The following is a 57671-nucleotide window of genomic DNA, read 5'->3' on the forward strand; positions in this document are numbered from 1 at the left end:
GCGCGACGGTGTTGGGGTTCTCCGCCGTCCCGAAATACATCTTGAACGCGTCGTTCATGCCCGCAAAATCCATCTTGCCGCCAAGCTTCGGATCGCCCGCGACGAACACGGTGAGCTTGATGATGTCGCTCATCGCATAGCCCTGCGCCGCGAGTATCGCCTTGATCTTGCTGAAGACGCTGATCGTCTGCGTCTTGGTATCGCCGAAATCGGCGGTCGTCAGTTGTGCCGGCGGTGTCTTGCTCGCCGGATCGATGGGAGCCGCCAACAGCATCTTCGCACCTGCCGGCACGGTGACGCCCTGAAGGATCAGCCCGGGCGGCGTGTTGGCGTGCCGGACGATCGTCGACTTGCCATCTGCGGCCATCGCCAAGCCAGGCAAGGCGAGCATTGCGCAGATCGCCACGGCCAGCGCGATGGAGTTCGTCTTGATCGTCATGTGTTTCTTTCCCAGTTGCGGATGCGAATGGTTCGGGCGCGGCGCGGTGTGCCGCCGCGCCCGATCTCTTCGAAGCTGACGGTCTCGCGGGCGGGATACTCACCCTTCGATCCTGTCGGGCCGGACGTCCACGTCATGCCGCGCGTCGCGAACGGTCCGCCCCCAATGCGGCCCGGTTAGCGCCTTGCGCCGCAACCCGCCTGGCCAGCGCCATGACCTGGCCGTGGGCGGACTGGATGCCGCCTTCCTGCCAGCCCGGAGTCTGGCTGAGCGCGGCGGATGCGAAATAGACGCGGCCGTCAGGCTTCTGGAGCAGGCGGAACTCGGGCGTGTCGATATGCCCCTCCTGCCGCCCGTTCGCGCTGCCCGCATTCCAGTCGGGCCACGGCCCCAGGCTGTACGGGATCTTGTGCCAGTTCACCGCGATGCCGTCGACCAGATCGCCGCCATGCCCCGGGTGCAGCCGGTCGATTACCCCGCGCGAGAACGCGATCTGCTCGGCGATCGGCCGCTTGGCGAACTCGGCGGCGTTGGGGCCCGACGAATAACAGCCGAGAATCATGCCGCGCGCGGAATGCAGTCCCGCCGAAGGATACCAAATCAGCCTGGTAGGGCCGCCGACGAACGAGATGCCGCCATAGATCTGTTCGCGTTCCCAGAAGCGCGGGCTTTCGAACGCGACCTTGTTCGAATGATCGTAGACCACCCCGGCGATCGTCGTCTTCAGCGCGGGCGAGAAGTCGGTATCGATCGTCGCGAGCACCGGGAACGGGATCGTGCAGATGATGTAATCCGCCGTCACGGTGTCGACCACGCCGCTCGCCTTGTCGCGGTAGGTCACGTCGACGCCGCGCGCGGTATGGCGGATCCTGGTGACTTCGGCGCCGCGGATCGCGGGGCGGCGCAGGTTGCGATCGAACCCGGCATGGATCCGGTCCATGCCGCCCACCGGCTCGAACATCGTCGCCTGCATGTAGAGATTGTCCTCGAACAGCGTCATCGGCAGCCGTTCGTTCGCCAGCAGCTGGTCCATCGGCACTGCGCTGCCTGCCGACGAGAAGGCGACGCCCGCACCCGGCGCAGTCCCGAACCCCGATCGCTCGGTACCCGCAAACGCATAGTCGGTGCCGAGATCGCCATATGCCTTGAGGAACGGCAGGAGTTTCTGCTTGTCCGCCGCCGTCACCGACTGATCGAGCGCACCCTGGTTGATCGCCTTCGCCAACAGTTCGGCGATGTGACCGCGCATGTCGTTGATCGCGGTCCGCATACGGATCTTGCTGCCGTTCTCGCCCATGACATAGGCGGAGCGGCTCGAATTGACCTCGACCTCCAGCGGCACGCCGAACTTCTTAGCGTACCCGATCAGGCCCTGGTGGAAGCTCGGGATACGCGCAGGCCCCGCGTTGAAGTAGATTCCGTCGGAAAATTTGGCAGTTTGCGTCTGCTCGCCGATCATCTCGATCCTGTCGCCGTCGCGCACCGTCCAGGCGCGGCCGCAGACACGCTCGCGCGCTTCGAGCAACGTGACACGGAAACCAGCCTGTTCGAGCTCGTAGGCAGCCGTCAGCCCGGCGATCCCGGCTCCGAGCACGACGACGTGCGTTCCCTTGCCCAAATTTGGCGTCAGCGTGGCGAGCGCTTCGGCATGCGACGTGCCGATCAATCCTTCGGTCAATCCCAGCGCCTGCATCGCACCGAGTGTCGCGCTCAGCCCTCCCATCAGGCCAAGTCGTCGCAATATCGTCCTGCGTGTAATCGCGGCGTGTATAGTCATCGAGGCCCCCGAGGCGACAAGCCTTCCCATGGCTTGCCGAACGTCAGAACACCGCTGGGTCGAACCCGTCAGCGGCCTCGCAGGATCATCATCCCCCGATCAATCCCGATGGACGTCAGATCAGGAACGGAAAAGAACACATAGTTCGCTTCCGTTCGGTAATCCGACACGTTGCATCTTTTGACTGACCGATTCGGATTGAACATTGCTTCAGCATGTAACGCAAATGAAATCTTTCTTGCTGCGGAACTCGACCGTCGTTGCCGATCCACGACTTATCCGGCGGACCTACAGGTCTTGAATTCCGCTCGACCTCCAGCCAATTCTCGGACTGATCCTTTCACCAAGAGACCTGTCACATCCTATGACCACTGAAACCGCCTCCGCACCTGAAACGTCCGCGCCCGAAACCCATGCCTTCGAGGCGGACGTCGCGCGGCTGCTCCACATGATGGTGCATTCGGTCTATTCGGATAAGACCGTATTCCTGCGCGAACTGATCTCGAACGCCGCCGATGCGTGTGAAAAGCTGCGGTATGAGGCGTTGAGCACGCCCGAGTTGCTTGGGGACGAGACCCGGCTGGCGATCGCGATCACGCTCGATCCCGACGCCAAGACGCTGACGATCGAGGACAACGGCATCGGCATGACCGCCGAGGACATGGGCGAAGCGCTCGGCACGATCGCGCGCTCGGGCACCAAGGCGTTCATGGATCGGATCGCCGCGTCGAGCGGTTCGGATGGCGCGCAGTTGATCGGCCAGTTCGGCGTCGGCTTCTATTCCGCGTTCATGGTCGCATCGAAGGTCGACGTGATCTCGCGGCGCGCTGGCGCAGACATCGCCTCGCTTTGGTCGTCGGACGGCCTCGGCACCTACACGATCGCCGACGTGCCGACCGCGGACGCCCCTGCCCGCGGCACCCGCGTCGTGCTGCACCTGCTCGACGACGCGACCACCTACACCGACCGTTTCACCGTCGAGCGCCTGATCAAGGACCAGTCGGGCCACGTACCCGTGGCGATCACGCTGCGCGAAAAGCCCGATGCCGAGCCGGTCGATGTCGCGGACGGTGCCGCGCTGTGGACCAAGCCGAAGGCGGATATTTCCGCGGAGGATTATGCCGATTTCTACCGCAGCGTCTCCGGCCAGTATGACGAGCCCGCGCTGACGCTCCACTACCGCGCCGAGGGGCTGCACGAATATTCGGTGCTCGCCTATGTGCCGGGTGCCAAGCCGTTCGACCTGTTCGATCCCGACCGCAACGGCCGTATGAAGCTGTACGTCAAACGCGTCTTCATCACCGACGACGCCGAGGTCCTGCCGCGCTATCTTCGTTTCATGCGCGGATTGGTGGATTCGTCCGACCTGCCGCTGAACGTCTCGCGCGAGATGATCCAGGAAAGCCCGATGCTCTCGGCGATCCGCAAGGGCGTGACCGGCCGCGTACTGTCCGAACTCGACAAGCTCACGACCCGCGATCCTGAAGCGTATGCGAAAATCTGGGAGAATTTCGGCGCGGTCCTGAAGGAGGGGCTGTACGAGGATTTCGAACGGCGCGAGGCGCTGCTGAAGCTCGCCCGGTTCAAGACCACGACGTCCGGCGGTGCTTGGCGTTCGGTTGCTGACTATGTCGCGGCGATGAAGGACAACCAGACCGCGATCTATTACGCGGTCGGTACCGATCTCGACCGCCTCGAAGCCTCGCCACAGCTCGAGGGGTTCCGCGCGCGTGGGATCGAAGTGCTGTTGCTGCCGGACTCGGTCGACGGCTTCTGGGTGACGGCGGGCATCGATCATGACGGCAAGCCGTTCAAGTCGGTCACACAGGGCGCTGCCGATCTCGGCCTGATTCCGCTCGTCGACGGTGCCGAGCAACCGACCGCCGATGCGACGCCGGCGGTCGCCGACTTCATTGCATTCGTGAAGACGACGCTCGCAGATGCCGTTTCGGAAGTCCGCGCGTCCGAGCGCCTCACCGACAGCGCGGTCTGCCTCGTAGCAGCAGACAGCGGCATGGACCGCCAGCTCGAACGCATCCTCGCGGCGAGCGGTCAGGCGATGCCGGCGGCCAAGCCGGTGCTGGAGATCAACCCGCGCTCGGCATTGATCGCCAAGTTGGCAGCGCTCGGCGAGGACGAGACGGCCCTGCGGGAGGACGCGGCGCACCTGTTGTTCGACGAGGCGCAGATCGCCGACGGGGAGCGCCCGATCGATGCCCGGGCATTCTCCGCTCGCCTGACGCGACTGTTCACGCGCGCGCTGAGCTAACCGCCCCGACCGCGGTTTCGCAGGTTTGCGGAACCGCGGTCCAGCGAATACCCCGTTCCAAAGACTGAGGAGCAGGATATGTCGCCCATTCTAGACCGTCGCCAGATGCTGACCGGCGGCGCAGCCATCGCTGGCCTGTCGCTCAGCTCGACCGCCGTGTTTGCGCAAAGCGACCGGATCGAGAGCCTGATCGCCAAGATGACACCCGCCGAAAAAGCGGGCCAGCTCAGTTGCTTCTCGGATCAGATCCGCCCGATCGGCGTCCCCTTCAACCCCGGCCTCGCGACCGGCGGCGCAGCAGAGCAGCTCGCTCGGATCAAGACCGGGCAGATCGGCATGCTCTTCAACGGTGTCGGCTATGCCGGTGCCAAGGCGGCGCAGGACGCCGCGCTCGCGACCCGCTTGAAGATTCCCCTGATCTTCGCCGGCGACGTCATCCACGGCCTGCGAACCGCCTACCCGCTGCCAATCGCAGAGGCCTGCGCGTTCGACCCCGATCTGGCGATGCGCACCGCACGTGAGGCCGCGCTTGAGACCACGGCGCTCGGCATCCACTGGACCTTCGCGCCGATGGTCGACGTCGCGCGCGATCAACGCTGGGGTCGTGTCGCGGAAGGCTCTGGTGAAGACCCGTATCTCGGCATGGAACTCGCCAAAGCACGCGTCCGCGGCTTCCAGGGCAACGATCTTCGCGACCCCACGCGCGTTGCCGCCTGCGCCAAGCATTTCGCCGCGTACGGAGCGGTTTCCGGTGGCCAGGATTACAACTTCACCGAAATTTCGCCCGCCACGCTGCACGAAGTCCATCTCGCGCCGTTCAAGGCGGCGGTCGATGCTGGCGTGGCGACTTTGATGAGCGCGTTCAACGACATCGACGGCGTTCCTTCCAGCGGCAATCACTGGCTGATGACCGACCTGCTGCGCGGCGAATGGCGGTTCCGCGGGATGGTCGTCGGCGACTATACCGCGGACGAGGAACTGATCGCGCATGGCTATGCCGCCGATGGCCGCGACGCCGCGAAGAAGGCATTCATGGCGGGCATGGACATGGACATGCAATCCAACCTGTTCAATCTGTGGCTCCCTGACCTAGTCGAGAAGGGCGAGGTCCCGCTCGCGCGGCTCGACGAAGGCGTTCGGCGCGTGTTGCACCTGAAGGACGCGATCGGCCTGTTCGACAACCCCTATCGCTCGGTCAGCCAGAAGGCGGAACGCACCAGCATTTCGACGCCCGCCATGCTGAAGCTCAGCCGCGAGGCCGGGGCGCGTTCGATCGTATTGCTGAAGAACGACGGTAACCTGCTGCCCTTGAAGAAGAACCCAGGCCGTATCGCGTTGATTGGCCCGTTCGCGGAGGATCGCAAAAACGTCGTAGGCACCTGGGCGTTCATGGCTGATGAAAAACTCAACGTCTCGATCGCGCAGGGCCTCCGCGCTCGCGGACTGACGGTCACGACGGCGCCGGGATCGGAAATCGAAGCCCCCCTGCCCGGTGGGATCGCCGCGGCCGTCGCCGCTGCGCAAAACGCGGACATCGTCCTGCTCGCGGTCGGGGAATCGCAGCTCATGTCGGGCGAAGCGCAATCGCGTACCGAAATCACGATCCCCGCATCACAGATGGCACTCGCCGAAGCCATCGCGAAGACCGGCAAGCCAATGATTGTCCTCCTCCGCCACGGCCGCGCTCTTGCCCTGCATGGCGCAGTGAAAACCGCACCAGCCATCCTCGCGACGTGGTTTCTCGGTTCCGAAAGCGGTCATGCGATCGCCGACGTGCTGTTCGGCGACGTCAACCCTTCCGCCAAGCTGTCCGCCAGCTTCCCCAACGAGAGCGGGCAGGAACCCTATTTCTACAATCACAAGAACACTGGCCGCCCGGCGCCGAATACGGGCAGCCAGGGAATACAAGTCGCGCTACCGCGAGACCAAGAACGAGGCGCTCTATCCGTTCGGTCACGGCCTGAGCTACACCAGCTTTTCGGTCTCGAACGTAGTCGTGCCAGCGCGGATGACCAGTGCGCTCACGGTGACCGCCATCGTGACGAATACCGGTGCCCAAGCCGGCGACGAAGTGGTGCAGCTCTACATCCACGACCGGGTCGCCAGCCGCACCCGACCGGTCCGCGAACTCAAGGGGTTCACGCGCGTCTCACTGGCGCCGGGCGCATCGAAGCGCGTGACACTGACCTTGAAGCGCGAAGACCTGCACTTCTGGGGTGACGGCGATTGGGTGATCGAGCCGGGCCTGTTCGACCTGTGGGTTGCGACGAGTTCGGTCGATGGCGAGAAACAGAGCTTCGAACTCGTATAACCTTGCTCGTCCGCGAAGCTACATCCGCACGACCCTGTTTCCGATCCGCTCGGCCTCTTCAGGGTCGTGCGTGACCATCAGGATCGGAAGCTTGAGCACGTCGCGAACATGCTCGATCGCCAGCATGATCTCCTCGCGGCGCGCACGATCGAGCGACGACAGCGGTTCGTCGAGCAACAGGAAGCGCGGTTGGCTGAGCAGCGCCCGGCCGATCGCCACTCGCTGCGCTTCGCCGCCGGAGAGCGTGCGCGGCCAGCGATCGAGCAGGTGATCGATGCCAAGAAAACCGATTATATCCTCGAACCGCTCCGCTTCGCCGCGGACGCCGTACAGCAAGTTCGCGCGCACGCGCATGTGCGGGAATAATCGAGCTTCCTGAAAGACATATCCGGCTTTCCGGCGCTCGGGTGGTACGTCCACGCCGTCACCGAACAGCGTTTCGCCATCGACCGCGATTCGACCGCGGTCGGGGCGGAGTAGCCCGGCGACCATGTTGAGCACGCTCGACTTGCCGGCGCCCGACGGGCCGAACAGCACCGTTGCGCCCTGGCCGGCCTCCAGCGTCAGCGATACCTGCGTATCGCCGAGGCGCTTCTCTATATCGATCTCAAAGGACATGGAGACCCCGGCCTGCACGGCGCGTCAACAGCTCCGACGCGATCAGAGCCATCAGCGACAAGCCCACGGATACACACGACAATCGCCACACAAGGGCATCGGCACCGGGTTGCTGGAGCGCGGAGTAGATCGCTAGCGGCAAGGTCTGCGTCTCGCCGGGTACGTTGGAAACGAAGGTGATCGTCGCGCCGAACTCGCCGATCGATCGCGCGAAGCCGAGCACCGCGCCGGCCAGCACGCCGGGGATGCTGAGCGGCAACGTCAGCGTCCAGAACACGCGCCACGGCCCCGCACCCAGCGTACGCGCCGCATTCTCGAGCCGTCGGTCGACCGCTTCGATGGAGATCCGCATCGCACGGACCATCAACGGCAGCGCCATGACGCCCGCCGCAATTGCCGCGCCCGTCCAGCGGAACAGGACCGTCACCCCGAACCAGTCCTGCAGCCACGCGCCGATCGGACCATTGGGACCGAACGCCAGCAACAGCAGCCAACCGGTGACGACCGGCGGCACGACCAACGGTAGATGGATCGCCGCATCGACGACGACTTTCCCCGGAAAGCGGACGCGCGCGAGTAGCCACGCCAGCGCGAACGCGATCGGCAAAGTCACCGCCATCGCGACGCCGCCGACCTTCAACGACAGCGCGACGATCCCCCATTCGGTCGCGTCGAGCACTAGCGCGCGGAGAACCCGTAGCGGACGAAGATCGCCTTGCCCGCGGGCGAGACGAGGAAGCGGCGGAAACCCTCGGCCTCCGGGTTCGTCGACGTCTTCAGCCGCGCGATCGGATAGGTGATCGCAGGGTGCGTTGCTTCCGGGAACACCCCGGCGATCCGAACCTTGGGCGACGCCTTGGCATCGGTGGCGTAGACAATCGCGAGCGGCGCCGCGCCACGCTCGACCAGCGCCAGCGTCGCGCGTACATTCTCAGCGCGCACCACCTTCGGCGACACCTGCGCCCAGACGCCGAGCTTTTCCAGCGATGCCTGCCCGTATTTTCCGGCGGGCACGGCGGTATCCGCAATGGCCAACGGCCCGGCGGTCAGTACGCGAACGAGCGCAGCCGGCGGGCGCACCGGGATCCGCACCTTGCTACCCGCTGGAGCCGCGACGACGAGGCGGTTGCCGAGGAACGTGACGCGGGTGCTGGTGACGATCAGGTTCTTCGCCGCGAGTTCGTTCATCCAGTCCTCGTCCGCCGACACGAACAAATCCGCCGGCGCACCGGATTCGACCTGCCGCGCGAGTGCCGACGATGCCGCGAACGAGATCGTCGGCTTCACGTGCCCCTTCTTCGCCCATGCATCGGCGGCGGCAGTCAGCGACTCCTGCAACGACGCGGCAGCGAGCAACAGCGGCGGACGTTTTTGTGCCTGGGCACCCGTCGCCCCGAGACTTGCCGCCATCACCACCGCCGACGTCAGATACCGCATGCCACCTACCCCTCGATCTCTGCGCGTACCGATATATAGCGCCGGGCCATAACGCCAGCCGGTTCGATACGTTGCGCGCCTAGTTCGCCGTGACCCGCCCGGTGCGCGCCAGCTTACCCCAGCCGACCAGCGGTCCGCGCAACGCCTGCGCGATCGCCTTCAGGACGACGTAGTACATCACCTGACGGTAGCCGATCCGCTGCGGGATCAGCAGCCAGAGCAGCCGCCAGCGCTCCTTGCGCTCCAAGGCAAAGCGCGATCGTGGCGGCGAGCAGGTCGATCGCGGTGAAGATCAGCCAATAGGCGAGCATCGTATAGACGTCGTGGCTCGTCTGCTCCCAGCCATGCGCCTGCACCGCAAGATACGTTGACGCGAAGCTGACTAGCAGCGCGAGATCGATGATCGGCGAGATCGACGCGAGCACGATCTGGAACACGATCGCCTGCGGCAAACCGACCCAGCCAAGCCCACGCGGCTGCGACCGGCCGATCGCCGAGCGGTGCTTGTAGAGACACTGCAACGTCCCGAACGCCCAGCGGAAGCGCTGTTTGGCAAGTGCACGCATCGTCTCGGGCGCCTCGGTCCAGGCGATCGCGAACTGATCGTATTGCACCTTCCAACCATGGCGCTGGATCGCAATCGTGAGGTCCTGGTCCTCGGCGAGCGTATCGTCGGGATAGCCGCCAACGCTGCGGACCGCCTCCAGCCGCCATGCGCCGACCGCGCCCGGCACGACGGTCATTGCGTTCAGTCGCGCGAGCGCGCGGCGTTCGAGATTCTGCGCGGTGATGTATTCGAGCGCCTGCCATTTGGTGATCAGATTGACGCGGTTGCCTACCTTCGCGTTACCCGCGACCGCGCCGAGCTTCGGATCATCGAACCAGCGCGCAAGACGGGCGATCGTCATCGGTTCGAACTGCGTATCGGCGTCGAGCGCAATCACGATCTCGCCGCGCGCCAGTTCGAGCCCGCGGTTGAGCGCGCGCGCCTTGCCGCCATTCTCCAGCGTCAGCAGGCGAACGCGGTCGTCGCCGGCGAACGCCTCGGCGACCACGCGGCTGGTGCCGTCGCTCGATCCGTCGTCTATGACGATCACCTCGATCGCGACATCGTTCGACGCCAGCACGCCCTCCACGGCGCGGACGATCACGCGCTCCTCGTTGAATGCCGGGATCATTACCGTCACGAACCGCGACGGATCGATCGCCGGGAACACCGTCTTCAACTCGCGACGTGCCTGGATCAGCGCCAGCGCGGAAAGTGCCAGGGCGCGCAAAATGCCGATCGTGATCGCGATGCCGAAGATCCAGCGGAGCGCGACGACGATGCCGCCGAGCGTGCTGAACAGCGCGAGGTCGGCCACCGCGGCAACACGGTCGCTCGACGAGATCACCGGCATCGACTGGTTGCGCGACAGCCCGGCGAGGGTAGAGACGGGGACGAAGCTGTAGCCCATCGCCCGCAACCGCTCGATGATGATCGGAAGTGCGGCGACGGTCTGCGCGCGGTTGCCACCGGCGTCGTGGAGCAGGATGACGTTGCCGCTGCGCTCGGGATTGCCCGCCTCGACGCCCGCAATGGTCCGGTCGATGATCGCCTGCACACCGGGCCGCTTCCAGTCGTCGGGATCGACGTGAAGACCGACCGAGATATAGCCGCGCTGCTGCGCCTCGAGCGCGGGCAGGATCTCGTCCGCGGTGCTCGGCTCGGCATCGCCGAAATAGGGTGCGCGGAACAGCCGGAGCGAGCGCCCGGTGAACGCCTGGAACAGCCGCTGCGTGGTGTTCAGCTCGTACTTCACCTGCCGCTGCGATACGTTGGCGAGGTTGGGATGCGTGTAGGTGTGGCTGCCGATCTCATGGCCTTCGTCGACCATCCGCTGGAGAAGCGGCCGTTCGGTGAGCGCGTTCTCACCGATGACGAAGAACGTCGCGGGCGCGTGCTCGCGCTTTAGCACGTCGAGGATTTGCGGCGTCCATTCGGGATCGGGGCCGTCGTCGAACGTCAGCGCCAGCTGTTTCGGGCGATAGCCGGTCCGCACGACGACGTACGGCGACGGCATCCGCGTGAAATTGACGTCGGCGATCGTGCCGTCCTTCGCCGGCACCGCGTCGCGGATACCGGTGACGGGTTCGGCGGCGATCTTGAGGATTTCGCCGCTGCCCTCGATATCGACATTGGTCCCGGCCGGCATGTTATCGATGGCATCGGGGATCGGCAGTTTGCGATGATCGCGGCCCCAGATCGACCAGAGCCCCGGGTCCTCCGAGCCGAGACGCCACAGCGCGACGCTGCCCAGGCCCGCCTTTTGCAGGAACGCGATCTGGTTGTACGCCGACGCCGCGTCGAGCAGCCAGACCTGATGCTGCACCCCGCCCTCGGAATAGGCGAAACTGCTGTTGCCGCTGGTCTTGTCGAAGGTCGGGACCGTCCCCGAGTCCGCCGCGGCCTGCCATGCCTCCTCGACATCGAGCGCATCGCCGTTGCCGCTATCCGCGCCTGCGTGCCAGTCATACGCGTAGGAGCCGATCGCCACGACCAACTTGGCGGGGGGGATGCCACGCGCAGCGTCGGCGACCATGCGCGCGAACCAGCGTTGCGACGCGATCGGGCCGGGTGCGCCGCTCGTCTCGTGCTCGTCATAGGCCATCAGGAAGACCTTGTCGGTCACCTTGGCGTAGGCGGGCAGGCTCCAGTCGGGGTTGGCAACCGGGGCTGCGATCGCGACGACCCAACCGCGCGGCGCGAACCGCGCGCGCGTTTCGGCGAGGAAGGCGCGGTAATTCGGCTGCGCCGATGCGGGCAGGTCCTCGAAATCGTAGAACACGCCGCCGGCATGGTTCGCGCTGAGGAACGGCACCAGCTTGTCGAGAAAAGCCGCACGCGCCTTCGGATCGGCGAACAGCGCGGCACTACCAGCGCCGTCCCAGTTTCCGTCGACCGCGTTTTGCACCATCGGCAGGATCATCGGCCGGTGGACCGCCTTGTTGAGGATGTCGCGCCCGGCCTGGTCGCGAAACACGGTGATGTGGTGATCCTTGCCGGTGATCGAGACCCAGCCGGGAATCAGCCAGTCAAGCTGTTCGACGTGCCGCGCGAGGCTCGCCGTGCTCGCCTCGTCCCACGGCGCGTGGAAGGCGATCGCGAGCGGCGGGTTGGCGCCGTTGCCGACACCGGGCTTGGCCGCGCTCGTCCCGAACAGTTGCTTGGCGTAGTAATTCAGGTCGCGCCTAGTCTCGCGGAGGATGCCGCCGCGCGGTGCGGGCAGCTTGTGGAGCGCGGGATGCTCGGGCTCTATCGGGAGCAGCGGCGCAGTCGGTACCGCGCCGATCGAGACGGCGAACATCGCGATCGACAGCAGCAGCAGCGCGATGAACGCCGCGACGCCAAAGGTGAACCGCCGACGACGACGGCCGCTTGCATCATAGAATACGGGATTGAGCGACATGGAGCGAGTATCAACCGGCCGAAGGCAAACGGCAACTCGCCGCAACGTTGCGCTACAATGCCATTTGCGCCCACGCTGCTGAAAAATGCGTCACGCGGGCGTTAGGTAGCGACGTCGAACTCCCTGCATCCCCTCCCCGTGCGGGAGGGGACCGAGGGGTGGGCGCCCCGCCCTAACACCTGCTGCGCTTGACGATAGCGCGAGCGCACCCCGCCCCCTCCCGCTTGCGGGAGGGGGGGAGGTCAGATCAACGGAACTTACCGCTGAGCGACACACCGATGATCCGCGGTTCGTTGAATACCGCCGCCATGTAGTTCTCGATCACGCCCTTGAGGTTCTTCTCGCCGGTGATGTTACGGGCGAATACCGCCAGCTCATAGGCATCGTCCGGCGCCGCATAACCGATCTTCAGGCCGCCCCTCGAAGTTGCCGTTCGCGGTGAACTCCTTGGTCTTGTACAGCACGAACTGCGTGTAGCCCTGGATGTTGAAGTCACCCGCGATGAACGCGCGACCGCCATTGCCGAGCGGCTGATCGTAGCGCGCGGTCAGGTCGACATTGTATTCCGGCGCATTCGGCAGCGGCTCGCCGTCGATCTTGACCAGATACGTCGTACCGAAAGCGCCGGGAACCGCGCGCACCGGCGCCGAGGGCGTGCAGACCACGACGTTGTTGAGCGCGCAGATCTGCACCTCGGTCGTCTTGTCGCGGATCGCGCTGTGCAACAGGCTAAGGCCGGCGCCCAGCGTGAGGTTCGGTACCGGCTTCCAATTGGCCTCGGCTTCCATGCCGTACGCCTCGGCCTTGTTGCCGTTGAACAAGATGCCGTTGCCGTTGACGTCGTTGCCGTTGAGCTGGATATCGTTGACGCGGTAGCCGAACACCGTGGCGTTGAGCGTCAGCGTATTGTCGAGCAGACGCGTCTTGATCCCCGTCTCCCACGACAGGATCGTCTCCGAGTTCGCGGTCGAGAAGTCGGAGTTGAACACCGCCGAACGACCCTGGATCGTCGGTCCGCGGAAGCCCTGGGCGACGCGCGAATACAGGCTGATGTCGGGGTTCGCCTGGTACAGGATGCTCGCATCCCAGCTCGGCTTGGTCGACTTGAGCGTGACGTCGCGGCGGAAGTTGGTCGGATACTGATTGACGCCAGCCGCATTCTGCACGGTCTTCAGCAACTGCGTACGCTTCTTGTCCTCGGTGATGCGGCCGCCAAGCGTTACCGTCAACTTGTCCATCAGCTCGTAGCTGACCTGGCCGAAGCCCGCCCACGAGGTGTTGACGTCATGCAACCGCACCCAGTTGTTGGGATTGCGCGCCGCCGTCGTCAGGAAGAACGTCCGCTGATAGAAGTCGGTGATGTCGCGGTTGTCGAAGTACAAGCCTCCGAGCTGCCAGTTGAAACGGCCACCGGGGGTGCCGGCAACGCGCACTTCCTGCGACCATTGATCGAGATCGCGGATCTGGCCCTGCGACTGGCCGAAGCCGTTGGCGACGCCGCGGACCGGGAAGTTCGCGCCCGCACCACCATCGGTATCGCCGCGGCTGAACCCGGACGTGGTCTCGTATGCGGTGATCGAGGTCAACGTGGCCGGACCGAAGTCATACGACGCACGCGCCGAGCCGCCATAGGTGTTGTAGCTCTGCGGGTTGTCGTTACCCTCGTCGAGCGACACGGTATTGCGCGGCTCGGCGGAGACGTCGTTCGAACCCTTCTTGAGCGCGCCGCGGTGGAACAACGTCGAGGTGCCGTCATACCAGCGCGCGTGGCCCGACAGGTCGAGGGTGAAGCGCTCGCCCGGTGTCAGCGCAAGCTGTACGCGGACGTTGCGATCGTCGAAGCCACCCATCGCGTCCTTGCGCGGCGTCGCGGTGCTGTCCTGGCTTACACCGGCATAGGCGTTATCGATGTAATCCGAGCGGTGCTGGAGCAGCGTCGACAAGCGGATCGAGAGGGAGGTCCTTGATCAGCGGACCGCCAACGCCCGCATCGAGGCTGACGCTGCCATAGCTGCCGACCGAGGCCGATGCGCGGCTCTCGAAGTCGTTGGTCGGCTTGTTCGTGTCGAACTTGATGATGCCGGCGGTGGTGTTGCGCCCGAACAGCGACCCTTGCGGACCACGCAGGACTTCGACTTGGCGGACGTCGAACACCGGGTTCGACTTCAGCACGACATGCTCGAGGATCACGTCGTCCTGGATGATCGTGACCGGCTGCGATGCACCGAGGTAGAAATCGATATTGCCGAGGCCGCGGATATAGAAGCGCGGGAAGATACGGCCGGTGGTCGATTCAACGTACAGGCCGGGGACGCGACCCGACAGCGCGAGCAGCGTGTCGTCGCCGCCTGCGGTATAGGCGCGCAGTGCATCGCCCGACGCGACGCCGACCGAGAGCGGCACCTTCTGGAGGTTTTCCGAGCGGCGCTCGGCGGTGACGACGATATCGTCCAAGCCTTCCTCGGGAGCGGCCTGCCCAGCCTGGGCCTCATCCTGGACCGGCGCGGCCTGTGCGAACGCAGCCGAGCCACCCACAACCGAACCAAACGCGACGCCGAGCATCAACGCCGACTTAACGACCGAAATCTTCAAGATGATATTCCCCAATAGTGCGGCGGCGTCCCTGACGACCGGCCGCACATCCCAATACGCAACGTCGCTACGCGCCATCGACCGCCCTCCCCGGACGGCCCGACGACGCCTCGCGACGCTCACTCCCCGGTTGGGCGGTTAGGCCGGGAATGTGTTGGTATGATGACAGTTGGTTACGGCGTTTTGGGTGATTGCAGGTTTGCGACACGGTGCGATATTTTTGCCGATGGCAGGAAGCGGAAACGCCATGCTAGCTTCGCCCTATGGACTTCGTGATGCGATTTTGGCTGACCATTCGGCGTTCGGGTTGGTTCGAGCCCAGTGCGACGGGCGGCATCTTCCCGTTCCCTTTTGCCTGGCAGGCTTGGGCGATCATGGCGGCATTTATCGCCGCGATTGCAGCGAGTGTCGTACTGCACGGCGAAGCGGCGTGGCTAACGCGGATTATCCTGTGCATCGGCTACATCGCGTTTGGGGTCGCGACGTACGAGTGACGGCGACCGCGGTGATGCGCCGTTCCAGCGCGGGTAGGCATTCGGGGTTTGGGTTGACGAGTGTTTCAACGTCGTCGCTCCTCCACGGCGGAAAGGTTCGACGTCGATCGCCGCACACAGTGGTAGCATGTTTCCCCGCGAAGGCGGGGACCCAGACTGGGCTCCCGCCTTCGCGGAAGAACAAGGAAGAGCGAACTGGCTTTCGAACTCAGCCTAAGCTGCGCCACGGCAAAGCCGCGTAATCGAACGACATGACCGAGTACACGCTTGGTCTGTCGCCGTCCGGCTTGGCGATGGACCACGGCTAAGCTGCTGCGCCGTTTAGCCTCGGACGCCTACGCGTCGTCGCCCATCCTCAGCGCGGCAATGAACGCCTCCTGCGGGATGCTGACCGAGCCGTATTCGCGCATCTTCAGCTTGCCCTTCTTCTGCTTTTCCAGAAGCTTCTTCTTGCGGCTAGCGTCGCCACCGTAACACTTCGCGGTTACGTCCTTGCGCATCGCGCTGATCGTCTCGCGCGCGATCACCTTGCCGCCGATCGCCGCCTGGATCGGGATCTTGAACAGATGGCGCGGGATCAGCTCCTTCAGCCGCTCGACCATGCCGCGGCCGCGCACTTCGGCGGTGCCGCGGTGGACGATCATGCTCAGCGCGTCGACCGGCTCCTCGTTGACGAGGATGCCCATCTTGACGAGGTGGCCCTCGCGGTAGCCGATCTGGTGATAATCGAAGCTGGCATAGCCCTTGGACATCGACTTCAACCGATCGTAGAAATCGAACACGACTTCGTTCAGCGGCAGCTCGTAGGTCGCCTGCGCGCGACCGCCGACATAGGTCAGGTTCTTCTGGATGCCGCGGCGGTCCTGACAGAGCTTCAGGACGCTGCCGAGATACTCGTCGGGGACGTAGATCGTCGCCTCGATCCACGGCTCGCTGATCGTCGCGATCTTGTTCGGCTCGGGCATGTCGGCGGGGTTGTGCAGCTCGATATGCGTCGTGCCGGACGGATCGGGGTGGGTCAGCTCGATCTCGTATACGACGGACGGCGCGGTGGTGATCAGGTCGACGTCGTATTCGCGGGTCAGGCGCTCCTGGATGATCTCCAGATGGAGCAGCCCGAGGAACCCGCAACGGAAGCCGAAGCCCAGTGCGGCCGATGTCTCCATCTCGAACGAGAAGCTCGCATCGTTAAGGCGCAGCTTCGAGATGCTCTCGCGCAGCTTCTCGAACTCTGCGGCATCGACCGGGAACATCCCGCAGAACACGACCGGCTGGACTTCCTTGAAGCCCGCGAGCGCTTCGAGCGCAGGCCGCTTGGCATCGGTGATCGTGTCGCCGACGCGGGTCTGCGCGACCTCTTTGATCTGCGCGGTGATGAAGCCCATCTCGCCGGTGCCGAGCTCGGTCAGCTGCTCGATCTTCGGACGGAAACAGCCGACGCGGTCGACCAGGTGCATTGTCCCGGTCTGCATGAACTTGATCTGCTGGCCCTTCTTCAGGACGCCGTCGATCACGCGCACCAGGATGACGACGCCGAGATACGGATCGTACCAGCTGTCGACGAGCATCGCCTTCAGCGGCGCCTCCGGGTCGCCGCTGGGCGGCGGGATCTTGGTGACGATCGCCTCGAGGATCTCGACGATGCCGATCCCGGACTTGGCCGACGCGAGCACCGCCTCGGACGCGTCGATGCCGATCACGTCCTCGATTTCCTTGCGTACCTTCTCGGGCTCGGCGGCGGGCAGATCGATCTTGTTGATGACGGGCACGATCTCGTGGTCGTGCTCGATCGACTGGTAGACGTTGGCGAGCGTCTGCGCCTCGACGCCCTGCGCCGCATCGACCACCAGCAGAGCGCCTTCGCACGCGGCCAGGCTGCGGCTTACCTCGTAGGCGAAGTCGACGTGTCCCGGCGTATCCATAAGGTTGAGGACGTAATCGAGACCGTCCTTGGCTTTGTACGCGAGACGCACGGTCTGCGCCTTGATCGTGATCCCACGCTCTTTCTCGATGTCCATGTTGTCGAGCACCTGCTCGGACATTTCGCGCGCGGTCAGGCCGCCAGTTTCCTGGATCAGCCGGTCGGCGAGCGTCGACTTGCCATGGTCGATATGGGCGATGATGGAAAAATTGCGGATGCGGTCGAGCGGAGTCATGGCGCGCTCCTAGCAGCGACACCGCGTGCGCGATAGATCGCGGACACACTCCATAATTGTCTTGAACGTTCGGGATGTCGCGGCTAGGGCGCTCACCGGCAATGTTGTCGGGGCGTGGCGCAGTCTGGTAGCGCACTGGTCTCGGGGTCCAGGGGTCGTAGGTTCGAATCCTATCGCCCCGACCATTGCCAATTTTATTGGGGTGAGTTTGCCCCCTCCCCGAACCAAACTCTCCGTGATGATGTAAGCGCGCACCGCCCAGCGGGCGCCCTGCCGCCGAGACAAAACCCAGCGTGCTAGAACGCGCTGGCGATCCGCTTTTGCATCGACCGAACGGGGCTCGCGATCACCGCCGGCATATCCTGCGCCTCATCCATCAGGGCCACGCGTCGATGCAGGTCGGTGCTTGCCCCGATCATCTCACGCGCCCGCGTCGGCAGCATCGCAAGTAGCGCCGCATCGGTGATCGGCGCATCGCCCAGGCGTCGCGCGGGATCGAGCGCGTCGCGGGGGGCGCAACTCCCCCGCCTGGACCGCGCGTTGCGTCAGCAGCCACGCGATGACGTGCATCAGCCGGGTTGTCACCTTGAGCGACTCGCAACTGAAGCTGACCCGGATCAGCGGATCGAGCGCCTCGCGTTCCACCCGACCGGCTTCGTCGAAATAGGTCCGTGCCTCGTCGGCCAGCAGCATCGCCTCGCTATACAGAGCGTCGATCAGGCGGCGCTGCATCCGCGATTCATAGCCGGCGTGGGTCATCGATTGGACAAATGGCACACCGGCCAGACGTCATCCAGAGAGGTTAACGATCCGCTAACCATCACCTGTCCCAAAATGCGCCAGTACGTGCGCGTTCCAGTTTAGGACGTTGCAATCACGCGATAATATCCGGGATCAGCAGGTCTTCCAGCGAGGCAATTTCGTCGCGAAGCCGCAATTTGCGCTTCTTGAGCCGCGCCATCTGCAACTGGTCGGGCGTCGATGCCAGCGCGAGGGCGGCGATCGCGTCGTCGAGATCGCGATGCTCGATCCGCAATGAATCAAGTCGAACTCTGGTCTGCGCGTCGTCCACTCGTCCCCCGATGGCTGCCGTCGTATCCGGTGCCCTTAGCAAACGCAGCGCAGTGCGCGAGTGCGAAACCGTCCCTGCAAGGCGGACCGGGGTCGAAAACGTACTTCAAGACGAATCGCGACCCCACCGCGCACGTTCGGTCCGTCGCGCCAAATCGTTCGACCAATCGATTTGGTCGGTTTCCGATGAAGACATTTTGATGACGGAGTGGTTTACTCCGTTCCCCAACCCGAATGCAGGAGGCAACCCACCGTGCAGACGACTCATCAGACAGCCCTGGAAACCAAGCATGCCGTGCTGGAGCAGCGGATCGCCGACGAAACGCACCGTCCGCTACCCGACGCCAACCTGTTGGCGAGCCTGAAGAAGCAGAAGCTGCGACTGAAGGAAGAGATCGTCAGCGTATAACGGTCGCCGATACCGCTCCCCGGGTCGATCCGGGGGAGCTACTTGCCGGAGTTACAGTGGCTTCGGATTGCGCAAGGCGTACGCGCTGTCTGACGCCTTGACCGTATATGATGACGACACGGATTTGGCCGCACCCGATGGCTTGCGCACATGCAGGGGATCGATCGGCGCGTTAAGCGATATGCCCATCCGCCCCTCGGTGCACCACGCGACCGTGCCCGCGACCTCACCGATTCCACGCAACGTCACCGTGACCGGCGTCCCGACATCGACGACCTTGGCGAGCTCGGCCATCAAACCCGTCTCGGACAGATTACGAACCCTCGCCTCGCGGGCAGTCGTCTCGTCGCCGATCCGCACCTGCGCCACCAGCAGCAAGCTGTCCCGCTCCCGCTGCCGGCGGTTCTCGTTGCCGCCGGGCGACCCGGTGTCGATGCTCATGCCGCGACCGATTTTACCATGATCGAACACAGCTTTCTCTTCCCCGTCGGTGGGCGCGATCAATACTCGCGCGACACCTTCTCGTTACGCTCGTGCCGTTCCTGCGCCTCGACCGTCATCGTCGCGATCGGTCGTGCCTCAAGCCGCGCAAGGCTGATAGGCTCGCCGGTGACTTCGCAATAGCCATATTCGCCTTCGTCGATCCGCCGGATCGCGGCTTCGATCTTCGAGACGAGTTTGCGTTGACGGTCGCGCGTGCGCAGTTCGATCGACCAGTCGGTTTCGCTCGATGCACGATCGGTGAGATCCGCCTCACGCAGCGAATCGACCTGCAACTGCGACAGCGTTTCCTGCGACTCCCGAAGGATCGATTCCTTCCACTCCTGAAGCTTGCGGCGGAAATACGCCTGCTGCTTCAAGCTCATGAACGGCTCGTCCGCGTCTGGACGATAACCATCTTCACCGCTGTCGTTGGCGGCCTCTCGACTGGAATTCCCGGTATCGTCCACACGATTCATTACGGTCGCCATACCACTCTCCCTCTGGCCCCGTCGCATCAGCCTCGCTGATTTCCAAGGACCGCCCCCAAATGGTGAAAGCGCCTATAGTCTCAGGGGCATGGGACCACAAGCGACAGGGCTTGCGCATTCTGCCCCGAAACCGACATTTTATTGCGGCGCCCGGATTGCGGATGTCGCGTCAGCGTTTTTCGGCACGGGACGGATTCGCGGGATGCCTGGGCTATACTTTGTCCCAGCCCGGCACGTTAACGATGACGCACTGGTTTCCGCATAAGTAAATCCTCGTTTAACCATCCGGAATGTGGTTAAGCCACTTGCGCTTAACGCTTTGTTTTGCAGTTAGTCGGATAGCAGTTCCGAATACTGCGTACAGGGATCCGGCAACACGAGGGTGCCGGCAACGAAAGAGTGACGATATGTCGGTGAGGATGGCCCTGGCGAAATTGTGCGCGTGCGCGTGCGGTGGCGCTTTGATCGGCGGCGGCGCGGTGCATATCGCCGAGCGCCCGCAGCGAACCGCCAATACCAAGCGAGTCCTGGTCAAGCGAGTCGCGCGGCCACAGATTGCAGCCGTGACTCGGCCGCGCGTCCGCCGCGTCGTCACCACGACTCGCCAGACGTGTGCGCCGACCGTTGTAACGGTCGCGAACGCGGCGCCCGTCCCGGTTCCGGTCGGCACCGGTTACATTGGCGGCGGCGGCGCGGGTCCGGACCCGATCGCAGTTGGCGGCAGCGGCGGGTTCTTCGGTACGCCCGGCGGATTCGGCGGCGGGTTCGGTGGTGGCTTTGGCGGCGGCTTCGGTGGCAGCGGCGGATCGAGCGGGAGCATCGTCATCTCCCTCGACGTCGAGCGGCGGATCGACCTCGACCGGCGGATCGTCGACCAGCAGCGGCGGGTCTTCGACATCGAGCGGCGGATCGTCGACCAGCACGGGTGGCGCGACCATTTCCAGCACCTCGTCGACCGGTGGCTCGAGCGGCAACGTATCGTCCGCATCGGGTGGCTCAAGCGGCAACGTCTCTTCGGCCTCGGGCGGATCGAGTGGCGACGTGTCGTCCTCGACCAGCAGCGCATCGTCGGCGTCGTCGGCCTCCTCCGCGTCGTCGGCTAGCAGCGGCAGTTCGTCGGGGTATGGATCGAGCAGCAAGGGTTGGGGATCCAGCGGCGGCTGGAACTCGACCGGCGGCTGGAGCTCGAACGGATCGTCCGGCAGCTCCGGATCGTCGGGAAGCAGTGGCTCGTCCGCGAGCGGATCGAGTGGTTCGAGCGCAAGCAGTGCCAGCAGTGCGTCGAGCGCGAGCAGCGCAAGTTCGAGCGGCAGCACGGGATCGAGCGGCGGTCCGCCGGCACCCGTTCCCGCTCCGCCGATGGTGTTGCTGTTCGGTGCGGCAGCGGCAGCGCTCGTCGCGCGCAAGCGTTTTGCCAAAACGAAGGCGGTTGCAGCTTAACCTCTGGAACTTCGCATAGAAAGGCCCCGCCGGAGATCCTCCGACGGGGCCTTTTTCTTGATCTGCGATCAGGCGTTCATGAGGGCCTTCTCGATGTCCTTGATCGGGTGCCCGGTCAGGTCCTTGTCTAGCTCGCCCTTGAGGCGGCTGGTGACTTCTTTGTGGTAGTGCTTGCGCAGTTCGCCGAGCGTCTTCGGCGGCGCGATCACGATCAGCGAGTCATATTTGTTCTTCAGCGCACCGGTCTTCAGAAAGTCGGCCGCGTCGGCGGCAAAGCGGTCTTCCTCGATCTGGTGGAAATCGGTCGGCTCTACCGAACTCTGCACACCGCCCTGTGGCGACGAGGCACGGCCAGCGGAATCTGTCGCCTGGTCGCGCGTCGCCGGATTGTCCTGCTCCTGAGCCTTCTCGACGACGAGATTGGGGAACTCGGCGTCCCCCTCGTTGCGCAGGAACAGCATTTTCCGGCCGTCCGCGACGAGCACGACGGAGTTGTGGGGAAGATGCATGCGTGTCTCTCCTTTTCGCTATGCGTATGCGGGGTGAACGCGCCGCCTACCGGGGAGGTTGCGCCGCCTTGCGTACGCCCCCCGCCGGTCGGCATAGCCCAGTCATGCACGACATACGCCTGATCCGCGACGATCCCGCCGCCTTCGACGCCGCCCTCGCCAAGCGGGGTGTCGCACCGCAGTCCGCCTCGCTGGTGACGCTCGACGAGCAGCGCCGCGCGACGATCGCGGACTCGCAGACCGCGCAGACCCGCCGCAACGAACTGTCGAAGGCGATCGGCCAGGCCAAGGCGCAGAAGGACGAGGCCAAGGCGCAGGCGCTGATGGCCGAGGTCGCGAGCCTGAAGGAAGCACTACCGGCGCTGGAGACCGACGAGGCCCGGCTGAACGCCGAACTCGGCGACATGCTGGCCGCGATCCCCAACCTGCCAGCGGCGGACGTACCGGAAGGTGGCGGCGAGGACGACAATGCGCTCGTCCACACGCGCGGCACGCCGACCACCTTCGCCTTCACGGCGCGCGAGCACGACGCGATCGGCCCTGCTCTTGGCCTCGACTTCGAGACTGGTGCGGCGATGTCGGGCGCGCGCTTCACGCTGGTCCGTGGGCCGGCCGCCAAGCTGCAACGCGCGCTCGGGCAATTCATGCTCGATCATGTCGCCGAGGCAGGCTTCGAGCAGGTCTCGCCGCCGTTGCTGGTCCGCGACGAGGCGGTGTTCGGCACCGGCCAGTTGCCCAAGTTCTCGGAAGATCTTTTCCGGACGACTGACGGCCGCTGGCTGATCCCGACCGCGGAGGTGAGCCTCACCAACATCGTCCGCGAACAGATCCTGAGCGAAACCGAACTGCCGCTGCGCTTTACCGCGCTGACGCCGTGCTTCCGCTCCGAGGCGGGCGCTGCGGGGCGCGATACGCGCGGCTACATCCGCCAGCATCAGTTCGACAAGGTCGAGATGGTTTCGATCGTCACCCCCGACATGTCCGAGGCCGAGCATGAGCGCATGACGGCATGCGCGGAAGGCGTGCTCGATGCGTTGCAGCTACCGTTCAGGAGGATGCTCCTATGCACCGGCGATATGGGTTTCACCGCGGCACGCACCTACGATCTCGAAGTCTGGTTGCCGGGCCAGGCGCGCTATCGCGAGATCAGCAGCGTCTCGACCTGCACCGATTTCCAGGCGCGCCGCATGAACGCGCGCTATCGACCAGAGGGCGAGAAGGGCACGCGGTTCGTTCACACGCTCAACGGCTCCGCGCTCGCGGTCGGTCGGACGCTGGTCGCGGTGCTGGAAAACTACCAGCAGGAGGACGGCTCGGTGGCCGTGCCGGCGGTGCTCCAGCCGTATCTTGGCGGGCTGACGGTTCTGGAGCCCAAGCGCTGATGCGGATCCTGCTCACCAATGACGACGGTTATCATGCGCCCGGTCTGAAGGTGCTCGAGACGATCGCACGGACGCTGTCCGACGACGTCTGGATCGTTGCGCCGGCCGAGGAACAGTCGGGCGCTGGGCATTCGCTCACGCTTTCGCGGCCGATCCGCGTGCGTAAGCACGGTGAGAAGCGGTACGCCGTCGCGGGCACGCCGACCGATGCCGTGATGATGGCGCTCGCCAAGATCATGAAGGATTGCCCGCCCGACCTGATCCTGTCGGGCGTCAACCGGGGCGCGAACTTGGCCGAGGACGTGACCTATTCGGGCACCGTCTCGGCGGCGATGGAGGGCGCATTGGGCGGCATCCGGTCGATCGCGCTCAGCCAGATCTACAGCCGCGAGGGCATGGGCGACAGCATGCCGTTCGAGGCCGCCGCGGCTTGGGGCGAACGCGTGTTGCGACCACTGGTCGACGCACCCTTGGCCCCGCGGACGCTGGTCAACATCAACTTTCCCGCCGGCCCGGCCGAAGCGGTGAAGGGCGTGCGGGTCGTCGGCCAGGGTTTCCGCGATTATGGCCGGTTGCAGATCGTCAGCAACACCGATCCGCGCGGCTACGAGTATCACTGGTTCGCGCTTGGCCGGACCGTCGAGACGCCCGCGCCCGCGACCGATCTCGAAGCGACCGCGGCAGGATACGTTTCGGTCACGCCGCTGCACCTCGACCTCACGCATTTCGAATCGATGGACATGCTGACGCAGGCCTATCGTTGATGCGGCGTGCGGGCGTCCTGGTTTCGCTGGCGACGCTTGCGCTGACCGCGTGCATTCCGCATGTCGATCGCCCCGCCGGCTACGGTAACCCGCCACAGCGTCCGTACCGCGATCCGCCGCCCCACCGCGACGATCCGCCGCGTCCCCGTAACGATTCGCCGCGCGACGACCGGCCACCGCAGGACATTCCCGGACGCGACACTGGCGAGGTCACCACCCTGCCCGCCCCGCGCCCCGCCTGGGAGGCGCGGCCGGTCAGCGCGGATGCGAAGACGATCCCCGACACGACCTATGTGGTCCGCCCCGGCGATACGCTAAGCCGCGTGGTCGATCGCAGCGGTGCGAGCCTCGAAGCGATCGCGCGCGCGAACGATCTCGCATCGCCCTATTCGATCCAAGCCGGTCAACGGTTGCAGATCCCCGGCGGCCGCTATCACCAAGTACGACGCGGCGAGACGGGCATCGCGATCGCCCGCGCGTATGGGGTCGAATGGTCGCGGATCGTCGCTGCCAACGCGCTCGTCGAACCCTACGTGCTGCGTGCCGACCAGCGGATCCAGATCCCTGGCGAGTCGAGCGGCGGCACTGCAAGCGCATCGGAACGCGCGCGCGCCTTCTCACTCGACATCGACGACATCCTGACTGGCGGCGAACCCGCGCTCGCCAGCAATCAAGCGCCTGCACGACCGATCGCGACACCGCGCCGCGTGCTGCCCTCGAACGCGGTCGTCACCGCGCCGGCGCGTCTCGCGAGCGGCGGGTTCCTCTGGCCGGTCGACGGCAAGGTCGTGAAACGCTTCGGCCACGGTGCGAGCGGCGAACGCAACGACGGCATCAAGATCGCCGTACCGGTCTCGACGCCGATCCACGCGGCCGCGGACGGCGTCGTCGCGTATGTCGGCGACGGTATCGCCGCGCTCGGCGGGCTGGTGATCATCAAGCATGGCGGCGGCTGGACGAGCGTCTATGGCCACGCGTCCAAGCTGCTCGTGCAACGCGGCCAGAGCGTGAAGCGCGGCCAGACGATCGCGCTGTCGGGGGATACCGGGTTCGCGGATCGCCCCGAACTGCACTTCGAACTGCGCAAGGGGCGGACGCCCGTCGATCCCACGTCGCAACTGCCACGAACGTGATTCTCCCCTCCCGCTTGCGGGAGGGGTCGGGGGAGGGCATGGGGGCGAGGAAGCCCCTCCCTAACCCCCTCCCGCAAGCGGAAGGGGAACGAGACGCACCATGACCTACCAGTCCGACCTGCTCACCACGCTGACCTCGCGCGGCTATGTCCACCAAATGACCGATGCCGCCGCGCTAGACGCGCTTGCGGGCAAGCAGGTGGTGCCCGGCTATATCGGCTTCGATCCGACCGCGCCGTCGCTCCACGTCGGCAGCCTGGTGCAGATCATGCTGCTCCGCCGGCTCCAGCAGACCGGGCACAAGCCGATCGTCCTGATGGGCGGCGGCACCGGCAAGATCGGCGACCCGAGCTTCAAGGACGAAGCGCGAAAGCTGCTTGGCGAAGACGGGATCAAGGCCAACGTCGCGTCGATCCGGCGCATCTTCGAACGCTTCCTGACCTTCGGTGACGGCCCGACCGACGCAGTCATGCTCGACAATGCCGAGTGGCTAGACGCTCTCGAATACATCCCGTTCCTGCGCGACGTCGGCCAGCATTTCTCGGTCAACCGGATGCTCGCGTTCGATTCGGTCAAGCTCCGCCTCGACCGCGAACAGTCGCTGAGCTTCCTCGAATTCAACTACATGATCCTCCAGGCGTACGACTTTCTCGAACTGTCGCGTCGCGCTGGCTGCCGCCTGCAGATGGGCGGCTCGGATCAATGGGGCAACATCGTCAACGGCATCGAACTCGCGCGCCGGATGGACTCGACCGAGGTCTACGGCGTCACCACGCCGCTGATCACGACCGCGGACGGCGGCAAGATGGGCAAGACGATGTCGGGCGCGGTCTGGCTGCACGAGGACCAGTTGCCGCACTTCGACTACTGGCAGTTCTGGCGGAACACCGACGACCGCGACGTCGGCCGCTTCCTGAAGCTGTTCACCGACCTCCCACTCGACGAGATCGCACGTCTCGAGGCGCTCGAAGGCGCGGAGATCAACGCCGCCAAGATCGTCCTCGCGAACGAAGCGACCGCGATGTGCCGCGGACGCGATGCCGCCGAACAGGCCGCCGAGACTGCGCGGAAGACGTTCGAGGAAGGCGCGTCGGGCGACTCGCTGCCGAGCTACGCCGTTTCCGGTGGCTCGATCGGTGTCGTCGAGGCGCTGGTGGGACTAGGCTTCGTCGCCTCCAACGGCGAGGCCCGCCGGAAGATCGCCGAGGGCGCGGTGCGTGTCGATGGCGAGGCCGTCCGCGAGCCGACCACGAGCATCGACGTCGCATCGCCTGTCCGGCTCAGCCTTGGCAAGAAACGACATGGGATGCTAACCCCCTCGTAATAGAGGCATTCTCGTTTCGAAGAACGTCGCGTTAAGTATCACCGTTCGTATCGGGTTCATGCCGTGCGCCGTACACAGGCGGGATGGTTATTCCAGGGGAGCGATCGATGCCACGCTACGCAATGGCCGTTCGCGATGCGCGCGGCGAGCCCCGCGACGAAGTGATGCACCGCACGCATGCGCTCGACGGCGACGACCGCATGGTCAAGCTGGTGCTGGTCAACATGTCCGCCAATGGCCTGATGGCACGGTGTGACGGCGATCCCGCCGCGGGTGAGCGATTGCGGATTCGCCTGCCGATCTTCGGCTATGTCGACGCGGTCGTACGCTGGTCGCTTGGCGGGCGGGTCGGCTGCGAGCTCGAACGGACGATCCCGCTCGCCGAATATTACACGATGCTGACGGTGATGATCCGCAACAGCTGACGGCTCAGCCTGAGCGGAGCAGCGCCACGCCGGCGTCGCGATCGAACAGGTAGAGGGGCCGTCCTCGCCGCCTGCCCTCGCGGCCCCTCCAGTCCGCCATCACGATCGATCAGCAGGCGCGCGTCGTCGTGCGCGCATTGCAGCAGGTCGGCCATCATGTCGGGCGTCGCGAGCCGGAACGCCATCTCACCCGACTGCTTGGTACCGAGCAGTTCGCCCGCACCGCGGAGGCGCAGATCCTCCTCAGCGATGCGGAAACCGTCGTTGGTCTCGCGCATCAGGGCGAGGCGCGCGCGCGATGTTTCACTGAGCGAGGAGCCGCGCATCAGCAGGCAGATCGACCGCCCGGTACCGCGCCCCTACTCGCCCGCGGAGCTGATGGAGCTGAGCGAGGCCGAAACGATCGGCGTGCTCGATTACGATTAGCGTCGCGTTGGGGACGTCGACACCGACCTCGATCACGGTGGTGGCGACGAGGACGGCCGTGCGGGCGGCGGAGAACTCGGCCATCACCGCGTCCTTCTCCGCGGGTTTCATCCGGCCGTGGACGAGCGCAACCTTGTCGCCGAAGCGGGCGCGGAGCGTTTCCGCACGCATTTCGGCGGCGGCGAGGTCGCTCTTCTCGCTTTCCTCGACCAGCGGGCACACCCGGCAGTATGCCTGCCCACCATCCGCCAGATGCCGGCCGAGCGCGTTGACCACGTCGCCTAGGCGGTCCTCGGAAATAACGCGCGTCTCGATCGGCTGGCGGCCCGGCGGCATCTCGTCGAGGCGGCTGACGTCCATCTCGCCGTATTGCGCGAGCGTCAGCGTGCGCGGGATCGGCGTCGCGGTCATCGCCAGCAAATGCGGCGGCGTGACACCCTTTGGCCTGCAACGTCATGCGTTGCGCGACGCCGAAACGGTGCTGCTCGTCCACCACGACGAGTCCCAGGTCCTTGTAGCCTACCGCGTCCTGGAAGATCGCATGCGTGCCGACGAGAATGTCGATCTCGCCGCCCGCCAGCGCCATCAGCGTTGCCTCGCGCACGCGGCCCTTGTCGCGACCGGTGAGCACACCGATCTCGATCGGTAGCCCGGCGAGCGTTTTCCGGAGCGTCTCGTAATGCTGACGCGCGAGGATCTCGGTGGGAGCGAGCATCGCCGCCTGCGCACCGGCCTCAACCGCGATCAGCATCGCCATAGCCGCGACCAGCGTCTTGCCCGAGCCAACATCGCCTTGCAGCAGCCTCAGCATCGGCGCGGTCTGCGCGAGGTCGCCCTCGATCTCGCCGACGGTCCGCGATTGCGCGCCGGTCAGCGTGTAGGGCAGCTTCAGCAGGTCGCGCAGCCGTCCGTCGCCCTGCAGCGCCCGCCCCCGCCGCTTGCGGGTATCCGCGCGGACGATCGTCATCGCCAATTGGTTCGCGAACACCTCGTCATACGCCAGCCGTTCGCGTGCCTTCGCATCAGACGGGTCGGCGTGGATGCGCTCCAGCGATTCGTGCCAGCCGGGCCATTCTCGTTTCGCCTTCAGCCCTGGCTCGATCCACTCGGGCAGGTCCGGCGCGCGCGCGACCGCCTGCGTGGTCAGCGCCGCCAGCCGCCGCGAGGTGAGGCCTTCCGACAGCGGATAGATCGGCTCGCGCTCGCGCAGCTCCTCGTCGGGCTCGACGATGTCGGGATGCACGATCTGCAATTCCTGGCCGTATTCGTCGAGCCGGCCCGAGACGCGCTTGGCCTCACCGATCGGCAGCAGCTTCTTCGCCCAACCGGAACTCCCGCCGAAGAAGACGAGACTGACGTAATTGCCCAGCTCGTCGGTTGCCTGCACCCGCGTCGGCCCCCGGCCCGCGCTGATCTTGTAGTCGCGCGGGGTCAGCGTGATCGTGATGATCCGCCCGGCATCGCTCGACATCAGCTCGGTGCGTGGCAGGCGATCGACGTAACCGGTCGGCAGATGGAAGGCGACGTCGACGACGCGCGCGAGCCCGAGCCGGTCGAGCGGCTTGGCGAGCGCGGGCCCCACCCCCTTCAGGACGAGGGTTTCGGCGAACAGCGGATTGAGGATTTCGGGTCGCATGACTATCTGGCCTCTATAGCCTAGCCGACGCTCGCTACCAGCGGGTCGCCGGCTCTTCGTGTTTGGAGATACGATGGACCACGAGACCCGCCTCAAGCGCCTGGGCTTCCGCAGCTCGCACCGCGGCACGCGCGAAGCCGACATGATGATCGGCGGCTTCTTCGCGACCTATGGCCGCACCTGGACGCCCGAGCAGCTCGACTGGTTCGAGGCGCTGCTCGAGGAACAGGACGTCGACATCATGGGCTGGGCGATCGGCTCGATCGTGTGCCCGCCCGAATGGGACGGCCCGATGATGCAGGCGATGCGCGACATTAATTACGTGACGGTCGTGAAGTAACGCACTCCCCCTCCCCTCCGGGGAGAGGGTCGGGGTGAGGGGCAGCCAAGCAGCGCAGCGCCCTAGAACAGCCCCTCACCCAACCCCTCTCCCCGACAGGGAGAGGGCTTTAGGAAAACAATGCCAGACCTCAAGACGATCCTTTCCGCGAAAACCCCGCTGATCCTCTCGGGCGTGCCGTCCGGCTTCCAGCCGTCGCTGCTCGCCGACCTCGCACGCGCCGCGAAGACGCGTGCAGTGTTCATCGCGCCGGACGATGCGGCGATGCGCGCAGTCGCCTCAACCGCGGCGTATTTCGCGCCCGATCTCGAAGTGCTGAGCTTCCCCGCCTGGGACTGCCTCCCCTACGACCGCGCCTCGCCGACGCTCCGCATCATGGCCGAGCGTGTCGCGGCGCTGCAACGCCTGCAAGGCAAGCCCAAGGGCCCGCAGCTCCTCCTCACCACCGCCAACGCCGCGACCCAGCGCGTCCTCACCCCGTTCCGCATCCGCCAACTCGTCGCGCGGCTTGCGCCCGGCGAACGGATCGGCCGCGACAAGCTCGCCATGCTGCTCCAGGCGAACGGCTATGTCCGCACCGATACCGTCCACGACCAGGGCGAGTATGCGGTGCGCGGCGGGATCGTCGATCTCTATCCGTCGGGCGAAGACCACGCGCTCCGCCTCGATTTCTTCGGCGACGAGATCGAGAGCGTCCGCACCTTCGACGCGGCGGATCAGCGCACCACCGGCCGGATCGACGGCTTCGTCCTGCTGCCCGCCTCCGAAGCCCTGCTCGACGAAGACTCGATCAAGCGCTTCCGCACCCGCTACCGCGACGCGTTCGGCGCGACCGCGACCGGCGATCCGATGTACCAGGCGATCTCCGAAGGCCGCCGCATCGCAGGCATGGAGCATTGGCTGCCGCTGTTCGAGGAGAAGATGGCGACGCTGTTCGACCATCTCGGCGCCGACGACGTGGTGGTGCGCGACAACGGCGTCGCGGCGGCGGTCGAAAGCCGGCTCGAATCGATCGCCGACTATTACGAGAACCGCAAGCGCGCCGAGGCGGCCCAGCCCGGCAGCTATCGGCCGATGCCCGCCAAGGCACTGTATCTCGACGCGCAGGAATGGTCGGGCGGCGTCGAGGGCGTTCGCCGCGCATATCACGTCGCCCTTCCACGAACCGCCGAGCGACACCGTGCTCGACTTCGACGTCGACGGCCCGCGCGATTTCGGACCCGAGCGCGCGGCGCAGGCGAATATCTACGAAGCCGTCGCCGACCACGTCGAGAAACTGCGGAAGCAGGGTCGGAAACCGATCCTCGCCAGCTACTCGATCGGCGCGCGTGAACGCCTGGGGAGCCTGCTCGCCGACCACGGCATGAAGGGGGGCAAGCACGCCGAGACGTGGCAGGACGCGCTCGGCATCGCCGATACTGCGCGCAGCTTCGGCGTCGCGCTGATCGTCCTGCCGCTCGACCACGGCTTCACCGCACCGGGGATCGCGGTGCTCACCGAGCAGGACATGCTCGGTGACCGCCTCGTCCATCGCAAGAAGCGCAAGAAATCCGCCGACGCATTCCTCGCCGAACTGGCCACGCTGACGCCGGGTGATCTGGTCGTCCACACCGAGCACGGCATCGGCCGCTACGAGGGCCTTACCTCGATTCCGGTTGGCCAGAGCCCACACGATTGCGTCGCGCTGAGCTATGCCGGCGGCGACAAGCTGTACGTGCCGGTCGAGAATATCGACGTCCTCTCGCGCTACGGCTCGTCCGAGGAAGGCGCGACGCTCGACCGGCTCGGCGGTGAAGGCTGGCAACGCCGCAAATCGAAGATGAAGGAGCGGATCCGCGAGATTGCCGGCGAACTCATCGCGACCGCCGCCGAACGCGCGCTGCATCCGGGCGACGTGCTCGAACCCGATGCGAGCGGCTATCCGAGCTTCGTCGATCGCTTCCCGTACGAGGAGACCGAGGACCAGGATCGCGCGATCGAGGACGTGCTCGGCGATCTCGCCGCGGGCAAACCGATGGACCGGCTGGTGGTCGGCGACGTCGGCTTCGGCAAGACCGAGGTCGCGTTGCGCGCGGCATTCGTCGCGGCGATGGGTGGCAAGCAGGTCGCGATCGTATGTCCGACGACGCTGCTCGCGCGCCAGCACTACAACAACTTCGTGGCCCGCTTCGAAGGCTTTCCGATGAACATGGGACGCCTGTCGCGGCTCGTCACTGCGAGCGAGGCGAAGGCGACCAAAGAGGGGCTCGCGAACGGCACGATCGACGTCGTCATCGGCACGCATGCGCTGCTGGCGAAGAACATCGACTTCAAGCGACTCGGGCTGGTGGTGGTCGACGAGGAACAGCGCTTCGGCGTGACGCACAAGGAGCGGCTGAAGGCGCTGCGGGCCGACGTCCACATGCTGACGCTCACGGCGACGCCGATCCCGCGCACGCTGCAGATGGCGATGTCGGGCATCCGCGAGCTGTCGGTGATCCAGACCCCGCCGGTCGATCGCTTGGCGGTGCGGACGTACATCATGCCGTTCGACCCGGTCGTGCTACGCGAGGCGTTGCTCCGCGAGCATTACCGCGGCGGGCAGAGCTTCGTCGTTACACCGCGCGTTGCGGACCTGCCCGAGATCGAGGATTTCCTGCGCGAACAGGTGCCCGAGATCCGTTTCGTCGTCGCGCATGGCCAGATGTCGCCGACCGAGGTCGAGGAGCGGATGTCGGCGTTCTACGACAAGAAGTTCGAGGTGCTCGTCTCGACCACGATCATCGAGAGCGGGATCGACATCGCGTCCGCCAACACGATGATCGTCCACCGTGCTGACCGCTTCGGCCTCGCCCAGCTGTACCAGCTGCGTGGGCGCGTCGGCCGGTCGAAGACGCGCGCGTACGCGTATCTGGTGACGCCACCCGAGCGGCAGATGACCGTGACCGCGGAGAAGCGCCTGAAGGTACTGTCGGATCTCGATTCGCTGGGGGCCGGCTTCCAGCTGGCGAGCCACGATCTCGATATCCGTGGTGCTGGCAACATGCTCGGCGACGAGCAGACCGGGCACATCAAGGAGGTCGGCTTCGAACTCTACCAGGCGATGCTCGAAGAGGCGATCATGGACGCCAAGGCCGGCGGCATGACCTCGTCGCGGCCGCGCGATTTCTCGCCGCAGATCACGGTCGATGCGCCGATCCTCATCCCCGAGGATTACGTGCCCGATCTCGACCTGCGGATGGGGCTGTATCGTCGCCTCAACGATCTCGACGAGGGCCAGGAGATCGAGGCGTTCGCGGCCGAGATGATCGATCGCTTCGGCCCGCTGCCGGATGCGACCGAGAATCTGATCAAAGTCATCGAGATCAAGCTGAACGCCAAGCGTGCGTGCGTATCGAAGATCGACGTCGGGCCGAAGGGCGTGCTGGTGTCGTTCCACGACGACAAGCCGCCGAACATCGACAAGCTGCTGGCGTATGTCGAGCGGCTGAACGGCGTCGCGCGGTTGCGGCCGGACAGCAAGCTGGTGCTGCAACGGGCCTGGGGCGACCCGAAGGCTCGGCTGCATGGCGCGCTGCAGCTGTCGAAGGGGCTGGCGAAGGCGGCGGGGTAATGTCTTAGCCCTCTCCCCTTCGGGGGAGAGGGTTGGGTGAGGGGCGCCGCGAGCGCTGCGCTTCCCAACTGCCCCTCTCCCCGGGCCCCTCTCCCCGAAGGGGAGAGGGAGCAGCGTAACAAAAAGGCCGGACTACCTGTGAAGGTAGCTCGGCCTTTTTTCGTTCGCAAAGAAGCGCTTACTTCGGCAACACGACACTCGGTCCGATGCTGTCCACAACCTTGCGCGCATCGAACGCGCGGATATTGTCGCGCGGGATCGGGCCCTTGCGCATCACGATCTCCGCGGTCGCCTCATAGCGATCGATCGTGCGGATATCGAAGTCGTTGCCCCATGGGCCACCACCGAAACCGCCATAGCCGCCGCCGAAACCACCACCGAAGCCGCCATACGGGCTCCAGTTGCGCCAGCCGAAACCGCGACCGTAATAGCGCCAAGACGGACCCCAATAGCCGCCGAAGCCGCCATAGCCGAACCCGCCACCGATACCCGGCGTCGAGTAGGTACGCGACTGAAGGTTGGTGTCGCGGTCGGCCATCAGGTAATAGTCATAGCCGTTCTGCAACGTCAGTTCGGCGGCGCGGAAGAACAGGTAACGCTCGACCGTATCACGCGACGTAACGCTGTTACCGGCGAAGCTGACGAGGAAGCGGCCCGGCTCTACCTGCCGGTCGCTATAGCCGGTGCGGCTGAACCCCTGGCCCGTCGCCGGCCGATAGGTGGTCTCGGTCGCGCAACCGGCCAGCAATAGAGCGCCCGTTGCGAGCGCTGCCAATGCGACCTTGCGACCAGGTTTCATGAACATGGTATGTCTCCGTTCGCGGCGAGTGCGGCGAAACGCCTCTTATTAGCCGTCAGTGGTGGAACGGTTGATGAACGGGTTCGCTCCAATGCGCCACCTTACTGACTCATTTTTCACGTTTCGTCTAAACGCCGATCAAGTGCAGCGCCAATGTGCGGCGATGCGGGCGGCGGCGATGCTCGAACAGGTAGATGCCTTGCCATGTACCGAGGGCGAGTCGGCCGTCGATCAGGGGGATCGAGAGCTGGACCTGCGTGAGCGCAGTGCGGAGATGCGCGGGCATGTCGTCCGGGCCTTCGTCGTCGTGGAGATACTCGCGCGACTCCGGAGCGATGCGGGCGAAATAGGCTTCGAGGTCGGTGCGGACTTCGGGCGCCGCGTTCTCCTGGATCAGGAGGGACGCTGAGGTGTGGCGGCAGAAGACCGTCAGCAGGCCCTCCGACATGCGTTGGTCGCGGGTCCAGCGGGTAATCTGGTCGCTGACGTCGACGAGGCCTTGGCGGGTGGTGTCGATGGTTAGGATCGTGGTGGCTTGGCGCATGGGGTCCTAACGATCGGTCGCGGGGCTTGCTCCGTGTCCCGTTCCCCGAGAGTAACCGTTCCCCCGCGAAGGCGGGGGGTCCAGGAGTCCCATAGGCCGTCGCGGATCGCCTGGGCTCCCGCCTTCGCAGGAGAACCGGAGGGTGCGTCATATAGTATATGCATGCCGACCGAGTATTGCCCCACCCCGGCGGAGGCCGGGGCCCAGTTGGGGGACGTTGCTAACTGCCGGTGCGCTTCGTTTACCTCGACCTTTCCAACTGGGCCCCGGCCTTCGCCGGGGTGGTAGTAGATCGAGAGAGTCTCGTTAGTTCATGCAAATATCAAACAGCCCCGTGGCACTGCTTATACTTGCGCCCCGACCCGCAAGGGCAAGGCGCATTACGGCTAACCACACCCTCCCAGTTCGCAGGATCCTCGCCGATATCGGCCTCCTGCGGCTGAGGGATCTGCAACGGCGGCATCGTCGACGTGATGTGGCCACGCGTCCCCGCATCGAAATCGTTCGAGTCATCCCTCCCCCGTGAACGGGTCGAAATGCGTCGTGATGAAGTCTGGCAGTTCAGGCAGCCCGACCGGCGCCTGCATCTGGAACTGCGCGTGCGCGATCGTCTTGGTCACGTCCTCGCGGATCGTTTCGAGCATCCGCTGGAACAGCGAGAACGCCTCCTGCTTGTATTCGTTGATCGGCGTCTTCTGCGCATACGCGCGCAGATGGACGACCTGGCGCAACGCGTCGAGCGTCGCGAGATGCTCCCTTCCAGTGATGGTCGAGATTCTGCAACAGGATCGACTTCTCGACCGACGTCCACGTCTCCGCATCGAGATCCGCCGACTTCTGCGCGATCGCCTCGTCCGCCATCGCGCGGACGCGCTCCTCGATCACCTCGGGGTCGACCGACTCCTCCAGCAGCCAAGCGTCGATCTGCGGCTCGAGGTTCATCACCTCGGCGAGCCGCGTCTTCATCCCCGCGACGTCCCACTGCTCGGGATACGAGTTGGGCGGGCACGCATCGCCGACGATCACGTTGACCGTCTCCGCACGCATGTCGGTCACCACGTCGCCGACGGTGTCCGCGTCCATGATGTCCGCGCGCTGCTCGTAGATCACTTTCCGCTGCTCGTTCATCACGTCATCGTACTCGACGACCTGCTTGCGGATGTCGTAGTTGCGCGCCTCGACCTTCTTCTGCGCGGTCTCGATCGCCTTCGACAGCCACTTGCTGCCGATCGCCTCGCCGTCCTCGATGTTGTTGCGCATCATCTTGGCGAACAGCGTGTCCGGCCCGAAGATTCGCAGCAGATCGTCGTCGAGGCTGAGATAGAAGCGCGACAGCCCCGGATCGCCCTGGCGACCCGAACGCCCGCGCAGCTGGTTGTCGATGCGCCGGCTCTCGTGCCGCTCGGTGCCGAGCACGAACAGGCCGCCCGCGGCGAGCACCGCCTGCTTCTCGGCCTCGATCTCGATCGTGATCCGCGCCGCCGCCTCGTCGTACTCGGGCGTGCCTTCGACCAGCTCCGGGATGCTCGTCGAGCATGCGGAATTCGAGGTTGCCGCCGAGTTTGATGTCGGTGCCGCGGCCCGCCATGTTGGTCGCGATCGTCACCGCGGACTTGCGCCCGGCCTGCGCGACGATGTGCGCCTCCATCTCGTGGAAGCGCGCGTTGAGGACCTTGTGGTCGACGTTCTCGCCGACCAGGAACTCGCTCAGCATCTCGGACTTCTCGATCGACACGGTGCCGACCAGCACCGGCTGGCCCAGGTCCGCGTGATGCTTGATCTTCTTGGCGATCGCCGCGAACTTGTCCTTGGTGTCCTTGTAGAACTCGTCTTCCTCGTCGACGCGCTTGACCTCGACGTTGGTCGGGATGCTGACGACGTTGATCTTGTAGATGTCGTAGAACTCGGCCGCCTCGGTCGCCGCGGTGCCGGTCATGCCGCCGATCTTGGGGTACATGCGGAAATAGTTCTGGAACGTGATCGAGGCCATCGTCTGGTTCTCGGGCTCGATCTGGACGCCCTCCTTGGCCTCGACCGCCTGGTGCAGGCCGTCCGACCAGCGCCGGCCGTCCATCATGCGACCGGTGAACTCGTCGATGATGATGACCTTGCCGTCCTTGACGATGTAGTCGATGTCGGACTTGAACATCACGATCGCACGCAGCGCCTGATTGAGGTGATGCACGACCTGCGTGTTCTCGAAGTCGTACAGGTTCTGCCCCCTCGAGCAGCCCGGCCGCTTCGAGCATCCGCTCAACCTTCTCGGTGCCGTCCTCGGTGAGGATGATCGTCTTCTGCTTCTCGTCCTTGTCGTAATCGATCGGATCGAGCTGCTTCACGACCGCGTCGACCTGCATGTACAGCTCGGACTTGTCGTCGGTCGGGCCTGAGATGATCAGCGGCGTGCGCGCTTCGTCGATCAGCACCGAATCGACCTCGTCGACCACCGCGAAGTTGAACGCGCGCTGCGTCATCGCGCTGCGCTCGTACTTCATGTTGTCGCGCAGATAGTCGAAGCCGAACTCGTTGTTGGTGCCGTAGGTGATGTCGGCTGCGTACGCGGCGCGGCGTTCCTCGTCCGACAGATTCGGGATGATGACGCCGATCGTCATGCCGAGGAAGGTGTAGACCTGCCCCATCCACTCCGCGTCGCGCGCCGCGAGGTAATCGTTGACGGTGACGACGTGGACGCCATCACCAGGGAGCGCGTTGAGATAGGTTGCGAGCGTCGCGACGAGCGTCTTGCCCTCGCCGGTGCGCATCTCGGCGATCTCGCCGCGGTGGAGGACGATGCCGCCGACCATCTGGACGTCGTAATGGCGCTGGCCGAGCACGCGCTTGGCCGCTTCACGGACGGTCGCGAACGCCTCGGGGAGCAGGCCGTCGAGCTTCTCGCCCTCCGCGAGCCGGGCGCGGAACTTGACGGTCTGCGCGGAGAGTTCCTCGTCGGACATCGCCTGGAGCGACGGCTCGAACGAGGCGATCTTGGCGAGGATCGGATTGAGCGACTTGACGTAGCGGTCGTTGGACGAACCGAACAAGGATTTGGCGAGGCCACCGAACATGGGCTGATTTCCTGAATTTGAGACGCGGCGGCACACGGTGGGCGCACGCGGAAGCGGATCGCTCGGATCCAAAGGTTACGATAAGGTCACACCAAGACGCTATTCGCGGCGGCGCTCTGCCCATAGCGGTAGCGAGATGATTGCGATGGTGCGCAACGTGGTTGCGACCGCAACCCGAAGTAGTGTGGGAAGGCCAGATACGGGACTTATCAAGACCTTGGCCGGCGTTGCCGCTATCGACTGCGAGCAGACGCTGCCTTGTGCTACGGCCTGTGCTGATTGACCACGCCCGCCCGGCACCGCGCCGGTCAGCGCGGACAAGAGTGCGGAGAGGAGTAGCAGCAGGTTCATGCGGAACCGGCTGTATGCGAGCCCGTGCGATAAATCTACCGTTCGTCTCAACAGAGCACCCGGCGGACGTGGCGGAGAGCGTCCGCCCGAGCGATCCCCGCGCGCGTCGTCTTGCCGCCCGCCCGGCAGAGACTATGAAGGCGTCATGCAGACCTCGCCCCTCGCCTTGCCCTTCCCCCGCCGCCCCCTTCGATCGACGGAGTCGCGCTGCATATCGCGCGGGCGCAGTACAAGACTTGGGATCGGTGCGACCTGACGTTCGTGACGCTCGATCCGAGGACGGTGGTTGCGGGCGTGCTCACGACGAGCAAATGCCCCTCGCCCGAGGTGGAGTGGTGCCGCGCGGCGCTGACGCTTGGTCAGGCGCGGGCGCTTGTCGTAAATGCGGGTAATTCGAACGCCTTCACCGGCTCGCGGGGACGTGCGGCGGTCGAAGGCGATCGCGGCGCGGACGGCGGCGCACCTCGGCTGTCAGCCTTCGGACGTGTTCGTGTCCTCGACGGGCGTAATCGGCGTGCCATTGCCGATCGACAAGGCGGAGGCCGGGCTGGACGCCGCGTTCGCCGCCGCGCCGTGCGGCTGGGAGGATGCCGCCGCGACGATTATGACGACCGACACCTTCACCAAGGGCGCGGTGACGACCGCTGTGATCGGGGATCGCACCGTGAGCCTCGTCGGGATCATCAAGGGCTCGGGGATGATCGCGCCGGATATGGCGACGATGCTTGGCTTCATCTTCACCGACGCGGCGGTCGAGCCGGAGTTCCTGCAAGCCGCGCTATCTAAGGCGAATGCGCCGAGCTTCTCGTGCATCACCGTGGATAGCGATACTTCGACCAGCGATACGGTACTTGCCTTCGCGACGGGCAAGGCAGGTAATGTCGCGCTATCGGATGATGACAGCGTGGGGGGCGGACGCCTTCCGCGCAGCGCTGGCAGACCTGTGCCACCAACTCGCGATGCTCGTGGTTCGCGACGGCGAAGGCGCGCAGAAACTGATCGAGATTCAGGTGACCGGTGCGGAGAGCGATCGCAGCGCGCACCGCATCGCAATGAGCATTGCCAACTCGCCGCTGGTAAAGACCGCGATTGCCGGCGAGGACGCGAACTGGGGGGCGCGTGGTCATGGCGGTCGGCAAGGCCGGCGAACCAGCCGATCGCGACACGCTGTCGATCCGCTTCGGAAATACGCAGGTTGCCGAAGGTGGCTTGGCGCTGAGCGGCTACGACGAGGCGCCGGTCGCTGCGCACCTCAAGGGCCACGAGATCGAGATTGGCGTCGATCTGGCGCTAGGCGAAGGCAAGGCCACGGTGTGGACCTGCGACCTCACGCATGGATATATCTCGATCAACGCCGACTATCGGTCGTAATTACACCGGCACGCTATAGCGCATCGATCGAGAGCGTTCGCTCCACTACCACCATGCCCGGAAAGGCGCCCTCGTGCCCATAGCACGAGGGCCATCCGAAAGAGTCGCGCTCATGGCAGTTCATGTCCAGCGTCTCGGCTCCAACGAAGCGCACCCTGTAGGACCGTGGCGTCCTGATCTCTAGAATGCGCTCCGGCAAATTGGCTAGGGCAAGGGCGTCCCTTCGATCTATCTCCAGCCAGACACGCGAATGCGGTGCGGAAACGACCGCCGCCGTCATGGCCCGGTCAAAAACTGCTGCCCTTCGAACGTGTCGTACCAAACCCCCTTCATACACCCGACGCGGCTTCAACGGGATGCACGCCCCAATCATCGCAGCGCGGTCTTGATGTTGATGCGCTGCCTTGCACGCTGCCGAGGTGGATAGATCAGACGATGACGGCGCCGCCGCCAGAAGCAACAGCGCCGTCAGTAGCATCAGGCCAGTTCGCCTTCGAGCCAAGCCTTCAGCCGGCCCTTGGGCTCGGCGCCGACCTTGGTCGCTGCCGGGGCGCCGCCCTTGAACAGGATCATCGTCGGAATACCGCGGACGCCGTACTTGCCCGGCGCGTCGGGGTTTTCGTCGATGTTGAGCTTGGCGATCGTCACCTTCTCGCCGAGTTCTTCCGGAAATCTCCTCGAGCGACGGCCCGATCATCTTGCAAGGGCCGCACCATTCCGCCCAGAAATCGACGAGCACGGGGCCGTCTGCGTTCAGTACGTCCGCATCGAAGCTGGCATCGGTGATCTGCTTGGTCGCCATCGTGAATTCTCCTTGGTTGAGTCGTATCTAAGGTCGCTCGCGTGTGCGCTCAACCACCGGGGCGCTAGCTTTGCTCCGTGGGCCGATAGTGCGGCTTGTTCGCGGCCAGCGTCTCGTCGTTCAGCACGATCAGCCGCGGTCCGGCCGTGTACAGCAATGCCGCCTCGACCGACCGCCCTGGAAAGATCACGCTCAAGGCTTCGGCATAGGCTGCCATCTGCTTCAGATGGTAGTCCGGCACGTCGTCGAGGCTGCGCGGTGCGCGCCGCCCGGTCTTGAAGTCGACGACCCGTACGCGGTCGGGCTCGATCAGCAGGCGATCAACCGTCCCCGACACGACCATGCCGTTCGCGAGGGTCGCGGCGATCGGCGCTTCGGCCAACGTATCCGCGCTGAAAAGCTCGGCAAAGCGCGGATCGTCGAGCACGGCGACCACGCTCTGCACGATTTCGGACCGTGCTGCGGGATCGTCGACGCCGCCTGCTTTTGCAAGCCAGCGATCGGCTGCCGTCGCGCGGTCGGGGGCGGCAACCGCCGGCAGCCGCTCGAACAGCGCATGGATCAGTCGGCCCCGCTCCGCTGCGACGCGCATCGCGGGCGTCGGCGGTGGATCGGACACCGCGTCGTCACCCAGAGCAGACGGTGACAGCGGACGAGGCGGACGCGCTTCTTGCGGTGCGGGTTGATGTGCCCAGGCCGGTAGCTGTGCATTGGCCGCAATCTCGACCGAAGCCGAAGCCTTGGCGATCACCGCAGGCTGAGGCTCGACCCCGGCGAACGTCCGCGCCCCCTCGCCGACCGGCACCTCAAGCGCCGTCAGTGCGCGATCGGACGCCGCGTACCAGCTGTTCTCCGGCGGCACGCCCTTCGCGCGTGGCCCGAGCGCACCGGCGATCACCAGCCGCTCTTCGGCGCGCGTGGCGGCGACGTAGAACAGCCGCCAATGCTCCTCCAGTTCGCGTTGCTCGGCCGCCGACACGACCGCATCCAGCGGCCCGCCGCGCTCGCTCGACCGCGGCCGGAATACCGGGATCGGCGCTGCCCCCGGCTCGGGCGCCCATTTCAGGATCGAGCGCGGTGCCGCCGACGGGTCTGCCGTCGCGTCCGCGAGGATCACCAGCGGCGCCTGCAACCCCTTCGCGCCGTGTGCGGTCATCACCCGGACCGCGTCGAGCGGGGCCGACGGATCGCGGACGATCTCGACATCGCCCCGATCGAACCAGTCGAGGAAGCGCTGTAGCGAAGGCGTCGTCGTGCTCTCGAACGTCAGCGCGGCGTTGAGCAGTTCCTCGATCGGATCGCGCGCCTCGGTCCCCAGCCGGCGGATCAGTTTCCGGCGTCCATCGAGCGGGCCCGACAGCAGTTCCTCCAGGAACTGGTAGGGCGTAGCGATATCGGCGCGCGCCAGCATCGCCAGCAGAGGCGCGAGCCGCGTCGCGGGTTGCGTGCGTTGCAGGTGACGCCAGAGCGGCCCGGCCTCGCGCGGTGCGGCGGCCATCAGTTCGTCCTGCGTCCAGCCGATCAGCGGCGACACGAGGAGCGCCGCGACGCTAAGATCGTCCTCCGGCTGCAACACGAAGCGGATCGTGGCCAGCAGATCCTGCACCGCCAGCGGCGCGTTCAGCCGCAGGCGATCGACGCCCGCCACCGGCACGCCCTCGGCATAGAGCCGCGCGACGATTAGCGAGGCGAGATCGCCGCGTCGCTTGACGAGGATCATGACGTCCTCGGGCCGCAGCCGCCGCCCCTTGCTCTCCAGCATGAGCCCCCGTGTCGGGCGCGAGCCAGCCCTTCACCGCGCGCGCGATATCGCTGGCGAGTTTGCGCACCGCGTCGTCGACCCAGCCTTCTTCGTCGTCCTCGCTGCCGCCCGCGGACACCGGCGGCCACAAGGTCACGGTGCCCGGACCGGCGACCTCGCTGGCGTGCTGTTCGACCTCGCCGGCGATGCCTAGCCCCGGCTCACCGATCGCGTCGATCGCCGCATCGACGAACTCCAGCACGGTCCGGGTCGACCGGAACGAATGCCGCAACGACAGCCGCGCCAACGGAAGCCCTCGCTCCTCCTCGGGCCAGTCGTCGTCGCCCTCGGCCTCGCTCGCACGGCCGCCGAAATACTGCTCGGCGGCCTGGAAATTGAGCGGATCGGTGCCCTGGAACCCGAAGATCGCCTGCTTGTAATCGCCGACCGTGAACAGCGTCCGCGTCGACGGCGCATAGATACCGCGGCCGACGAAGAACTCGTCCGCCAGCGCGCGCACGATCCGCCATTGATGGCCGTTGGTGTCCTGTGCCTCGTCGATGAGCAGGTGTTCGGTCGCCTGGTCGAGCTTGTAGCGCACCCATTCGCCGATCCCCGGCTGGTCGAGCAGCGCCACCGTCGTCGCGATCAGGTCGTCGAAATCGACCGCCCCCGCGCGCCGCTTGGCCAGCGCGTACCCCCGCGCGTAATCGCGCCCGACCTCAAGCCCGTCGGCGAGCAGGTCGCAATAGGTCGCGCGCTGGACCATCGACAGCACGTCGGTGCACGCCTCGCCCAGGTCCCGCGCGAGGATTTCGTAATCCGGCTCGGCATCGATCAGTTTCTTCGAGGCTTTGCGCTGCGTGCCCGTGCCGGTCAGCACGACGCTGGCGAGTTCGTCCAACGTCGCCGCGCGATCCTCCGAGTCGAGCCAGCGCTGTACGGTGGCCGCTGCGGCCAGCCCGGTGGCGGTCCCCCAGGCGCGATTGGCCGCGGCAATTCGCGCTATCGCGTCCAGGTCGAGCGCGTCGCACCATTCCGCGATCGCTTCGTCGATATCTCCGGATGGCAATCCGAGTTCGCGCCGCAGCCAAGGCTGGATGCCGACCGGGAGCGCCTCCAGAGCGGGCAGCGCGCGGGCGCAGGCGAGCAGGAACGCCTCCGCCCCGCCCTCGCCCATTCGCAGCGACAAGCGTCCCACGATCTCGACCGGACGTTCGCGTCCCTCGCGCTCGGCATCCGACAGCATCGACGCCAGAGCCTCGCGCGCGAGCCCCGCCTCTTCGCGTGCTTCCAGCGGTCGGAAGCCCGGCGTCAGCCCGGCCTCGACCGGGAACGCGGCCAACAATCCCTGGCAGAAGCCGTGGATCGTTTGAATGCGCAAGCCCCCGCCCGGCGCGTCTAGCACCTTGGCGAATAGGGTGCGCGCGCGATCCTGCAGCGTCTGGACCGGGCTCTCGCCGAGCGCGATCAGGTCCGCCGCGAGCGCCGGCGCGGGCATCCGCACCCAGGCCGCGAGGCGGCCGTTGATGCGCTGTGCCATCTCCGCCGCGCCCGCCTTGGTGAAGGTCAGGCACAGGATCGCGCCGGGATCTACGCCGCGCAACAGCAGTCGGAACACGCGGGCGGCCAGCACCTGCGTCTTGCCCGTGCCCGCCGACGCGGACAGCCAGACGTGCGAGGCCGGGTTGCTCGCATCGGCCTGCGCGCCTCTCAGCCGGGGCAGCGTGGCGAGCGTATCACCGCTCACGGCCATACCATTCGTCGCGTCGCATCAGCTGGTCATACTCGGCATAGGGGGGCGTATTCGGGGGACGAGCTTGGCGGTGAACGCGGCGCTGCCGGTGAGCCATTCGCCGACGACTTCGGTGAAGTTGTGCGCAGCGATCGACGTGAATTCGGCGGTCGGGATCTTGTCGCGCTTACCCTCGGGATCGACCGGGCTCTCGATATAGCCGAACGCGTCGCGTTTCTTGCCTAGCGACCAATATTCGAACGCGCCCGCGGTGCCGCGCACGTCCTCGAACCCGCCGCGTTCGGCGATCAGGCCGAGCAGCCCGAGCTGGAGGCTGTAGCCTGCGCGCACCGCGGTCGGCGAAGGCGGCTTGCCGGTCTTGTAGTCGATCACCCCGAGGCGCCCGTCGGGCAACTTGTCGATCCGGTCGTAGCGGCCCGATAGCGTCACCCCGGCGATCTCGATCTTGCCCTTGCCCTCGGCACTGGCGACCGTCCGGCCGTCTTCGCCCTGCGCGACGATAGCGCCCGCGATCCAGTCGATCGCTTCGAGCAACCGCGGTTGCCACAGCGCGCGCATCATCGGATGCGTGCGCTCGTCGTCGAGCATCGCCTTCGCGCGCGTCCGAAGCGTGTCGACGGTGCAGTTATCTTGCTTCCACCATTGCTCGAGGATGTCGTGGACTGCCGTCCCGCGCCACGCCGCGCTGGGGTCTGCATCGACCGGATCGAGCGGCATCAGGCCGAGAACACGGCGTGCGTAGAAGGCGTAGGGGTCGGCCTTGAGGCGATCCACCTCGGTGACGGAAATCGCCTTCGGACGCAGTAGCGCGGGCGGCGACGGCGCAGGACGGTCGGCGGGGAGATGTTCGCCCGGATCGTCGAGCGCGCGCGTCCAGCCTTCCAGCGCCGATGCCCGCTCGAACCGATCCCCCCGCGAGCGCCTGCAATCGCAACCAGAGACGCGACGCCAAAGCCGGCGACTTCGCATCCCTGCGTGCCCGCGTGACGACCGCGCGAGGTGCGCCTAACGCCTGCGCAAAATCATGCGCCGCCGTGCCGACGCGCCGTTCCAGACCCGGTAGGCCAAGCTCCATGCGGATGCGCGGCGCGAGCCAAGGGTCGGGCGCAGGACGACCCGGCCACACGCCTTCGTTCAGCCCGCCGAGCACCATGACGTCGGCGGTCTGTAATCGCGCTTCGATCAGGCCGTAGATCGCGAGCCGTGGGTGGCCTCCCGGCGCCGGACGCACCGCGACTTCGTCGAGCAACGTGCGCAACAGCTGTGGCAATTCGCGTGGATCGATCCGCGGCGGTCCGGCGGGCGCTTCGGCCTCTAGATCGGCAAGGAACTCCGCTGCCGCACGCCCTGCGAGCCCCGACCAGAGATTGTCCCCGCACAAGGACTGCGCCGTCTCGCGCAGGCAAGCGAGCACCGACGCCAGAGGCTGAGGCCCCTGATCGAACGCGTTCGCCAGTGGCGTCAGCAACGGCTGAACGTCCGCCCACCATGTCGATGCCGTGCCTTTACGCTCCTCCAGATGTCCGGCGATCCCGTCGAGCCCCGCCGCCGGCCTTGGCCCGCGCAACCGCCGGTCGAGCGCGCGGGCGCCGTCGAGCCATAGCAAGCGATCCTCGCCCGCGCGGACCAGCGGGTGCTTCAGCAATGCCAGCAACGCGAGCGGCGAGAAGCGCTGCGCCGCCGCTTCGGCCAGCGCGAGCAGCAACGTCCCCGGCGGCAGGATCGACAAGGGCCGCCCCGCGCTGTCGTCGATGCCGATATTCCAACGTCCGAGATGCGCCGCCACCCTCCGTGCTAAGGCACGATCCGGCGTGACGAGCGCGGCGGTCCGCTCCGGCACCTCCAGCGCCTCGCGCAACACGAGCGCGATCGCTTGCGCCTCCTCTGCTGGCGTCGCGAGTTCAGCGGCCGTCACACCTTTCAGGCGGCGATCCTCCGCCGCGATCTGCGTCCATTTGCCGGTGAAATCCGCGGGGGCCAGGGCGTTGGCGATTGCCCGGCCGCGTGCGGGGTCGGCGTCGTGCCCGCCACCTTCGCGCCAGGTCTGCACTTCGCCGCGGGCGACGGCCATGCGCAGGAGCATCAGCTTCGCATCGAACTGCGGATGCGTCTCGATCGAGCGACGCGTGACGCCGGTGACCGGGTTCGGATCGTGCGGGCCGAGCGCGTCCCATTCCTCGTCGGGCAGCGCGAGGTCGAGGCCGGCGAATACTACCATGCCCTGCGGCATGTCGGCGATGCAGCGGAGCAGCCGCGCTACCGCTGGCGCGGGAATCGGTTACGCCCGCCGCGCAGACGATACCGGCGGGCGGTGCATTCCGCCAACGCTGGGCGAGCCGGTCGAGCAACGCCGAGCGCCTTGGAGCCGCATCGATCCGCTCAAGCCGCGCGAGTTCGCCGGGCCAGCGTTGCAGCACGATCTCGAACGTCGCCAGCGCCCGCCGCCAATGTTCGGTCAGCTCGGGCCCAAGCTCGATATCGCGCAACCTTGTCGGTGGCACTTCCTCGACCAGCAACTGATCAAGCGTCCGCGCAAGTTCCCCCCGCGAGCCGCACGGCCTCCGCTGCATCGACCGGATGGCCTTCGCGCGCGCGCTCTTCGGACACCAATCGCGCGAGGATCATGCGCCGCTGATAGGGCGGTACCGCGGGCAGCGGCGGATCGATGTCGTCCGCCGGATCGAGCGCGGCGCCAACCGCCTCGCCCATCTCCGGATCGCCCAGCGCCACCAGTCGCGGCAAGACAAGCCCGCTGCCACTCGCGCGCACGAACGCCTCGGTAACCGCCTTCACCGCGCGGTTGTTCGGCAACACGACCAGCGCGCGGGCGAGCGCCAGCGGATCGCGCCCCGCCCGCCGGGTCAGCCCGGCGACCAGCGCGTCCGCAAACGCGCGATGCGCGGGGATCGTATAGAGCGTCGGGCGATCCGCCGTGGCAAGATCAGCCATCCGCGAGGATCGCCTCGGTCCTCGGGATCGCGGCGGGCGTGCCGACGTCGAACCAGAGACCCTGGTGGACCTGGCCGTAGGCGCGACCGGCGTCGATCGCGCGGTTCCAGAAGATGTTGGTCGAGAACGGCCCCTCCGGCCAGTCGGCGATCAATCGCGGGTGGAGAATCTGGATGCCGGTATAGGCGAACGGCGCGACCCGGCCGGGCTTGCGGCGGCCGACGATCCGCCCGTCGCTGCCAAGGTAAAAATCGCCCATCCCGCCGTGATTGTTGGCACGCGCGAGCGGCACCATCAGCAGCAGCGCATCCATCTTCGCGTCGTCCCAGCGCGATGCCAGCAGCCTGATCGCGTCGACCGGCCCGTCGATCCAGAGATTGTCGCTGTTGACCACCAGCACCGGCGCGGCGCCGAGCAGATGCCGCGCCTGGACGAGGCCCCCGCCCGTCTCCATCAGCATTTTTCGCTCGTCGGAGATTATGACGTCGATCCCCGCGAACCGGTCTGTGACGTGAGCCTCCAGCGTGTCCGCTAGGTAATGCACGTTGACAACCGCGCGCTTGATCCCTGCCGCCTGCAAGCGTTCGAAGACGTGGTCGATCAGCGGCTTGCCCGCGACCTGAACCAGCGGCTTGGGTCGCGTCGCCGTCAGCGGGCGCATCCGCTTGCCCAGTCCCGCCGCCATCACCATCGCCGTCTCGGGCACGATCCCGCGCGGGACAGGGCGGATCGTCTGCTGGCGGGTCACGCGCCCAGTGCCAGCGGATCGCCGCGCAGCGCGGGCGGCACGTTCACCGCGAACCACGCCGCGACCGGCGCCATCACCGGCTGCGCAAGATCGCGCTCCAGATACGTCCAGACGCGAGGACACATCGTCGCGTAATGCGGCTTGCCGTCGCGCTTCCACAGCCGCGTGAAGATGCCGAGGATCTTCGCATTCCGCTGCGCGCCGAGCACGTGATACGCGTTCATGAAGGCATCATCAGTCTCTGGCCCCGCGTCCGCCGCCGCAAGATATCGCGCCAGCATCGCGGCCTCGACCGCCGGATCGACCGTCCGCCGCGCGTCCTGCAACAGCGACACCAGATCATAGGCCGGATGCCCCGCCAGGGCGTCCTGGAAATCGAGCAGGCCGAGCGAGCGTTCAGGCCCGACGAGCATCAGGTTCTCGGCATGATAATCGCGGAGCACCGTGACCGGCGTCTCGGCGATGGCGTGGTCGAACACCGACTCCCAAGCCGCGTCCCAGCCCGCGAGATCTCGCTCGATCCCGACCGCCGAGCAGTACCATTCGATGAATAGCCCCGCCTCGCGCTTCAGCACGGCGCGATCATAGGGGGGACCGGCCCAGCCGGCTCGGCGCGCAGCCGCACCAGCAGGTCGATCGCGGGCGCATACAGCGACAGTTCCTCCTCCGGTGAAGCATCGACCGCCTCGCGCAGCCGATCGTCGCCGAAATCTTCGATCAGCACGAGCCCTTGGTCGAGGTCACAAGCCAGAATAGCGGGAGCGGCGAAGTCACGTTCGACAAGCCACTCGGCGACCGCGATGAACGGGCGGGGATCCTCGTGCGGCGGTGGCGCGTCCATGAGGATCGCTTGCCGCCCCGCTTCGATCGCGCGGAAATAGCGCCGGAATGAGGCGTCGCCGGCGACCGGGAGGATCTGTGCCCCACCCCAGCCATGGGCGTCGAGAAAAGCGGCGGCGCCGGGCGGCGGGGTCATGTCGGCCATCGCGACCTCCAAGCTTCCGGCACGCCGATAGTCAAGCCGCGCGTGCCGTCCGGCTCGATCGTCAGGCTGAGCCGAAGCGCATCCGGCCAGTAATCCGGGCCTGCGCGCTCCGGCCATTCGACGAGGAGCAGCGAATCGTAGCGCGCGTCGTCGAGCGCGAGTTCCTCGATCTCGGCGGGGTCGTCGATGCGGTAGAGATCGACGTGAACCACGGGAAAACGCACTTCGGGCGGCTCGTAGGGCTGGACGATGGCGAAGCTGGGGGGATGGCGCTTCGCCGGCGAGGCCGAGTGCTGCTAGGAGACCGCGGGCGACGCTGGTCTTGCCCGCGCCGAGCGTGCCTTCGAGGGTGACGACGTCGCCCGGGCGAACCAAGTCGGCAAGCATAGCCCCAAACGCTTCGGTCGCTTGGGGATCGGGTAGGAGGATTGCACCCATTAGCCCTCTCCCCCTCGGGGAGAGGATTGGGTGAGGGGCTGTTCCAAGCGCTGCACTGCTTGGCGACCCCTCACCCCGACCCTCTCCCCGGAGGGGAGAGGGAGCAGCAGATGCCCGTTCATCGCCGCGGCAATTCGACGGTGATCAGCGTGCCCGCTCCCGGCTCCGACATCAGCGCGATCGTCCCGCCATGCGCCTCGACGAACTGCTTCGCCAACGGCAGTCCGAGACCCAAAGCCCGATCTCCCATAGGCTTCGATTCCGCAAACCGGTCGAAAGCATGCGCCACCGCCTCCGCATCCATCCCGACGCCATCGTCCGACACCACGATCCGCGCGGTCGTAGCGTTGCCGTCGGTGTGCAGCAGCACGCGCCCACCATCGGGCGTCGCCGCGGCCGCATGCCGCAGCAGATGCTCGACGACTTCCTTTAGTCGCTTCGGATTGCCGTTCACCCGCCCAGTCGACCGCGCGACCTCGATCGCGAAATCGAGTTTCCGCCGCTTGGCCGACGGCAGGATCGTCTCCGCCGCCGCACGCACGGTAGTGGCCAGATCGACGTCGCTGCGGTCGGTTTCCGCCCGGTCGCTCTCCGCGCGCGTCAGGTCGAGCACGTCATCGACCAGCAGCCCCAGCCGTTCGACGGACTCGAGGATCGCTCCGACATAGCCCTCGGCTTGCGGCGTCAGCGCGCCGGCATATCCGCCATGCAGCATTTCCGCGAACCCGCTGATAGAGGTGAGCGGGGTGCGCAGCTCATAGCTCATGTTCGCGACGAACGCGGTCTTTACCTTGTCGGTCGCCTCGAGCGCGTCCGCACGGTCGCGCAACGCCTGCTCCGCGCGGCGGCTGTCGGTGATGTCGAGCATCGTGAACAGCGCGTTACCGTCGGGCAACGGCACGCCGGCAAACTCGAAATGCCGCCCGTCGGCGAACGCCACGCGACCACCGCGCTGCTGACGCCCGACCGTCGCCGACCGCACCAGATCCGGGATCAGTGCCGACCGGCCAGGAGTGGCGAGCTTGGCCCCCGCCGCTTCGGCAAAAGCGTCAACGCGGGGGTGCGAAGCGAGGAATTCTTCCTCCAGGCCCCACAGCGCGCGAAACCGATTGTTCCAAAGCTGCAACCGGCCGTCTGCGGCAAACACGCCGAGCGCCTCGAACAGGTTGTCGAACGTCGCGGTCCGCACCCGCAGCAACGTGTCTCGCGCGCTGGCGAGCTGGACCTGCTCGGTGCGATCCTCGAAGATCAGCAACAGGCCGCCATCGGGGGAGCGGCTGCGCGACCACGCGGAGATGCGTGCCGCCGCGCAGATGCCAATTCTCCTCCATCGCACCGCCGCCCTGGGCCGATCCAGTCTGCATGAACCAGTCGCGACGCTCCGCCTTCCAGCTCGGGAAATCGCGGACTTCAGGCAGCCGGTTCGCCTCGCGCATCCGCTCCAGCACCCGGTCGAACTCGGGGCGATCGGCAAGCCATTCGCTCCGCATCGCGAACATCCGGCGGAACGGCTGGTTGCAGAACACGAGCGAACGGTCGCCACCGAACTGCGCGACGCCCGCCGACAACCGGTCGAGCATCGCGCGCTGAGCCTCGGCAAAGCGCTTGGCGCCAGACCGCGCCTGCTCCAGTTCCTCGATGTCGATCGCGAACCCGGCCACGCCGCCGCTCGGCAGCGGCACGTCGTAGATCTGCAACGAGCGCCTTGCGCCGTCGATCGTCGCGGGAAGAACCTGTTGATGCGGACGCCCTTGCTCCCGCGCAACCGCCGCGCCAGCAAGAGGCCCACCCCGCCCCGAGCCCTCGACCAATTCTAGTCCACGCGCCACGACATCCGCGGCATCGCGCCCCTCGACCGCGTCGACATAGGCCGAGTTCACCATCGCCAGCCGCAAATCGGTCGCGCGATACCACATCGGCATCGGCGCCGCCTCGATCAGCCCCGTCAGCGACTCATACGCCTCACCGAGTCGCGCAGTCTCGGAACCAAGTCGCGCGATCTCCGCCTCGCTGTCGGTCGCATCGAACGCCCAGAGCAATACCGCCCCGGTCGCCCCCATCTCGCCCGGCGCACGCCCACCGCGAAACGTGATCGCTCGCGTCGAGCCCTGCAACCGCACCGAGCGCACGAACGCCCGCCCCGACCGCTGCGCCGCCGTGACGTCGGCAATCAGCCGCGCCGCGTCGTCGGCGGACAGCCCCGCCCCCCGGCAGCAAGCTCAGCGATCGACCGCGGTGGCGCGTCGAGCCCCAGCCAGTCCGCCATCCGCTGCGTCATCTCGATCCGCCCGCCCGAGCGGATCACCGTCACGATCGCCGGCGACCCGTCGAGGATCGTCTGCAACTGCGCGTTCGCCTCGACTGCTTCCACCGCCCCCGTACGGGCACGCAGACCGACGTAAATCAACGCCAATCCGGCGAGGATTAGCAGAAGGAGTATTGCTCCGATCGTCACGGCGACTCCGGTCCCGATGATCATGTTTAGGGAGCGCATCGCGATATCATTCGACCATGTAGGCCAAACCGTCCCCCGGGGAAAGCCACGAGACAAGGAAAAGGGCAGGCCCGACATACGGACCCGCCCTTCGCGGTCTATCGACCTTCAGCGCTGGAGGATGCGGTTTAGAGCTTCACACGCGCGCCAACGTACATGGAGCGGCCGACGTTATCGAAAATCGCACCGTCTGCAACACCCAGCTGGCCGTAGGGCGGCTTCTTGTCGGTCAGGTTGTCGACGCCACCATAGAAGGTGAAGCGCTTGTCGACGTCAACCGATGCACGCAGCGCATGATAGACGACCGACGGGTAATAGACGCGATCAGCATAGTACGGATCGAGTGCGGCCACGCCATTCGTTTCGTGCTGCGCTTCCCAATCTGTAATCGACTGGCGACCGATGTAGCGGAGCTGGTAGCCGAACGTGACTGGACCATGCGTATAATCGGCCGAGACGTTGAAATTGTAGACCGGGTCGCCCAGCTCGCCCTTGACGCGCTCCTTCTGGCCAGGGTTGTCGAGGTACGGATAATCCGTGCGGTCGCGAACCCAGGTACCGACGAACCGCAGTGCGATCTTGTCATCGGCGAAGATGCGGCGGTTATACGACACATCCACGTCGATGCCCTTGGCCCGCAGCGCTGCGAAGTTGACCGTGCTCTGGAGCAGTGCAGTCTGGGCGAACTCACCACTCGACTGGCGCGGATTGATCAGGCCGCAGAACTGGTTGTCCAGCGACGCTGCGTCGTAGCAGGCGTCGAGGATGGTCTGCGCGCCGACTGCGGCGATGACGTTGCTGATCTTGATGTCGTAATAATCAGCCGTGATCGCGAGGCCGGGAATGAACGACGGCTGGAGGATGACGCCGTACGTCCAGCTCCGCGACGTCTCCGCCTCGAGGTTGGGGTTGCCGCCCGACAGGAACTCGGTGCTGCCGCCGCGTGCCGCATTGTTGATGAAGTTGACGGGAACGCCAGCTGCGGCGCAGTTGGCGGCGCGCGTCGAGCGACCAGTCTTGATGAAGTTGATGTCGCAGGGATCGTTCAGAATGTCGAAGTTCTGCGACGGCGACGAGTAGAGGTCGCTCAGCGTCGGCGCGCGCACGGCCTTGGCGTAGCTTACGCGGAACTTGATATCGCGAACCGGCGCATACAGCGCCCCTGCATTCCAGGTCCAGACGGTACCCGCCGAGCCCTTATAGTCCGCAACGCGAACGGCAGCATTCGCCGACAGTTCCTCGGCAAAACGCGTGCCCTTGAGCAGTGGCAGGTTGATCTCGCCATATGCTTCTTTGACCGCAAACGATGGCGGAGCAAAATCGGGAATGGCATTGAGGAAGGTCGCGCCCGACTTCACCTGGTCGTCATACGAATACGAAGCAGTCTCACGGCGATATTCGCCGCCGAGTGCGAACTGGACCGGACCGCCGGGGGAGTTCGAACAGCTGCGAACTGTCGCCGACGATATTTGCCGTCACGTCGAACTCGGTCGCCTTGCCGGTACGCTGCGAAGTCGTGTTGATGTAATTGAGGGCCGCCTGGCTGGGGGCGCCATTACCGAGCACGTTCAACGGCACGCAGTTCGGATCGGTGACGCTGGTCTGGTTGATCCGGCACACGATGGTACCCGCGCCGTTCCGAACCGTATCTACCGCATTGTAGAAGTTCTGGTTGATGCGGTTGTTGAAGAACGACGAGCGGGTCCGGAACTCGCCATAGTTGACCGAAAAATCATACTTCCAGTCAGTGTTGAACGTTCCTTCCGCGCCGCCAACGATCCGATAGGTATCACGGCGGTCGAATTCGTCGCGTGTCCCGGAAATCGTTGTTATTGCGGTTCAAGCGGAAGAACTGTGCGCCAGCCGGCAGCAGCGAACGGATCGTCGCGGCATCGCCGGGCTGCAGATATGGGTTATCGAACGAGATCGGAATGCCGATCGTCTGCCGGCTAAACCCGCCAACGGCCGCGCGCGTGAAGGGATTCCCGTCTGCGTCCTCGTCCGCGACGGTGCCTTGCTCGCCGCCCTGGGCAAAGGTCGGCGTGCCTTGGTTGAAGCTCTCGACGCGAACGAACTTCGCTTCGATGAACGGCTTGAAGGCGTCGGACACGTCGAAGTGGCCGAGCAGGTTGGCGACGTAGCGCTTCAACGCCGGCTGAAGCGTGCCGCGGTCGTTGAGGATGCCGCCGTCGCCGCCATTGTTGTTGTTCGAGCCCGCCGGGCGGAAGTCGGTACCGTAGTTATACTCGTACAGCGATCCGCCGGAGTTGAAACCGAACACGCGGGGATAGCCGTTGGCGAGGCAGCCTGCCGCCACGGTGCCATTCGCGCAGCTGCCGATCCCGGAGCCGTTATAGGCGATGAAATTGCCGCCATTGTCGTAACCGAAACTATGAACATTGTTGAGGAAGGTGCGGTTCGGAACCGTGTTGTCGAGCGCCGGGCTGTCCACCAGCTAGAATTGTCGACGTCCGGTATACGCACCGGTCAGACCTGGCCGATCGGCATAGGTGACGAGGTCGGACTGGTTATATTCGAGGTTCAGCGCGATGTTGCCGCGGCCGTCGGCGAAGTTCTGGCCGTAGGTACCACTGAGACGATACGTGCCGTGATCGCCCTTGTCGCTCAACCCGCTCTGCGCGTTGAGCGTGAGGCCCCTCGAAGTTCCGCTTGAGCACGAAGTTGACGACGCCCGCCATCGCGTCCGAACCGTAGACCGCGGACTGGCCGCCAGTGACCGCATCGACGCGTTCGATCAGATCGGTCGGGATAGTGTTGGTATCGACCAGGAAATCACCTTCGGACGAGGTGATGTGCCGACGGCCGTTGACCAGCACCAGCGTGCGGGTAACGCCGAGACCGCGCATATCTAGGAAGTTCAGGCCCGAAGTGCCGATGAACTGCGTCGAGCTGGCTTGGCTGTAGGTCGAGCGCAACGACGGAAGATCGTTCAAAACGTCGCCGACCGTGATCGCACCGGTGCGCGTGAGATCGGCAATCGTCAGCGTGGTGACCGGAGCAGGCGAGTCGAGTGTGGGACGCGCAATACGCGAACCGGTCACGACGATTTCACTGCCGGCATTGGCCTCCGGCGCAACAGTCTGCGCAACCGCGCCCGTCGTGGTATCCGAACCTACGGGAGCGGCCGGATCGGTGCCGGGTGCCTGTGTCTGCGCGTCTACCGGCGTCGCTGTCTGCGCTGCTGCCGGAATTGCAGAGGCCAATACGAATGCGACCGTGGACGCAGTTACGAACAATCCGGACTTCCGGATCGAGATGCCAACCATACTGAGTAACCCTCTGAACCTAAGCTTTATACTGAGCCCAGAAGGACACCTTTTCTGTCTATTTTTCAATCCTTACAACGAAACATTGCGGTTATGTGACATCCACGCAACACGGATGCGTAACGAAAAAGCCGCGCCCGCCTGATGGCGAACGCGGCTTTTCGAAAACCTTACTAAATCCTAAAGATCAGTAGCGGTAGTGATCCGGCTTGAACGGCCCTTCGACCGGCACGCCGATGTAGCCGGCCTGCTTGTCCGAGAGCTTCGACAGCTTCACGCCGAGCTTCTCGAGGTGGAGCATCGCGACCTTCTCGTCGAGGTGCTTCGGCAGGACGTAGACTTCGTTCTTGTAGTTCTCGCCCTTGGTCCAGAGTTCGATCTGCGCGAGCGTCTGGTTGGTGAACGAGGCCGACATCACGAACGACGGGTGGCCGGTGGCGCAACCCAGGTTCACCAGGCGACCCTTCGCCAGGATGATGATCTGCTTGCCGTCCGGGAACTTCACCAGATCGGTGCCGGGCTTCACTTCGGTCCAGTCGTAGTTCGACAGCGCGGCGATCTGGATCTCCGAGTCAAAGTGACCGATGTTGCAGACGATCGACATCGGCTTCATCGCCTTCATGTGATCGGCGGTGATGACGTCGGCATTGCCAGTCGCGGTGCAGAAGATGTCGGCGCGCTTGACGGCCTCTTCCATCGTCACGACCTCGAAGCCCTCCATCGCCGCCTGCAGTGCGCAGATCGGATCGACTTCGGTGACCATCACGCGCGCGCCGCCGTTGCGAAGCGACTGTGCCGAGCCCTTGCCGACGTCACCGAAGCCGGCGACGCAGGCAACCTTGCCGGCGAGCATGACGTCGGTCGCGCGACGGATCGCGTCGACCAGCGATTCCTTGCAGCCATAGAGGTTGTCGAACTTCGACTTGGTGACCGAGTCGTTGACGTTGATCGCGGGGAACGGCAGTTCGCCCTTCTTGGCGATCTCGTACAGGCGGTGGACACCCGTGGTGGTCTCTTCCGAGACGCCCTTCAGGTTCTTGACGGTCTCGGTCAAATAGCCGGGGTTCTTCGCGACGTACGCCTTGAGCGCGCGCTGCATCTCGACCTCTTCCTCGTTCTCGGGCTCAGGCATCGTGTGGCCGGCTTCGAGCTTGGCGCCCCAGAGCGCGAACATCGTCGCGTCGCCGCCGTCATCGAGGATGATGTTGGCGGTCTGGCCCTCTACGTCGCGATCCCACGAGAAGATGTCGCCGACATAGTTCCAGTAATCCGCGAGGCTCTCGCCCTTGATCGCGAACACCGGCACGCCGGTCGCGGCGATCGCGGCTGCGGCATGGTCCTGCGTCGAGAAGATGTTGCAGGTCGCCCAGCGGACGTCGGCGCCGAGCGCGGTCAGCGTCTCGATCAGCACTGCGGTCTGGATCGTCATGTGCAGCGAGCCGGTGATCCGCGCGCCCTTGAGCGGCTGCGAAGCGCCGAATTCGGTGCGCAGCGACATCAGGCCGGGCATTTCGGTCTCGGCGATGTTGATCTCGGCGCGGCCGAAATCGGCGAGGCTGATGTCGGCGACGACGTAGTCGGTCGCAGTGCCGGACTGCGCGGGGGCGAGGGTGGTGGCCACGATGGGTCTCCTGGAAATTCTGTGATCGGCGAGCCTCATGCCCGTGCCGGATGCCGTGCCACTTAGGGGATCAGGGGGCTCAAATCAAATATAAAGATATCTTTATATGATGCTCGGGGATGCCGTTGGCGTTAGCTGCATCGCCCTTCTTCGACTCCCCTCCCTGGAAGGGGGGGTTGGGGTGGGTCGGTTTGAGGCGTGTGCAGAGCCAGCCAACCGGCCGACCAACCCCCAGCCCCCTCCCTTCCAGGGAGGGGAGCAGAAGTCAGGCCCGCCCCGTCTCAGCAACGAGCAACCGGGGATCCACGCCGGCCTGCGCAAACGCCATCGTCCAGCGATCCTCCGCCACGGTCTCAAACAGCAGTTCGGCATCCCCGGCCACGTTGAACCACCCCGGCCGCGACAGCTCACCCTCGAGCTGTCCGCCATCCCAACCGGCATAGCCGAGCGCCACCACCCACTCCGAAGGGCCCTTCCCGTCGGCGATCGCACGCAGCACGTCGACCGTGCTCGACAGCTTCCACCGCCCGGCGACATCAACCGAATCCTGCCCGCCCCAGTCGGACGAATGCACCACGAACCCGCGCCGAGGCTCGACCGGGCCACCGAAATGCACCGGCGCGTTGGGCGCGTCGCCCGGCTCGATCCCGAATTGTTCGAGCAGGTCGTGAAAGCCCAAACCGTCGATGGTCGCGCCGATCCCGATGCCGATCGCGCCATTCTCGTCATGGCTGCACATCGCGATCACGGCGCGGGCGAACCGCGGGTCGCTCATCCCCGGCATCGCGAGCAGGAATTGTCCGGAAAGAAAGGGCGTCTTGTCCATGCGTTGGAGCATAGCGCCGCACGGGCTCCCTCGCCACGCTTGAAATACCTACGCCCACGTCCAAGGTACCGCTCGCCCGCGACGAACGCGCGGCGACAGGAGATTTCAGATGACGATCAGCGTCGGCGACCGGCTTCCCACCACCAACCTCGTCAAGGCGACCGCAGACGGCCCCGACCAGGTCGATACCGACAGCTTCTTCAAGGGCCGCAAGGTAGCGCTGTTCGCGGTCCCGGGCGCGTTTACGCCGACCTGCTCGGCCAAGCATCTTCCCGGTTTCGTCGAGAAGGAAGCCGAACTGAAGGCCAAGGGCATAGACGAGGTCGCGTGCGTTTCGGTCAACGACGCGTTCGTGATGGGCGCGTGGGGCAAGTCGGCGGGCGCTGGCGACATCACGATGCTGGCGGACGGCAATGGCGATTTCGCCAAGGCGATCGGGCTGACGATGGACGGGTCGGGCTTCGGCATGGGCACGCGTAGCCAGCGTTATTCGATGCTGGTCAACGACGGCGTGGTCGAGCAGCTGAACGTCGAGGCTCCTGGAGAATTTAAGGTCAGCTCGGCCGAGCATCTGCTCAGCGAGATCTAATCCTCCCCGGCACGGGGGGGGGGGACCGTTCGGCACCTTTGCCGAAGGGTGGAGGGGGGCTCACCGCGAGCGTTACGGTCGCGGAGCGCCCCCTCCGTCAGCCCGAGTGGGCTGCCGCCTCCCGACACGGGGAGGATTGAGGTGGTCTTGCCACCGTAACGTCCGCCACCTAACACTGCCCGATGACAATCGCATCCGACCTCGTCGCCGAACTCGACCGCCTCTACCGCGCCTCCGTCGAGCGCCTCCAAGCCGCCATGAGCGCGTATATCGCCGACGGCACGACGCCCGATCCGGTCAGCCGCACCGACGGCTCGTTCGCCTATCCCGAGATCCGGTTG

Annotated in this window: 33 protein-coding genes, 1 tRNA gene and 14 pseudogenes (2 of these 48 only partly in view); 15 read left to right on the forward strand and 33 right to left on the reverse strand. The window is 65.7% G+C overall.

From position 1 onward, the window contains the following. Positions 1-439 carry the 5' portion of a Rid family hydrolase gene (locus NHF48_RS05650; protein ID WP_253070535.1) on the reverse strand. It extends 74 nt beyond the left edge of the window, so 439 of the gene's 513 nt are visible here — the first part of the coding sequence; the start codon lies at positions 437-439; its stop codon lies off the left edge, out of view. Between the two features lie 133 nt (positions 440-572). Continuing rightward, positions 573-2216, reverse strand: a complete 1644-nt coding sequence (locus tag NHF48_RS05655; RefSeq protein ID WP_253070536.1) for a flavin monoamine oxidase family protein — start codon at positions 2214-2216, stop codon at positions 573-575. A 364-nt stretch (positions 2217-2580) separates the two neighbouring features. Between NHF48_RS05655 and htpG the strand changes: the two genes are divergently transcribed. Further along, positions 2581-4485 carry a molecular chaperone HtpG gene (gene htpG / locus NHF48_RS05660; RefSeq protein ID WP_253070537.1) on the forward strand — a complete coding sequence of 635 codons (1905 nt, stop codon included), beginning with the start codon at positions 2581-2583 and terminating at the stop codon, positions 4483-4485. Positions 4486-4563: 78 nt separating this feature from the next. After that, positions 4564-6796: pseudogene (locus NHF48_RS05665) on the forward strand (glycoside hydrolase family 3 N-terminal domain-containing protein). An 18-nt stretch (positions 6797-6814) separates the two neighbouring features. On the opposite strand, the gene NHF48_RS05670 reads toward NHF48_RS05665, so the two are convergent. From NHF48_RS05670 to NHF48_RS05690, 5 genes and pseudogenes are all read right to left on the reverse strand, one after another. Continuing rightward, positions 6815-7414: an ATP-binding cassette domain-containing protein gene (locus tag NHF48_RS05670; protein ID WP_253070538.1), complete on the reverse strand. Its 600-nt coding sequence runs from the start codon at positions 7412-7414 to the stop codon at positions 6815-6817. Continuing rightward, positions 7404-8093: a molybdate ABC transporter permease subunit gene (gene modB, locus NHF48_RS05675; RefSeq protein WP_253070539.1), complete on the reverse strand. Its 690-nt coding sequence runs from the start codon at positions 8091-8093 to the stop codon at positions 7404-7406. The genes NHF48_RS05670 and modB overlap by 11 nt, the downstream gene beginning before the upstream one ends. Further along, positions 8093-8851, reverse strand: coding sequence for a molybdate ABC transporter substrate-binding protein (modA, locus tag NHF48_RS05680; RefSeq protein WP_253070540.1), 759 nt, complete (start codon positions 8849-8851; stop codon positions 8093-8095). The genes modB and modA overlap by 1 nt, the downstream gene beginning before the upstream one ends. Before the next feature lie 79 nt (positions 8852-8930). Then, positions 8931-12300 (reverse strand): annotated as a pseudogene (locus NHF48_RS05685) (polysaccharide deacetylase family protein). 247 nt (positions 12301-12547) lie between these two features. Continuing rightward, positions 12548-14862 (reverse strand): annotated as a pseudogene (locus NHF48_RS05690) (TonB-dependent receptor). Positions 14863-15167: 305 nt separating this feature from the next. On the opposite strand from NHF48_RS05690, the gene NHF48_RS05695 reads away from it, so the two are divergent. After that, positions 15168-15386, forward strand: a complete 219-nt coding sequence (locus NHF48_RS05695) for a hypothetical protein (protein ID WP_253070541.1) — start codon at positions 15168-15170, stop codon at positions 15384-15386. Between the two features lie 335 nt (positions 15387-15721). Here NHF48_RS05695 and lepA read toward each other — a convergent pair whose 3' ends face one another. After that, a complete protein-coding gene (lepA, locus tag NHF48_RS05700) occupies positions 15722-17542 on the reverse strand; it encodes a translation elongation factor 4 (protein WP_253070542.1) in 1821 nt (606 codons plus the stop codon). 108 nt (positions 17543-17650) lie between these two features. Here lepA and NHF48_RS05705 point away from each other — a divergent pair. Next, positions 17651-17727: transfer RNA gene (locus NHF48_RS05705), tRNA-Pro, on the forward strand. Between the two features lie 111 nt (positions 17728-17838). Here the strand turns inward: NHF48_RS05705 and NHF48_RS24725 are convergent. From NHF48_RS24725 to NHF48_RS05715, 3 genes are all read right to left on the reverse strand, one after another. Next, positions 17839-17985 (reverse strand): hypothetical protein, encoded by a 147-nt coding sequence (locus tag NHF48_RS24725; RefSeq protein WP_446741110.1) that lies wholly within the window; start codon positions 17983-17985, stop codon positions 17839-17841. Beyond that, positions 17963-18274, reverse strand: coding sequence for a DUF1465 family protein (locus NHF48_RS05710; RefSeq protein ID WP_342454590.1), 312 nt, complete (start codon positions 18272-18274; stop codon positions 17963-17965). Before NHF48_RS05710 ends, NHF48_RS24725 begins: the two co-directional genes overlap by 23 nt. A 142-nt stretch (positions 18275-18416) precedes the next feature. After that, on the reverse strand, positions 18417-18614 hold the full coding sequence (locus NHF48_RS05715; RefSeq protein WP_056058507.1) for a DUF465 domain-containing protein: 198 nt from the start codon (positions 18612-18614) through the stop codon (positions 18417-18419). Between the two features lie 252 nt (positions 18615-18866). On the opposite strand from NHF48_RS05715, the gene NHF48_RS05720 reads away from it, so the two are divergent. Then, on the forward strand, positions 18867-19022 hold the full coding sequence (locus tag NHF48_RS05720) for a YdcH family protein (RefSeq protein WP_082441033.1): 156 nt from the start codon (positions 18867-18869) through the stop codon (positions 19020-19022). A 51-nt stretch (positions 19023-19073) separates the two neighbouring features. Here the strand turns inward: NHF48_RS05720 and NHF48_RS05725 are convergent, their stop codons facing one another. The 4 genes from NHF48_RS05725 to NHF48_RS05740 form a co-directional block, all read right to left on the reverse strand. Further along, positions 19074-19526, reverse strand: coding sequence for a PilZ domain-containing protein (locus tag NHF48_RS05725; RefSeq protein ID WP_253070543.1), 453 nt, complete (start codon positions 19524-19526; stop codon positions 19074-19076). Next, entirely contained in the window at positions 19523-19993 is a 471-nt protein-coding gene (dksA, locus tag NHF48_RS05730; RefSeq protein WP_253070544.1) for an RNA polymerase-binding protein DksA, read from the reverse strand. The genes NHF48_RS05725 and dksA overlap by 4 nt, the downstream gene beginning before the upstream one ends. Positions 19994-20304: 311 nt before the next feature. After that, entirely contained in the window at positions 20305-21411 is a 1107-nt protein-coding gene (locus NHF48_RS05735) for a hypothetical protein (protein WP_253070545.1), read from the reverse strand. A 90-nt stretch (positions 21412-21501) separates the two neighbouring features. Beyond that, entirely contained in the window at positions 21502-21942 is a 441-nt protein-coding gene (locus NHF48_RS05740; RefSeq protein ID WP_056482080.1) for a host attachment family protein, read from the reverse strand. A gap of 104 nt (positions 21943-22046) precedes the next feature. Between NHF48_RS05740 and serS the strand changes: the two genes are divergently transcribed. The 5 genes from serS to NHF48_RS05765 all read left to right on the forward strand — a co-directional run bounded on the left by serS (position 22047) and on the right by NHF48_RS05765 (position 26970). Beyond that, on the forward strand, positions 22047-23324 hold the full coding sequence (serS, locus tag NHF48_RS05745) for a serine--tRNA ligase (RefSeq protein ID WP_253070546.1): 1278 nt from the start codon (positions 22047-22049) through the stop codon (positions 23322-23324). Further along, complete coding sequence (surE, locus tag NHF48_RS05750) at positions 23324-24088, forward strand: 5'/3'-nucleotidase SurE (protein ID WP_253070547.1); 765 nt, start codon at positions 23324-23326, stop codon at positions 24086-24088. The genes serS and surE overlap by 1 nt, the downstream gene beginning before the upstream one ends. Beyond that, entirely contained in the window at positions 24088-25221 is a 1134-nt protein-coding gene (locus NHF48_RS05755) for a M23 family metallopeptidase (RefSeq protein ID WP_253070548.1), read from the forward strand. Before surE ends, NHF48_RS05755 begins: the two co-directional genes overlap by 1 nt. A 100-nt stretch (positions 25222-25321) precedes the next feature. After that, positions 25322-26545, forward strand: a complete 1224-nt coding sequence (gene tyrS / locus NHF48_RS05760) for a tyrosine--tRNA ligase (RefSeq protein ID WP_253070549.1) — start codon at positions 25322-25324, stop codon at positions 26543-26545. 107 nt (positions 26546-26652) lie between these two features. Continuing rightward, entirely contained in the window at positions 26653-26970 is a 318-nt protein-coding gene (locus NHF48_RS05765) for a PilZ domain-containing protein (RefSeq protein ID WP_253070550.1), read from the forward strand. Positions 26971-26974: 4 nt separating this feature from the next. On the opposite strand, the pseudogene recG reads toward NHF48_RS05765, so the two are convergent. Further along, positions 26975-29032: pseudogene (gene recG / locus NHF48_RS05770) on the reverse strand (ATP-dependent DNA helicase RecG). Between the two features lie 73 nt (positions 29033-29105). On the opposite strand from recG, the gene NHF48_RS05775 reads away from it, so the two are divergent. Continuing rightward, on the forward strand, positions 29106-29372 hold the full coding sequence (locus tag NHF48_RS05775) for an FAD assembly factor SdhE (protein ID WP_107955663.1): 267 nt from the start codon (positions 29106-29108) through the stop codon (positions 29370-29372). Between the two features lie 120 nt (positions 29373-29492). Beyond that, positions 29493-32964: pseudogene (gene mfd / locus NHF48_RS05780) on the forward strand (transcription-repair coupling factor). Positions 32965-33142: 178 nt separating this feature from the next. Here the strand turns inward: mfd and NHF48_RS05785 are convergent. From NHF48_RS05785 to NHF48_RS05800, 4 genes and pseudogenes are all read right to left on the reverse strand, one after another. Beyond that, the gene (locus NHF48_RS05785) at positions 33143-33763 is read right to left on the reverse strand and encodes a CC0125/CC1285 family lipoprotein (protein ID WP_056059563.1); all 621 of its coding nucleotides are present in this window, start codon (positions 33761-33763) and stop codon (positions 33143-33145) included. A gap of 127 nt (positions 33764-33890) precedes the next feature. After that, positions 33891-34307, reverse strand: coding sequence for a secondary thiamine-phosphate synthase enzyme YjbQ (locus tag NHF48_RS05790; RefSeq protein ID WP_253070551.1), 417 nt, complete (start codon positions 34305-34307; stop codon positions 33891-33893). Positions 34308-34629: 322 nt separating this feature from the next. Next, positions 34630-37372, reverse strand: a pseudogene (gene secA, locus NHF48_RS05795) (preprotein translocase subunit SecA). Between the two features lie 99 nt (positions 37373-37471). Next, positions 37472-37723, reverse strand: a complete 252-nt coding sequence (locus NHF48_RS05800; RefSeq protein ID WP_253070552.1) for a hypothetical protein — start codon at positions 37721-37723, stop codon at positions 37472-37474. A 207-nt stretch (positions 37724-37930) separates the two neighbouring features. Here NHF48_RS05800 and argJ point away from each other — a divergent pair. Then, positions 37931-39094 (forward strand): annotated as a pseudogene (gene argJ, locus NHF48_RS05805) (bifunctional glutamate N-acetyltransferase/amino-acid acetyltransferase ArgJ). A gap of 477 nt (positions 39095-39571) precedes the next feature. Here argJ and trxA read toward each other — a convergent pair. The 13 genes and pseudogenes from trxA to NHF48_RS05870 all read right to left on the reverse strand — a co-directional run bounded on the left by trxA (position 39572) and on the right by NHF48_RS05870 (position 56741). Next, positions 39572-39896, reverse strand: a pseudogene (trxA, locus tag NHF48_RS05810) (thioredoxin TrxA). Positions 39897-39960: 64 nt separating this feature from the next. Further along, a pseudogene (gene addA / locus NHF48_RS05815) lies at positions 39961-43393 on the reverse strand (double-strand break repair helicase AddA). Beyond that, positions 43377-46342 (reverse strand): annotated as a pseudogene (gene addB, locus NHF48_RS05820) (double-strand break repair protein AddB). Before addB ends, addA begins: the two co-directional pseudogenes overlap by 17 nt. Further along, positions 46335-47090 carry a nucleotidyltransferase family protein gene (locus NHF48_RS05825; RefSeq protein ID WP_253070553.1) on the reverse strand — a complete coding sequence of 252 codons (756 nt, stop codon included), beginning with the start codon at positions 47088-47090 and terminating at the stop codon, positions 46335-46337. Before NHF48_RS05825 ends, addB begins: the two are co-directional and overlap by 8 nt. Next, a pseudogene (locus tag NHF48_RS05830) lies at positions 47087-48066 on the reverse strand (aminoglycoside phosphotransferase family protein). Before NHF48_RS05830 ends, NHF48_RS05825 begins: the two are co-directional and overlap by 4 nt. Next, positions 48063-48513 (reverse strand): annotated as a pseudogene (gene tsaE / locus NHF48_RS05835) (tRNA (adenosine(37)-N6)-threonylcarbamoyltransferase complex ATPase subunit type 1 TsaE). Before tsaE ends, NHF48_RS05830 begins: the two co-directional pseudogenes overlap by 4 nt. Positions 48514-48631: 118 nt before the next feature. Beyond that, a pseudogene (locus NHF48_RS05840) lies at positions 48632-50992 on the reverse strand (PAS-domain containing protein). A gap of 143 nt (positions 50993-51135) precedes the next feature. Continuing rightward, entirely contained in the window at positions 51136-52476 is a 1341-nt protein-coding gene (locus NHF48_RS05845; RefSeq protein WP_253072350.1) for a TonB-dependent receptor domain-containing protein, read from the reverse strand. Beyond that, positions 52394-52627, reverse strand: a complete 234-nt coding sequence (locus NHF48_RS05850) for a hypothetical protein (protein ID WP_253070554.1) — start codon at positions 52625-52627, stop codon at positions 52394-52396. The genes NHF48_RS05845 and NHF48_RS05850 overlap by 83 nt, the downstream gene beginning before the upstream one ends. 169 nt (positions 52628-52796) lie before the next feature. Then, the gene (locus NHF48_RS05855) at positions 52797-53459 is read right to left on the reverse strand and encodes a hypothetical protein (RefSeq protein WP_253070555.1); all 663 of its coding nucleotides are present in this window, start codon (positions 53457-53459) and stop codon (positions 52797-52799) included. A gap of 76 nt (positions 53460-53535) precedes the next feature. Continuing rightward, on the reverse strand, positions 53536-54231 hold the full coding sequence (locus NHF48_RS05860) for a TonB-dependent receptor plug domain-containing protein (RefSeq protein WP_253070556.1): 696 nt from the start codon (positions 54229-54231) through the stop codon (positions 53536-53538). Positions 54232-54481: 250 nt separating this feature from the next. After that, the gene (gene ahcY / locus NHF48_RS05865) at positions 54482-55915 is read right to left on the reverse strand and encodes an adenosylhomocysteinase (protein WP_253070557.1); all 1434 of its coding nucleotides are present in this window, start codon (positions 55913-55915) and stop codon (positions 54482-54484) included. A 265-nt stretch (positions 55916-56180) separates the two neighbouring features. Continuing rightward, positions 56181-56741 (reverse strand): YqgE/AlgH family protein, encoded by a 561-nt coding sequence (locus NHF48_RS05870; protein WP_253070558.1) that lies wholly within the window; start codon positions 56739-56741, stop codon positions 56181-56183. Between the two features lie 109 nt (positions 56742-56850). Between NHF48_RS05870 and NHF48_RS05875 the strand changes: the two genes are divergently transcribed. Next, on the forward strand, positions 56851-57330 hold the full coding sequence (locus NHF48_RS05875) for a peroxiredoxin (RefSeq protein WP_107954829.1): 480 nt from the start codon (positions 56851-56853) through the stop codon (positions 57328-57330). A 182-nt stretch (positions 57331-57512) separates the two neighbouring features. Next, positions 57513-57671 (forward strand): annotated as a pseudogene (locus tag NHF48_RS05880) (AMP nucleosidase); it runs 1279 nt beyond the window's last position.

The sequence above is a fragment of the Sphingomonas sp. H160509 genome (genome assembly GCF_024124765.2).
GTDB lineage: Bacteria > Pseudomonadota > Alphaproteobacteria > Sphingomonadales > Sphingomonadaceae > Sphingomonas.

Excerpts from the sequence above, each read along its gene's own strand:
- NHF48_RS05800 (WP_253070552.1), bottom strand. The coding sequence starts at position 37,723 with ATGAACCTGCTGCTACTCCTCTCCGCACTCTTGTCCGCGCTGACCGGC.
- NHF48_RS05695 (WP_253070541.1), top strand. The coding sequence starts at position 15,168 with ATGCGATTTTGGCTGACCATTCGGCGTTCGGGTTGGTTCGAGCCCAGT.
- NHF48_RS05670 (WP_253070538.1), bottom strand. The coding sequence starts at position 7,414 with ATGTCCTTTGAGATCGATATAGAGAAGCGCCTCGGCGATACGCAGGTA.
- dksA (WP_253070544.1), bottom strand. The coding sequence starts at position 19,993 with ATGGCGACCGTAATGAATCGTGTGGACGATACCGGGAATTCCAGTCGA.
- serS (WP_253070546.1), top strand. The coding sequence starts at position 22,047 with ATGCACGACATACGCCTGATCCGCGACGATCCCGCCGCCTTCGACGCC.
- surE (WP_253070547.1), top strand. The coding sequence starts at position 23,324 with ATGCGGATCCTGCTCACCAATGACGACGGTTATCATGCGCCCGGTCTG.
- NHF48_RS05755 (WP_253070548.1), top strand. The coding sequence starts at position 24,088 with ATGCGGCGTGCGGGCGTCCTGGTTTCGCTGGCGACGCTTGCGCTGACC.
- NHF48_RS05790 (WP_253070551.1), bottom strand. The coding sequence starts at position 34,307 with ATGCGCCAAGCCACCACGATCCTAACCATCGACACCACCCGCCAAGGC.
- htpG (WP_253070537.1), top strand. The coding sequence starts at position 2,581 with ATGACCACTGAAACCGCCTCCGCACCTGAAACGTCCGCGCCCGAAACC.
- lepA (WP_253070542.1), bottom strand. The coding sequence starts at position 17,542 with ATGACTCCGCTCGACCGCATCCGCAATTTTTCCATCATCGCCCATATC.
- NHF48_RS24725 (WP_446741110.1), bottom strand. The coding sequence starts at position 17,985 with ATGCTGCCGACGCGGGCGCGTGAGATGATCGGGGCAAGCACCGACCTG.
- NHF48_RS05775 (WP_107955663.1), top strand. The coding sequence starts at position 29,106 with ATGGACCACGAGACCCGCCTCAAGCGCCTGGGCTTCCGCAGCTCGCAC.
- NHF48_RS05740 (WP_056482080.1), bottom strand. The coding sequence starts at position 21,942 with ATGCATCTTCCCCACAACTCCGTCGTGCTCGTCGCGGACGGCCGGAAA.
- NHF48_RS05710 (WP_342454590.1), bottom strand. The coding sequence starts at position 18,274 with ATGCAGCGCCGCCTGATCGACGCTCTGTATAGCGAGGCGATGCTGCTG.
- NHF48_RS05875 (WP_107954829.1), top strand. The coding sequence starts at position 56,851 with ATGACGATCAGCGTCGGCGACCGGCTTCCCACCACCAACCTCGTCAAG.
- NHF48_RS05870 (WP_253070558.1), bottom strand. The coding sequence starts at position 56,741 with ATGGACAAGACGCCCTTTCTTTCCGGACAATTCCTGCTCGCGATGCCG.
- NHF48_RS05655 (WP_253070536.1), bottom strand. The coding sequence starts at position 2,216 with ATGACTATACACGCCGCGATTACACGCAGGACGATATTGCGACGACTT.
- modA (WP_253070540.1), bottom strand. The coding sequence starts at position 8,851 with ATGCGGTATCTGACGTCGGCGGTGGTGATGGCGGCAAGTCTCGGGGCG.
- NHF48_RS05785 (WP_056059563.1), bottom strand. The coding sequence starts at position 33,763 with ATGAAACCTGGTCGCAAGGTCGCATTGGCAGCGCTCGCAACGGGCGCT.
- tyrS (WP_253070549.1), top strand. The coding sequence starts at position 25,322 with ATGACCTACCAGTCCGACCTGCTCACCACGCTGACCTCGCGCGGCTAT.
- NHF48_RS05765 (WP_253070550.1), top strand. The coding sequence starts at position 26,653 with ATGCCACGCTACGCAATGGCCGTTCGCGATGCGCGCGGCGAGCCCCGC.